Origin of the sequence: Streptomyces sp. NPDC001530, from assembly GCF_042894545.1 — a bacterium.
Lineage (GTDB): Bacteria > Actinomycetota > Actinomycetes > Streptomycetales > Streptomycetaceae > Streptomyces.
The window spans coordinates 61,746-119,416 of record NZ_JBIAVS010000002.1; the positions used below are offsets into that span (position 1 = coordinate 61,746).

Below are 57,671 nucleotides of genomic sequence, written 5' to 3' on the forward strand. Positions count from 1 at the left end.
CTGATAGGCATTGGCGAGGTTGTTGCGGCTGTTCAGGGTGTCGGGGTGGGTGTCGCCCAAGGCCTGCTCGCGTTGGGCGAGGGTGATCTCCAGCAAGGGGACGGCACTGTCCAGATCGCCCGCCGCCTGATAGGCATTGGCGAGGTTGTTGCGGCTGTTCAGGGTGTGGGGGTGGGTGTCGCCCAGGATCTGCTCGCGTTGGGCGAGGGTGGCCACATGCAGGGGGATGGCGCGTCGCAGATCGCCTGCCGCCTGATAGGCATTGGCGAGGTTGTTGCGGCTGTTCAGGGTGTCGGGGTGGGTGTCGCCCAAGGCCTGCTCGCGTTGGGCGAGGGTGATCTCCAGCAGGAGAATGGCGCGTCGCAGATCGCCCGCCGCCTGATAGGCGCTCGCGAGGTTGTTGCGGCTGTTCAGGGTGTCGAGGTGGGTGTCGCCCAGGATCTGCTCGCACTGGGCGAGGGTGACCTCCAGCAGAGGGATGGCGCGATCCAGATCGCCCGCATCTTGGTAGGCGCCTGCGAGGTTGTTGCGGCTGACCAGGGTGCTGGGGTGGGTGTCGCCCAGGATCTGCTCGCACTGGGCGAGGGTGACCTCCAGCAGAGGGATGGCGCGATCCAGATCGCCCGCATCTTGGTAGGCGGTGGCGAGGTTGTTGCGGCTGGTCAGGGTGTTGGGGTGGGTGTCGCCCAGGATCTGCTCGCACTGGGCGAGGGCAGCCTCCAGCAGAGGGATGGCGCGTCGCAGATCGCCCGCCGCCTGATAGGCGCTCGCGACGTTGTTGCGACTGTTCAGGGTGCCAGGGTGCGTATTGCCTAAGGCCTGCTCGCACTGGGTGAGGACGGCCTCCAGCAGGGGTATGGCGCGGGCAGTGTGGCCCTGCTGGTGGAGTCGTTGGGCAGCGGTCTCATACGCATCGGCGAGTGGGGCGTTGTGGTGTTCGGACGGTCTGGTGGCTGCGAGGGTGACGAGGTGGGGTGTGAGGGCGTCCCACTGGTCTTCGGCGGGAGCGTCTCGGCCCGACAGCGGAGTCAGGCTGCGGAGGACCGCCCGTTCGGCGCCGTCGCGTCCACGCAGGTGCCGGGTCGACTGGGTGTCGTCAGTGTTCCGCGGGGCGCGTAGGACGGTTTGGACCAGGCGGTGGACGCTCAGAGTGGTGCCGGTGTCGGTGACCATGCTGTAGGCGGCAAGTGTTCCGACTGCTTCGGCGATGTCGTCCGGGTCAGTGCCGGGCGCGGTGAGCAGGCTGTGGGGGATGTCATCAGGTGCCAGCCAGGCAGCGGTGTGCAGCACCTCCACGGCCAGCGGATCGATCCTCTCCAGGGCGTGGAGGGTGACGTTCCAGATGCGGGCGATGGTGCGTTCGGAGTCGGTGCCGTGGGCGGACTTCGCAAGTTTGATTTCCAGGCGACGGCGGTAGGCATCGAGGCTAATGCCGCGATTCTGCGCGAGGTAGGCGCCGGCCTGCTTGATCGCCAAAGGGAAGTACCCCAACTCGGCGGCAAGGGCCCGCGCCTCGGCCTGCGCGCGGGGTGCGGGGCTGGTCGCCTTGAACACGAGCCAGCACAACAGGGCCGTGGCGTCGTCAGGTTCGAGGTTGCCCAGAGTCAGGGTGGAGGCACTGTCGGGCCAGCCGGTGGTGAGGCGGCTGGTGGCAAGGTGATGGCCTTGGTGGAGTGCGCCGGTGTAGGGAGTGAGGTCGTCGGGGTTTTCCACATTGTCGTAAACCAGGAGCCAGTCCGGATGCCAGGCGAGCCACTGCATCGCCCACGCCACCAGCGCTCCCCGTTCGGCGGTGGTGTCCCAGCCGGGGACCAGGGTCTGCGTGAGGCTGGTGAGGGAGGTCTCGATCTCGTCAGGGGACGCGGCGTTGATCCACCAGATCAGGGCGTAGTCGCCGCGATGGCGGTGCGCGTAGTGCAGGGCGAGCGTGCTCTTGCCGATCCCGCCCAATCCATGGACCGTCCCGCTCTGCGTGATCGCCCCCTCGTGTCGGCTGGTCAGGATGCGCCGCAGCTCGACCAGTTCGTCCTCCCGCCCCAGGCACAGAGCGGCCGGGGGCAGATTGGAGGTGCCCGGGGCCGCAGTGACCTTCTCCGGCGTGTGCAGTGCCTCGGTGGGAAGTACGTCGCCGGTGTAGGCGTTGGCGATTTGCTCGGCGGCGATGGACCTTTGTCCGCCCGCCTCGATCCGCAACCGAGACAGGTCGTCGTTGGTACTCACGACCGCTGCGCGGTGTGACCATCACCGGTGATCGCGGTACCGATGTACTGAGCGGCGATCGACCGCTCACCGGAAGCCGTGACAGTCACCGAACCGGCAACCGGCGTCCGCAGCATCGCGGACAGTTCCGCGCGCAACTCGGCATCGTCCTGCAACGCCTGCCTGAGCAGCCTGCCCAACACCGCCGCGGTGTAGGACGCGTCCTGTTCGTCGGCGGCCTCATCCACCACCCGTTCCAGTTCCGCCTGGCCAGTCTCGTCCCGGCGCCGCCACACCGCCTGAAGAATGCGCCGCCCCAGCGTCGCGGTGGCGTCCGCGGCTGCGTCCTCGGCCCGGGTAAGAACAGCCGCCCCGTACGCACCGACCGCAGTCGTCAGATACGGACCTGCCTGCTCAACCAACTGCACGATCTCAGCACTCACTTGTTCCCCGATCCATGCGGCCCCGAAAGGGATCAGGATAGAAAAGCCAAACCCCGCATGAGGCCAAAACACCCGAACCGTCCACAGCGGTCGGCGTACCTTCCATCCGCGGCTGGCCCATGTCCGCCCTGTGGATCGGGGCCTCCAGCGTGGCCCGACCGAACCGAGCACAGATTTGAACTCTGGCCTCACACTTATCAAGTCGATCACGGTCCCCCTGGGAGCACGAAGAACTCTAGTTTGGCGCCGACGTGATGACCGCGGGGGACCGCTCCCGTCCGGCCCCGTACGCCGCTGTTGGTGTCAGCCGTTGGTGTCAGGTCCGAAGGGATCAATGGGCGATTCAAGGACCGCAGCCCGGGGAGGTCAGGCACCGTTCAGGTAGGCCTGTGCTTGACCGATGAACCGTCCCATTGCCTGTGCAGCCGCGTCTTGTGTCGTGCTCGCTGCCGCGAGTTCCTCGGCGCCCTCGTTGTCCTGCGCGACAACGTCTCCGAAGGTCCGGAGCGCGATCCACCAGGCTCTAACCGTGTCGTCGAGGAGTCCAGCAGCCTCCGCTAGGTCCGGGGGGCCCTTCAAGGATCACTGCGAACATCGCTGTGGATAGATCATGCAGAGTACGGCCGCATCCACCGCGGGGTCCACGTCAGAATCGGCGTACTGCCCATGGCAGATCTTGTAGTGAACCTCGTCAAAGAGACGGGTGATGCTCATTGCTTGCTGGACGAGCGCGCCGTACGCATCTCGTTGCACCTGCCGACGCCACTGGTTGTTCGTCGCATCTATCTGTGTGCGGGTGGCCCAGCGCCCCTGCCAGGCTGCCAAGCCGGCGGCTGTCGTCGTTCCACCGATCCCCACCATGGCACCAAGTAACGCGGCAGTCGCTTGATCCATGGAGCAATTGCGCGGCTACGGCGTGTCGACGGCGTACGGGATGGAAGCTCCCCGCGCACGCCACAACGGACCCGCGGTCGTGAACGGTGCCCCCTCCATCCCGGTGCTGGCCGGTCCCCCGCCGGAGGCATCGTTCTGACCGTGGCTTTGCCCGTCCAGGTTCTACTCAGGGCCGTAACTCGCTTGCGGCCCCAGGGGACCGGCCCCGGCGCCGTAGGCGCAGAGGGGCCGGGCCCAAGGGGCCAGCCCGCGCTTGCGCGGGCCCTTGATGACGTAGAGAAATTCTGAGCCAACCAAGATCCGCTTGCCGTGTCCGCTTGCCGCTCCCCGGCTACAGCCTGAAGGAGAGTTCCAAGTCGTCGCCCGGAAGGTGGAACTCCTCAAGAGAGAGCGGCTTCTCTCTCTCGTTGAGTGTCACGCGAATGACGTGCAGCAGTGGGACCCCGTCCGGGAGGCGGAGGGCCTGGGCTTGGTCGGGGAGGGGCATACGGGTGCGGATGTACTCCGTGAAGTGGAGTTCGTGGCCGAGTTCCGCGAGTGCCTCGTAGAGCTCCGGCGCGGGCGGCGGCGCTTCCTCCTCGTACTTGGTGTCGACCAGTACCGAGAACGGCACGTACGTGCGGTGGAGTTGGCGGAGGCGGCCGTTGTCGGCGGTCTGCAAGGCGTCGTACGTGAACATCGGCTCGCCCGGTGGGATGTGCAGGAGATCCGCCAGAGCTAGCGGGGCGTCCGTGCGGGTGGCTACCGGTGGCTCGGCATCTGTCCATCGGATGCCGTCGGCCTCCACGTACCGGCCATCGGGTGCGAGGCGTGCGCCGCGCGGGCGCGTGAGGCTTGGGCGGCTCTGGGGCGAGCGGGCGAACGTGCCCCTCCCCATGATCGCCTCGACGAGACCGGATGCCCGTAGCTCCGTGAGCCCCTGACGGACTGTGGGGCGTGTCACGCCGAACTGCTTTGCCAACGCCTCCTCGGACGGGAGTGGTTGGCCGGCGGGGAAGGTGCCGTTCAGGATGCCTTCGCGCAGGTAGTCGGCGATCTGCCGGTACTTCGGCTGCGTCTTCTTCGGCGGCATGCGGGCCCTCCGTGGCCGTGGTCGCCTCTCGGCTGTTCGTCTCCGGAGACAGCTTGTCTTCCTGCGGAGACAGCATCTCCCATCACAAGACGGTTGACAACCCGTACTACGGGTCGCCACTCTGGAATGGACACCCGTACTACGGGTGGTCTAGCAACCCGAAGGATTGGCCTTCGGGTGCCAGAGAGAAGGAGTTCAGACAGTGGCAAGCCTTCCGATCGACACCGCGAAGTTCACGGGGATCATCTGTGCCGTTCCCCCGACTCCGCGGGTTGCCAATCGTGAGACCGGTCAGCTTCGCGTTGACCGTGAGACCGGAAAGACCATGTACCAAGTCGGCCTCTGCCTGATGGCCGGGGCCTCGGCGGACGTGGTGAACGTGAGCGTGGCCGGGGAGCCGACCGGCGTGCAGCTCGGTATGCCGGTGGCCGTGCGGGACTTGGTCGCCACCCCGTGGGAGAACGACGGGCGGCACGGGGTCGCCTTCCGCGCCGCGGAGATCCGCCCCCTGAGCGCTCCGGCTTCGGCGGGGAAGGGGGCCGGGCAGTGATGATCCTGGCCTCCACCCCTTCGGTCGGGGCGACCTGGCCGAGTTGGGTTCTGGTGGTGGCTGCAGTGCTGGTGTCGGGTCTATTCTCCGCGGGCCCGGCCCTGCGCCGCCGCTATCCCGTGGCCTGGTGGCTGTTAATCGGCTTCCCGGTCGTGGCGTTCCGGGTGACGTACACCTGGCGGCCCTTGATGGCTGGGTGCGGGTTGGCCGTGAGCCGTCGACCCGCGCTGACCGTGGTGTCCGGACTCGTCGGCAACGGGGCGCCTCCGCCTCAGCCGCGCGTGCCCCAGCGCGGGCTCATACGACCGACCACCGGCGGATTCTGGTTGCTGGTGCGGCTGTTGCCAGGGCAGGTGCCCGAGGACTTCGTCAAGGCGGCGCCCGCCATGGCGGAGGACTGGCAGGTCCATGGGGTACGAGTGACCTCCTGGAAGCCGGGAATCGTACGGATCGCCGCTTCGGTGTCCGACCCCTTGGCCGCTCCGCGCGTGCCGAAGCTGCGCGGGCCCGGTCATCTGCTCCGGGTGACGGTGGGCGCTCTGGAGACCGGCGCCGCATGGGTGGTAGATCTGCGCCGTGTGCCGCACTGGCTGATCGTCGGTGCAACCCGTTCCGGCAAGTCGACGCTGATCAATGCGCTCGTTGCGGGCCTGGCTCCGCAACCGGTCGCGTTGGTCGGGATCGACTGCAAGGGCGGCATGGAACTGTCGCTCTACGAGCCCCGGTTGTCCGCGCTCGCGACCAACCGTGAACAGGCGGTCAAGCTCCTGGCGGCGCTCGTAGACCTGACGCTCGACCGCATGACCGTCTGCCGAGCGGCTCGCGTGCGCAACATCTGGGGCTTGCCCGAGAAGGAACGCCCGGTCCCCGTGGTCGTGATCGTTGACGAGATCGCTGAACTGTTCCTCGTCGCGAGCCGGAATGAGAAGGACGAAGCTCAAGCGGCCGGTACGGCGTTGATTCGGCTGGCCCAACTCGGCGCGGCGCTAGGGGTGTTCCTCGTCGTAGCCGGCCAACGGGTCGGCTCCGACCTGGGGCCTGGGGTCACGGCACTGCGGGCTCAACTTGGCGGGCGCGTGTGCCACCGCGTGGCCGACCCAGGTACCGCGGAAATGGCGCTCGGAGACCTCAACCCCGACGCGCTCAAGGCGGCGCAAGCCATCACGCCGGAACAGGCCGGTACCGCGGTCCTGGCCTCCGGCGACGGATGGGAACGAGCTCGCTCCCACCTGATCACTGAGGCGGAGGCGGAAGTCGTCGCGGCGGAGTACGCGCACCTGGCCCCGGTCCTGCCCGATCTGCTCGCTGACGCGAAGTGAGAGGTGCCTGCCGTGCTGGTGTCCATGTCGGCCGCCCTGCTGCTTGGCCTCCTGATCTGGTTCCTGTTGCGCATCCGCTATCTGCGCCGGGCCGATGTGCTGCTCTGCGGAGTCTTCGGCTTCCTGGTCGCAAGGACCGTGGCCGCGCCGCTTGTTCAGGCGCTCCTCGTCGGCGTCGGCAGCTTCCTCGGCCAACTCCGCTTCTGAAGCAACCCAACCCGACCACTGCAAGAACAGAGAGAGGTGGGCGAGCCATGCCCGAGTACGCCATCCGCTCCGGTGACCGTGCCGCGTTCATCGCCGGTCTTCGCGAGCTGGCGGACTTCCTCACCGCCAACCCCAGTGCCCTCGTGCCGCGTACCGCGTCCTTCGGCGTCTTCGTCGACGCCTTCGAGTCCGACGCTCGCAGAAAGGGGGCGGAATACGTCGCCGCCCCGCTCGGCGTCCCGGTGGAGGACATCGGCGAGGGCTACTACGACGCACGCCGCACCTTCGGACCGATCGCGTACAGCGTCATCGCGATACCGCCCGAGGAGCGGCAGTGATCGCCCGTACGAAGGGCTCCCGACGGGGCGCGAAGTCGCCAAACCCGACCCCGTCAGGAACCCACTCCATCCGCCACATGAGCAGTGAAAGGAGCACTCACACTTTGTCCACCGCGCATCGTTCGCGCAAATCCCCTCTGCCGGAATGTGAACTGAGGGGCCCCGATTCCGAACGGTCGACCTGCGTAGGACGCGAACAAGTCGTCCTCGTCGGCCTCGACGGATACGAGCGGCACGTGTGTCCGGGCCACGCCGCCGCGCTATGGCTCACCGATCCGACCCTCCGTTTCAGTGCCAAGACCCGACCGGAAGCGATCACTGCCGTGATGTGGCAGGCGTTCGGGGGCGGTGGTCGGCGATGACCGCACCGGTGCCGAACAGCGTTGCCGCTCTGGTCGCCAGAGCATCTGAGCCGGAGTTCGCGGCCTGGCGGCGCAACGTCGTCCGCCTCGGCGGCTGCACCAACCCGATTCACCTGGTCGGCGGGGCGACCGTCTTCGACACGACTACCGGCGAGGCTCTGTTCTCGTACGGGTCGGATGTCTACGGCGGTCGGCTGCTGACCGCATGTGGCAATCGGCGGGCGACGGTCTGTCCGACCTGTTCCCGCCTCTACCGGACGGATACTTATCAGCTGATCCGGGCCGGGCTCGTCGGCGGCAAGAACGTCACGGAGGCGGTGAACGGGCACCCTCGGGTGTTCGTCACCGTCACCGCGCCCGGCTTCGGCCCTGTCCATACCCGCCGGGAACGCGACGGGCGTGTACGGGCCTGTCGTCCCCGGAAGGCGGGGGAGCGCTGCCCGCACGGACTGCCGATCGGATGTCATGAGCGGCATGCGGCGGATGAGCCGCGCCTCGGTGAGCCGCTGTGCCCGCGCTGCTACGACTACGCCGGAGCCGTGCTCTGGCAGGCGTATGCCGGTCGGCTCTGGCACCGCTTCACGCTGGAGCTGCGCCGTGAGATCGCGCGGCGGGTCGGGGTGTCCCGTACGGAGTTCGTAGAGGTGGCGCGGCTGTCGTACGCGAAGGTGGCCGAGTACCAGCGGCGGGGCCTGGTCCACTTCCATGCCGTGATCCGTCTCGACGGACCAGACGGACCGGCCTCGCCCCCGCTCGGCTGGGCGACAACGACTCTGCTGGCGGACGCGGTAACGGCGGCCGTCGGTCGGGTGCGGCTCATGGCTCCCGGCGCGGATGTCGTCGGCGCGCGCGTACTGCGCTTCGGCGAACAGGTCGACGTGCGACCCATCGCGGCGTTCGACGCGGGGGAGCGGCTGACCTCGGCGGCCGTGGCGGGCTACATCGCGAAGTACGCCACCAAGGGGGCTGAGTCCGCCGGCGCGGTCGACGGGCGGATTCGCCAGTCACGTGAACTGGTCATGCTGCCTGTACGGGCCCACGTGCTCCGCATGATCGGTACGTGCTGGTGGCTCGGCGGTCTGCCGGAGTTTGCACCGCTCGGGCTGCGCCGCTGGGCCCACATGCTCGGGTACGGCGGCCACTTCTCCACCAAGTCACGCCGCTACTCGACAACGTTGACCGCTCTCCGGCAGGCACGTGCCGACCACCGCGCCGAACAGCAACGGGCGTTCCTCGGCCTGGCTGATCGCCCGACCGTCACGGTCGGCCAGTGGCGCTATGCGGGGCGCGGCTACTCGCCGGAAGCGGCGCTCCTGGCTGCCTCGGTTCGGGAGGCCGGTGGTCGCCATGGTGCGTGAGAACCACGGCAAGGCGGCCGAACTGCTCACCGTGCGGCAGGTGCTCGACGAATTGGGCGGCATCTCTCGGCGCACCTTCTACCGCTGGCGGGAACTGCGCATCGCCCCTCCCTGCATCCGGCTGCCGAACGGGGAGCTCCGGGTTCGGCGTGACGTGCTCAACGACTGGTTGGAGGAGCGTGCGGAGGGGGCGGCGTCGTGAAGTCGTACAAGGTCGTCATCTGGAAGCTCAGCATCAACCGCTCCGCGAAGAATCCGACGTACTTGGTCCGCTGGTCCGTGGACGGCGAGCCGTTCCACGAGTCGCACAAGACGAAAGCGCTGGCCGACCGCTTCCGCGCAAAGCTGCTCCGGGCGGCCGACAAGGGCGAGCCGTTCGATACCGTGACGGGCCTGCCCGACTCGTTACGCGGGGGCAAAGCGACCCTGTCGCTCCTGGTACTGGCACTCAAGTACATCGATGCCCGGTGGGCGGAGGCCTCGGCGAAGCAGCGGGACAGCATGACCGACGCCTTGGCGACCGTCCTGCCCGCGCTGGTCAAGCCGGTCCGCGGTCGACCTGCTCCGGCTGATCTCCGGCGGGCGCTGCGCTCGTACGTACTGCCTCCGCCTCGGCGGGAGCGTGAGCGGCCACAGGAGATCGTGGCGGCGGCGAAGTGGATCGAGAAAGCGTCCCTTCCCGTGGCCGAACTTCAGGAGATCACTCGCGTGCACGATCTGATCGACGCGCTCACACGGAAGCTCGACGGCAAGCCTGCGGCCACACAGACCTACCGGCGGCGCCGTGCGGTCGTCTTCAACACCCTTGAATACGCAGTGGAGTTGGAGATGCTGCCTTCGAACCCACTGAGCCGGGTGCGGCGCAAGCGGGGGAAGCGGGCCGTTCAGGAAGTCGACCGCCGGGTGGTGGTCAATCCTCGGCAGGCACGGGAGCTGCTGGCGGCTGTCACGTACGTCGGCGGCTACGACCGGGCGAGTGGTCGGCGGCTGCGGGCGTTCTTCGGCTGCCTGTACTACGCGGCCATGCGGCCTAGTGAGGCGCTGGGCCTCCGCCTTTCCGACTGCACGCTCCCGGAAAAGGGCTGGGGTCGGATCGATCTGGCCGAGACCCGGCCCACCGCCGGGAAGGCGTGGACCGACTCCGGTGAGGCGCACGACAGGCGCGGCCTGAAGCAGCGGGCAGACGGCGAGGTGCGCATCGTGCCGATACCGCCCCCACTCGTGCGGATGCTCCAGGACCACATCAAGGAGTTCGGTACGGCGGAGGACGGCCGGCTGTTCGCGAGCGAGCGAGGCAACGTCGTAGCCGCGTCGTCGTACTCGCGTGCCTGGAAGCAGGCCCGGAGGCTGGCCTTCCCGCCCGGACAGGTCACCTCCGTCCTGGCGGCTCGCCCGTACGACCTGCGGCACGCGGGCGTCTCCCAGTGGCTCAACTCTGGCGTTCCGGCTCCGGAGGTGGCGGCCCGCGCTGGCAACTCGGTGGATGTGCTGATGAAGATCTACGCGAAGTGCATCGACGGCCAGGAGCAGGAGATGAACGACCGGATCCTGAAGGGTCTGGGGGTGGAGGACGACACCGAAGACTGAAACGGCCCGCACGGTCCTCACGCGAGCCCCGGAGCGATCCGGGGCTTTCGTCGTGTCGGAGGTGTGTCGGAAGCTACGCTCAAGGGGACGACAAACGGCCGTTGACCTGCCAGAAGGCAAGCCAAGATCATTACGTCGTCATTACGTGATCACTGGCAAACGGCTGCTTACAGCGGCGTGTGCCTGCACATACGCGAAGACCCCGCACTCAGCATCTCTGCTGGTCACGGGGTCTTTAGGCACCTCATACAGGGTGCCCCCGGCAGGATTCGAACCTGCGCACACGGCTCCGGAGGCCGTGGCCGCGTCCCCTGCCGCGCGACGGACAGTCAAGGTGTGCCCCGACTGTTGGTACTCGGCTGACCTGCCGGCATACAGAGGCGCTACGAACTGCTCGTTCATAGCCCCGCGTTATGCGTCAGAGTCCTGCCGCGAAGTCCACGAACGCGGCCCACTCCGAGCTCCGGAAGGCTAGGGGGTCGCGGGCGGGATCCTTGGAGTCGCGGACGTGGATGGTGCCGGGCGTTGCAGCGGCCTCCAGGCATTCGCCGCCCTCGTTACGGCTGTAGCTGCTCTTGAGCCAGTCGAGGCGCGCGCATTCCGCGGTGTTCATCGTTCCCCCAGCCAATCCACGCCGGGCACAGTCCCGTTGTCTGTAGAAGCGTGCGCGGGCCTGCGCGACTATCGCATCGTCCAGCGCAATGCACACTGGTGGCGTCCCGCCGAGTGGTGTAGCCGGTCAAGGTTCGTGAACGCGCGGGTGTCTGCCCGGGGCGTGCATCCGCTGTCGCTGCTTGCTCCCTGAGCAAGGGCAGGCCACCGCGCAAGTCTCCTTGGTGAACGGGCAGTTCAGCCGGAAGAGAGCACGATGGCCTTGTCCCAGTCTGATGCGATGAAAGGGGCCGGGCCTCCGGCTCCTGCCGGGTGCGCAGGATGCTCGGCTCAGGCAGAAGTCCGACTTCGGGGAGGCCCTCGATGGATTCACCGTACGACGGTGTGCAGTGGGTGGGAATGGACCTGCACCGTCGCCGCTCGGTCCTGGTCCGCATGGCGCCGGACGGACGGCGGCTGGGCAAGATGGTCCGCTTCAACAACGACCCCGCCCGGCTCAAGCGGGAGATCTCCAAGGCTGGCCCGCAGGCGAAGGTGGTGCTGGAGGCTACCCTCGGCTGGTACTGGGCCGCCGACGCACTGGCGGACGTCGGTGCAGAGGTTCACTTGGCCCATCCCTTGGAAGTGAAGGCGTTCACCTATCGCCGGGTGAAGAACGACGAACGCGATGTCGCAGACCTGGCCGATCTGCTGCGGCTCGGGCGGCTGCCGGAGGCATGGCTCGCTCCTCCGGACGTGCGTGAGCTGCGGGAACTGGTGTGCGGCCGACGCAAGTTGGTGCAGCTACGCACCAACTGCCGCAACCAGGCCCACGGCGTGCGTGCGCGGAGTCGAGGACCACGCGGTAGACGTCGATCAGGCCGGCGTCGTCCAACTGGCGCAGGACCGCCTCGTGCAGACGGCCCCACACGCCGGCTCTCGACCAGATCATGAACCGCCGGTGCGCGGTCGACTTCGATATCCCGAAACACGGCGGCAGAGCCCGCCACAAACACCCGCTGACCAGCACGTAGATGATCGCTGCGAACAGCGTCTCGTCAGGCGTATTCGCAGTTCCGCCACCCTGCGGCCGTGCCTGGCCCTCCGGGATCAACGGCCGAGCGATCTCCCACAAGCCGTCCGGAACAATCCAACCCCATGTACCCCGCCCCATGGACAGCCCAACGAGCGATCACCACATAGGACATCGTCTAAGTAAGACCCGCCGGTCCGCTCAGTCGGACGGCACCGACAGTATGTCCGGCGATAGGGCATCCGCGCGAACCGCGACCTGCTGTCGGCTTGCGGACATCGCGTCCACCCGTATCTCGGCCTGAGGCTTGAGCATTCGGCAGACCAGCACTCGCTCGTCGCCCGCGCATTCCACCCTGTTCCATCGACCCTCTATCGACCACGCTCGAAAGCCGTCCGTGACCAGGTCGAAGGATGTCGCGTCGCATGACTGCTCGGCAGGCCCGAGGCAGAGGACGACAAGTGCTGGCAGTTCTCGCAGAGGGGACGGGTAGCCACTGAGTGTTACCAAGTAGTCTTGCGCGGGCCAAAACGGCATTGTGATGAGGCTTTGACTCATGCATGAGCCCGGCAGCAAGGGGATAGCGATCCCTCTGTTGGCCAGCTCGACAGTCTGGACCACTCCGGCCTCCCCCAGGCGGCGGGAGCTGATCCGCTTGAGGGCCCGGGCAGGGTGTCCAACAGCCAGGGGGGCGGGATGAGGGAGACATCAGCAACGGCGGCAGGGGCGCCGCTCGATGACGACCGGCTCCGACTGCAGTACATCCCCTGGGGGGACCCATCCGGAGCAACGGCGTTGGAAGCGCTCAGCGAAGCGCAGCATTTCTTCTACGACAGCCCGGAGTACTCCGAACGGATCCCGGTACCCGCGGCACGACAGCATCCCGTGCCGCAAGCACTTGGCGGCGACACCCGGAGCAGGCTGCCCCGCGGCATCTACCTCTTTGAGTCGCGAGCCGGCCGGGTTCTCGTCGGATTCGCATTGGGCAACGGCGGAGATGCCGTTGCTCCCCAGCGGAAGCGTCTCCGTGACATAGACGACGGTCATATGCTTCACCGGGCCCTTCTCCAGTACCGGGAATGGTGCGCCGCTGTCCCCGACGAGGTCACACCCGCTTTCGCCCGCGGCGACCTCGTCCGTCTGGCGGGGAGGCGAGAGACCTTCACCGTGCTCAAGGCGACGCCGACGCGGGACGGAAGCGTCCAGTACAGGTTGCAGGACGCGACCGGCGGTCGCCGTATGGCGTTCGAGGAGGATCTCGAGGCGCTTCCGCCCAGCGCTGATGAGCCCGAGGACTGGATTTTCCGTCCGCCCGCTCCCGCTGACCGGACCGCGCTGGCTCTCACTCTCGCCAAATTGAGCACGCCGCTCACGGATGTCGTGTATTCGTACCAGTCGAGCCGCACGGTGTTCCGGCCCTATCAGTTCCGGCCCGTGCTCAAGCTGATGAGTTCGGACCGCCAGCGTTTGCTGATCGCGGACGAAGTCGGTCTCGGCAAGACGATCGAAGCGGGCTTGATCTGGAACGAATTGGAGCAGCGTACCCACCTGCGGCGGACCTCGGGACGACGTGGTGGCACGCACTTCCGAGGGCTCGTCGTGTGTCCCGCCGCACTCGTCACCAAGTGGCAGAACGAGATGCGCGACCGCTTCGACCGACACCTGCGTGTCCTCGACAAGGAGGGCATGACGGAGTTGGTGGAGCTGTTCCGCAGCGGGGACACCAGTGAGCCGTTCGCCGGAGTGGTGTCCCTGGAACGGCTCCGGCGGGCCGGGCAACTCGATGAGCTCGCCGACCTCCAGCCCAGGTTCGACCTCGTGATCGTGGACGAGGCTCACTACTTGCGCAACGCGAGCAGCCGGAGCCACGCCGCGGCAGCCCTGCTCGCCGACTGGGCGGATGCCCTGATCTTCCTCTCCGCCACTCCGCTCAACCTCGGCAACCAGGACCTCTACAACCTCGTTCACCTTCTCGACGAGGCGTCCTTCCCGGATCCCAAGGTCTTCGAGAACCAGCTCGAGCCGAACCGCCACCTGAACGCGGTCGCCATCGGTCTCGCCAAGGGCGACGCGGACGCCCCCGACGGCGCTCGGGCCCTGCACTCCCGGCTCATGCGGGTCCAGACCTCCGCGTACGGCAGGATCACCGCTCGACGACCGGAGTTCCGGCGTCTCCAGGAGCTCTTGAGCACCGGCGAGCCGCTGTCTCCCCACCAACGCGCCGAGGCACGGCGGTGCATCGCTGAACTCAACGCCCTCGCGGGTGTTGTCAACCGTACGCGCAAGGCCGACACACCCGACCGCAAGGCCCTGCGCGAGGCCGAGGACGTCGCCGTCACCTGGACCTCGCAGGAGCGCGCCTTCTACGACGCCCTGCACAGATGGTGCCTGGAGCGCGCCGCCCGCAGCGGCACGGCCGCCGGCTTCGCCGCGCAGATGTGGCTGCGGCAGGCGGCCAGCTGCATCCCGGCCATGCAACAGCGACTGAGGGAGCGTTTCTCACCCCGGCCAGCCGAAGAAGAGGCCGTCGAGGAACTCCTCTACGAGTCGGGGGTCGTCGACGACGCCGAGGACGCCTCGAACGACAACGCCAGGAAATCGGCCGCCTCCCCCGAGAAGCTCGCCCGTGAACTTGCGGAGCAGGCCGACGATCTCTCGGCGCTGCGCTCCCTGCTGCGGGAGCTCCCCGTGGACACCAAGTTCGAGCGGTTCGCGGAGATGCTACGGAGCACCCGCGCCAAGGGCATGCGGCAGGCGATGGTCTTCTCCTTCTTCACCCGCACCCTGGAGTACCTGGAGGAGAGGCTGACTCCTGAGTTCAAGGTGCGGGTGATGCACGGGAAGACCCCGCCGGTCGAGCGGGAACGCATCATGAAGGACTTCCGTGCCGGCGCGTTCGATCTGCTTTTGGTGAGCGAGGTGGGCAGCGAGGGCCTGGACTTCGAGTTCTGTAACGTCCTGGTCAACTACGACCTACCCTGGAACCCCATGCGGGTCGAACAGCGCATCGGACGCCTCGACCGGTTCGGCCAGCAGTACGAGAAGATCTTCATCTTCAACATGCAGGTCCCCGGCACCATCGAGACCGACATCTTCCAGCGCCTCTACATGCGCATCGGGGTCTTCCAGGACTCCATCGGGGAACTCGAACCGATCCTGCGCGGGCGCCTCAAGGAGTTGCACCGCATCGTCCTGGACCCTCAACTCACGCCGGAGCAGCGGCGCCGCCAGGTCGACCGGATCGCGGTCGCGCGGGTGGACCGGGAGAAGGACCTGGAGACCCTGAACGACGCGCAGGCACTTCTCACGGGACTGGACGGCCTGCTCATCGAGGGCTTCGACGAGACCAGCCCGGGCAGGGGGCGCTACCTGGGGCCCAAGGAGATCCGCGGACTCGTCGAGTGCTTCCTCACGGACAGCGGGTACGGCCTCCTGCGTGAAGTCCCTCACGAGGACGACCTGGTAGACATCACCGGCAGCAGCGACCTGCTCAAGGCGATGTACGAGGCGATGGACGCGGGCGCCTTCCCCCACCCCCGCGGCGATCTGCTGGCCAGGCTCAAGAGCGGCTCACCGATGCGCGCCTGCTTCACCGCGAGCGCCTCGTCGGCGGGCGGGGTTCCGTTGCTCAGCGTCCGCCATCCGCTGGTGCGCACGGCCCAGTGGTGGTACGACCAACGCCCCGAGCTGCTCCTGCGCTACGGACGGGTACGGCTGCCGGGCCTGCCGCCCGGCTCCCGCTATCTGGTGGAGGTCCGGCTGGCGCGTACGGACGGCACACGTTCGCGCCGCGAATTGTGGACCACCGCGGTCGACATCCGGACGATGCAAGAGGTACCCGAGGTCGGCACCGCGCTGCTGACCTCTCTCGCCCGCGGTGAACTCACCCACGCCGACGAGCCGCTGCCCGCGGGTATCGACGAGTTGCTCGCCGACACTCTGGCAGAAGTACAGTCCCTCGCGGCCGTGCAGGAGCGCACGACCAAGCGGCTCTACGAGGCCGAGAACACGCGGCTCGCCGAAGGTCGGCGCGCGACGGTGCGGGACACCTTCCACGTGAAGATCGCGCGGGCCCGTCGTCTCGCCCACGAGGTGGACCACCCCTCGATCCGCCGCCTCCACGAGAGCCGGGTGACTCACCTGGAGACCCGACGGGACGCCCTCCTGGCACAGATGGAGCGGGACGCCCGCTTCAGCCTGTCCACCGAGACGGTCGCCCTCGTTCTGGTCGAAGGGGACTGACTGGACGCCGGCGGTGGCCAGGGGCACGCCCCGGGCCACCGCCGCGCGCGCCTCATTGCCACGGATGGGAATACAGGTCGGTGAAGGACGGCCGCTGGTGTTCCTGGACACCCCTTCTCACACGCGTCAGTCGGATGGCACCCTGCTCTCCCGCCCGGAGCACGGGCCACCTCTCCACCCTGAACGTCATGGGCCGGGCAGTGGAATCATGCACGATCATTTCGCCGTTGAGCCGCAGTGCGAGGGAGAACGCCGTCCTCGGGTGAAGTACGACGGGCAGATGTGGATGTGTGCTGCCCTCCACCGAGAAGTCCATCGGTTCCCCGTCCACCGCCATCGCCCGGATCCGGGCCTTGGTGACCCTTCGGACGTCCGGTGTCCCCCTCCAGTGATGGGCCAGCTCCTCGCGGCGCATCACCTGGTGCGGGGTGTAGAGGGGTTCGAAGGCGGGATAGAGCAGTTCGCTGCGTCGGCCTCCGTCGGAGTCGTCCCACTCCAGCACCAGGTCGAAGCCGGGCCGGGGGAGGTTGAGCCGGTGGTAGTTGTGCACCACCAGGCCGGTCACGACCGACTGCTCCGGTGATTCCAGCGCTCTGTCGAACTCCACCTCGGCATGGGGGAACTTCTCCTCGAAGGCCTGACGCACCAGAGGCACCTGGGACATGCCTCCGGCGAGCAGCACGTGCTGCACGTCGGTCGCCAGTTCCGACAGCGGCATACGGGCCAGACGCGCGATGTCGGGCGTCGTGCGCCTGCGCAGCCGCGCCTCGCACAGGGCGGCCCTGACGTGTTCCAGGGCTTCCTCCATCTGGGGCCGGAAGGTCTCCTCCAGCCGTTGGCGCGTGTAGGTGAGCAGCGGCAGGTTGGCGTATCCGCCGCCGACCGGAACCGCCTGTTCGTCGTACCGCGTGTCGGACAGCAGCACCTTGAGCCGTCGGGCAGCCGCCACGACCAGCGCCCTGAGAGTGGAGGGATCAGACATCCGCTCCACCGATATGCCCATGGCCTCCAGGTCCTGTTCCAGATCCCGGGCGATCCGGAGGTCCAGCGCGTCACCGGCCCTGGCCACACCGCGTGCCGAGAGCACGGTGAGCTCGGGGGCGCTGTCCTGGAGTGATTCGGTGACCTCCACCACGGCGATGTCGAGGGTGCCCCCGCCGAAGTCGAAAACCAGCGTGGTTCCGTCGGGACGGTCCTCGCCGAGTTCCCAGTAGAGCCCCTCCGACCAGGCGAGTCCGGCAGCCACGGGCTCGTCGACGATGTCCCCGACAGCCACCGGAATGCCCGCGGCCCTGGCCAGAGTGGCGAGCCGCCTGCGCTGCGGTCCGTCCCAGATGGCTGGGCAGGCAAGGCGGAAGTGGGCGTCCTCCGTGTCCGCTCCGGCGGCCCTGGCGCGCAGCAGCACATGCTCCAGCAGTTGCTTGATCAGGGTGTCCGCCGGCTGGCGGACCGTGCCGCCCCTCTCTTGGCCAGGCAGCGCATCGGGCGTCAGGCCGAGGGTGATGCACTGCTTCACCGACCGCAGCGCCGAGGCGCCGGCCGCCGCCTCGGCACCTTCGCCGAACAGGAGCTCACCGGAGGGGGAAACGGCGATCACGCTCGGCATCCAGGCCGTACCGTGACCGATCGGCACGTTCTCCGGTGCACCACCGGGGAGCCGCTGGCTCACCAGGGTGGTCGCGGTACCGAAGTCGATACCGATCAAGGGCTTGTCGTGCTGCACCGATGTCCTCCATGGACCCTGGCTGCCGGGCTTCGGTCCCGGCAGCGGAAATCAACTGTCCTGCCTACTGCTCGGCCCTGCGGACGATCGCCTGTTCCAGCACGACAGGCCCGGGTTCACGAGGGCCCTGCCACACGAAGCCGGGCCGCTCCACCACCACCCGCGCCGCCGGTCCGCCCGGGGCCCGGTGAACCGCCGGGTCGTAATCCGTTTCTTCGCCGAGCACACCGATGTCCAACACTCCGGCTGCCGCCGCCCGCGCCAGGACTCTCCGGTAGAGAGCGTTCGCCGGCCCCTCCTCCTCACCCTCGTGCACCGCCTGGTCCGCGACTTCGGCGAGGACTGCGGCGAGCACGCGCAGCGTGTCGATCCTGGCCTGCCGCAACTGCGCCTGCGAAGCCCCGCGCGTGGTCTGCCGGGACTGCCGCAACTCGTCGTCCCGCCGCCGGAGCTGACGTGTCATTGCCTCAGCGCGCTGAGCCGCCTCTTCCAGGTCCCGCTGGGCCGATTCCCACTTGGCCTCGGTGGCGTGGGCACGCGCCTCGGCCTCGGCACGGTGCTTCTCCTCGTCCTCGACGCGGAGCCGCAACCGGTTCGCCGCTGCTTCCGCCTCGGCCAGCGCGGCCGACGCGGCCCGGCGCTCCCGCTCGTGCTCGGCCCGAGCCGCATCGGTGTCGCTCCGTTCCTCCTCCAGCAGGCGGGTCAGGGCCGCGATCTCAGCCTGCGGGTCCCGCTCGGGATCCTGCGCCGCTTCCGGTGTCTCGTCTGAGACGTCCTGCGTCACGTCCTGGAGAGGACCGCCGACCTCGGTCGCGGCGTCCGAAGGTGCGACGGTGTCGGCTTCTTCGCCTACCTCGACGTCGTCATCGCCTGCCTCTTCGAAGCCCGTGGACCCGACCTCCCCCGCGAGCACCGTGGGCGGCTCGGGTGCGGTCCCGGCATCCCGGCCTTCCTTAATCCTCTCGCCGTCACCCGTGCTGTCCGCCTCGCCCGCATCGGCGGCTTCGGCTGCCGCGGCGGCCTGGGCGGTTCTGGCTGCTTCTCGAAGTTCGGCGGGAATGGCCGGATGCTCGGCCACGTGCTGGGCCCATTCCCGCACGAGTCCGTTCGGCTGCTCCCAGGTCCGGGGATCCGCCAGCAACGCGTAGGCCCGGAAGGCCATTTCCTCGGCGAAGTCTCGCGACGGGGCGGCATCATCCTTGGCCTGCTTGGCCAAAGTCCTCCTCAACAGTGCCTTGGCCCTGACCAAGAAGGGGGCCAGCCAAGCCTTCTGATTTGGTGCATCCTCCGACTCGGTGCCTGTGGACAGCACTTGTTCGATGCAGTCCATGACGGCACGCAAGCCGTTCCGCGCGTGCTCGCCACTCATCAGGCTGACTGTCTTGTCCGCCGCGGGACTCGGAACGGGCATCGCAACCAAGGGAACGAGCAACGACAGGAGATCGAGGGACGGCGGGATCTCCGCTGCCTTCCTCGCGGCCCAGCTGGGTTCGGTACCGGGGAACGTGATCCGGCCCCTCTCACGCGACACATCGCCGATGTGCGCGACGGCGACCAGACGCACGCCTTCGGGCACGCGCTCGGGATGAGGGTCCGCCCACTGCTGCGGCCACTCGGCCACGGGCACGTCGAGGGCATGCGCCGCCAGCCGTTCGTACGGCGACAGCTCATGCAGTCCGGCGGACACTACGTCGGACAGTGACTGACGGGTTGTCTCCCGCATCCTGCGCGACTTGTCCGCCAACTCCCGAAGCGCCTCGGACGCCGACAGCTCGCGAAGGGGCCTGCCAGGATTGCCCCCGTCCCCGCCCCACCGCAGTCCCTTCCTCGCGTCCTGTCGGATATGAGGGCGGGCTACGAGCGACTGACGCAGGTCGCTCCACTTGTCGGCGAACCTCTGCGTGTTGATCCCCAGGCCCTCGACCTGTTTCCGGAGTGCCGTGATGGTGGTCCGCTCCCCCGTTTCACGGACCAGTTCCGCCAGCACCTTCACAGGGTCGCTCTCGAACTCACCCTGGAGGGCGGTGAGATTGGTGGCGGCCTTGTATCGGATCGTTCCCGGCACGAGAGCCCTCACCGACTCCGGTACGGGCACGGGCAAATGCTCGCTCTCACCCCCCTCCCACTCGACGACGACTTCCGTCTCGTCCAGCGCACGAACGGTACCTACACGACGTACGGCACTGCCGTCACATTGCTCAACCAAAGATCCGATTTCCACAGCGCGAAACCCTATCGGCCGTCTCCGCAGTTCCGGCGGGCCAAAGCCCGTTACTGCCGGTCCTTACGTGTGCTCACCGTCGTAAGCCGCCGTCGTCACCTCAGGCTGCGGACGCTGCGTGCCCGTCTGCTGAGGGAAGTTCAGATCCGCCCCCGGCACGGCGAGCTCCGTGACGAGCGTCTCGACGGCCGTCTGCCAGGCGCGTACCTGGGCGTGGCTCGGTCCGATCTCGTCGTGGTGGTACTTGCAGCCCGTACTGAGCCCGCTCCACAGGGCGTTGACGCGTCGCGCCAGGTCGGGGCTGGCGTAGTGGCGCAGGCAGAGCAGTTTCGCCCGCATGGTGACCTGGCGGAGACCGGCTTCCTCGGCGGTGAGGACCACGTCGACGGCCGCTTCCAGGGCGATCCGCAGGGCGAAGGCGGCGCCGCGGTCACGGCCCGCCGGGGTCAGCGGGCCGCCCAGGCTCGCGGTGAGGAGGCTGTCGGCGGTCGCGAGGAGTCCGGCGACGGTGCCGGCGCTCGTGCGGGTGGCGGGCATCAGGCGTTCACCTCCGGCTTGCGGATCCGGTTGGCGAGGGCCTCTACCTTCCTGACGAAGGCGACCGGGTCGGGCGGGAGGAATCCGTCGGGGTGGGCGCCGCGCTGGCACTGGCTGATCAGGGTCGTGCTCTCGGGCCCGTACAGGGCGCGCAGACGGCTCCTGACGTCGTCGTCGAGGTGGACGAGACCGTCGTCGAAGAGGGCGAAGGACGCGAGCGGGATGAGTCGTTCGGTCTCGTCGATGGCGGCCTGCAGACGGTCGGCGGGCTGCCCGGTGCGGCTCCGGCGGATCCAGGCCGCTTCGACGATCGCCTTCGTCAAGGCCTCGCGGCACAGGGACGGCAGGACGTTGCGCAGTGCCGTGTCGGGGCAGCCGACGGTCTTGGCGAGGGCCATGGCGTCGTCGATGGCCTCCTTGACCGGGTCGGTCTCGGAGGTGACGTTCACCTTGGACTTCTCGCCGCGCTCCACCTTCAGCACGGTCACGGGCAGGCCCTGGCTGCGGAAGGCGTGCGGGAGCCGGGTGTCGTGGGTGAAGACGACGACCTGCCGGTCGCGGCCGAGTTCGTGGAGCACCTGGGCCAGGCCGTCGACCTTCGCCGGGTCCATGGACTGCACAGGGTCGTCGATGACGACGAAGCCGAAGGGGCTGTCGGCCGTGGCGGCGCGAGGCAGGAACAGGGAGAGGGCGAGCGAGTGCAGTTCGCCCTGGCTCATGACGCTCAGGGCCGGGGCCTCGGTGTCGTCGACGGTGACGTCCATGATCAGCTTGCGCACGTTGGCCCGCTCGCTGCCGTGCAGGCTGACGTTCTTCAGGTCGACGCTGCTCTGGCGGCGGAGCTTCTCCCAGATCCGCTGCGTGTGGTCGGCGAAGGCGTCGACACGGAGGTCGCGGATCTCAGTCGTCACCTTCTTGATCCAGGTGAGGGCGGCGCCGACCTCCGTTCTGCGCGGCTTTTCGGCGTCGACCTGCCGGGAGAGCTTCGTCCACTCGGTCAGCAGGTCGACGACCGCACGCCAGCGTTCGTCCATGGCCGCCAGTTCCTCACGGGCCTTCCTCGCCACGACCTCGCACGCGTCCGCCAGGGTCACCGCGGCCTTGAACGCGCGCTCGGCGAGTTCGGCAGGGTCGGTGATCCGCCGGCAGTCGCTCCAGGTCTGCCACGGCTCGCTGAGCACGGACGGGACCTCCCGCGGCAGAAGGATCAGGTCGTGCAGGGTCCGCATCGCGGTCCGCAGGCCGGCCTCGGCCTCGCGCACCGCTTCGGCCTCGCGCAGAAGCGCGGCAATCTGCGCCTCGGCACGCGAGGCCCACTCCCGGTCCAGGACCTGTTCCGTGCCGCAGACCGGGCAGGCCGTGTCGTCGGCGTGGAGCTCGCTGTGCTTCAAGGCCGCCTGGAGCAGCTGGGCCCTGCTGTGGGCGTCGGCGGCCGCGGTCCCCTTCAGGTCGTCGACGTCGGCGAGGGCGTGCCGCAGTGCGTCGACGGCGGCGCCGACCCGGTCGAGGTCGGGGCCCTCCGCGGCGGCCTCCAGCCGTGCCTCCCGCAGCCGGCCCTCGTCGGCTGTGGGCACACCGGCGATCAGGGCGTCAAGCGCGGCGTGGTCGGGACCGCCCTTCTCCTCCATCGCCAGGAGGGCCTTGAGCGCCCGGTCGTCGTGCCCCACGTTCTCCAGGGCCGCGTGGAGCAGCGGCTTCTTCTCCTTCTCGGCGTTCACGACGGCGTCGAGTTCCTTCTTCGCGGCCGTCAGCCGTCGCGCAGCGGCATTGAGGTGGTCGAGTCCGAGGATCGCGGCGATGTTGTCGTACATCTCGGACGGCTTGCCGTTGATCAGGTTGCCGAGGTCGACGTACGACAGGAACGGCCGGTAGGCCCGCGTCGCCTGCTCCCAGCCGACCTGCTCCAGCGGGACGGTGCCGTGTCCCGGCCGTCTGAGCAGGGCGTGGGAGTCGGTGAAGGCGTCGCCGGTCCAGGTGCGGGTGAGGGTGCTCGGCGACGGGTCGCCCTCGACGGTCAGCTTGGCCTCGACGACGGTCTGTTCGCCCCGGTGCAGGTTGCGCCAGCGGACGGCGCGGTTCGGGTGCTGCCCGGCGCAGTGGGCGTTGGTGCCGGTGAACAGGGTCTCGACGGCCTCGGCGATGCTCGACTTGCCGGAGCCGTTGCGCCCGACGACGAGGGTGACTCCCGGCTTCGGCCGCAGATTCAGCCGCGCCTCCGAACCGACACCGCGGAAGCCGGTGACCGTGACCTTCCCCAGGTAGACGGGGCCGGCGAGGGTGTGGGACTCGCGTACGCCCTCGGAGTCACCGAGCGCCTCGCGGATGCGGCTCTTGACCCCGTCGGTGAGCTTCGGATCCCCGGCCAACCGCGCCTCGACGAGCTGGGGCAGCGGCAGCGTGCTGCTGTGGTGCGTGTGCTTCGCGTCCATGTGGTGTCTCCCGTGGTTCCAGCACTGATGTGTCGGAACCGTAGGAGTGAGGCGGTCAGTTGTGGCTGTGCTGACCCGATAACCCCAGTTATCAAGGCAGTTGAGGTGCTGATTTCACGTCTCTGACGGTGGCGTACTCGGCCCATACGGTCTTGCCCGGGCCGTCCGGGCGCGCGTGCCAGTCCCAGCGGGACGCGAAATGCGATACGAGGACCAGCCCGCGGCCGGCCTCCTCCTCACCGGCGGCATCTGCTGCCCGGACCGCCGGGCGGCGGGGGTGGCGTTCGGCGCGGGTGTCGGTGACCTCGACGCGCACGGTACGGCCGTCCGGTGCGGCGTGGAGGCGGAGGTGGAAGTCCCGGCCGGGGACGTGTCCGTGTTGTACGGCGTTCGCGGTGAGCTCCCCGAGGATCAATACGATCGCGTCGTGCGGATCGGTGCCGTACGGGATGCCCCACGCGTCCAGACGTACAGCTGCAAGGCGGCGGGCGAGACGGGCTCCGCGGGGTGTGGAGGTGAAGCGCATCTCGAAGGTGTGGTCCGGGGCGGTGCGGTCCGGAGCCGAGGCTGCCTTCAAGGGAGCGCAGGGGATGGTGGGTTGGGTGGTGCCGGTGGGGTTTGCGGGTTTGAAGGTCATGCCGACCACGGTGCCGCCGGTCGCGTAGCGTGACCAGCGGTGACGCAGCGACAGGGAGCGGCTGTACGCGAGGTGTACGCGCGCGTACGCGCTGCGCACCGTGACGGCGTCCCATGCGGGGCGTTGGGGCAAGGAGGCGGTGATGGACATGGCGGAGCGCAAGGGCGCGGCGGCGGGGGCCGAGGCGGTTCCCGGGGAGCGTGAACACGACGGCGTGGGCGCGGTCGTGAGTCTCGGGGACGGCTGGGACAACGACGACGGGGCAGGGCGGCGACCGGAGGACGAGGGTGGGCGGGGCGTGGTCGTCGCGTTCGGGCAGACCATGAAGACGCTGCGGTTACGGGAAGGGCTGGAGCGCGAGGAGTTCGGGAGGCGGATCGGGTATTCGGCGTCCACGGTCGCGTCGTTCGAGCAGGGGCGGAGGATTCCGTCGCCCCGGACGATCGAGCGGGCGGACGAGGCGCTGGGGGCGGGCGGGTTGCTGTGCCTGTGGAAGGAGCAGGTGGAGCGGGCGCAGTATCCGGTGTTCTTTCAGGGGATGGCCGCCTTGGAGAAAGAGTGCCTCGAGCTACTTATGTACGACACCCATGTCGTCAACGGGCTGCTCCAGACTGAGGAGTACATGAGGGCGTTGCTCGCGATGCGACGTCCGCCCCTGGACCCGGAAACGGTCGAGCAGCGGGTGACTGCTCGGCTGACTCGGCAGGACATCTTCGACCGGCGGTCCGCCCCACTGTTGAGCTTCGTGATGAATGAGGCGGTGCTGCGGCATCGATACGGCGGCAAGGACGTGCTGCGAGGACAGCTGGAGCTCATCCTCCTCGTCGGTCAGAAGCAGAACGTCGAGATCCAGGTCATGCCGACCGAGTGCGAGGAGAACGCAGGCGTGAACGGCCCGTTCACGGTGGTCACCCGGAAGGACGGCAAGAAGTTCGTCTACGCCGAGACGCACGCCACCAGTGCTCTGGAGACCGACCCGGAACAAGCAGCTCTCGCCGCCGCCCGCTATGGGATTATCCGATCACAGGCTCTCAGTCCGCGAGAGTCAATGAAGTTCATCGAAGGGTTGCTGGGAGCGCTATGAACAACGCTGAGTCCTCGACCGCCGCATCCGGCCTCGCCTGGTTCAAGAGCAGCTACAGCGGAACCGAGGGCGGTCAGTGTGTAGAGGTCGCAGCCGGTACGGCTGCTGTTCACGTCCGTGACTCAAAGGCCGTCGGTCCCATGCTCACGGTCTCGCGCGACGCGTGGGCGGGGTTCGTCGGGCTGGCCTCGTCGGAGCGGCGCGTGTGACGCTCGTACGGCCGTGAGAGCCCTGCCGACCTGGATCTCGGTCGGCAGGGCCCTCGTTGTAACTGTTGTGCTGATCCCAAGTGGGGCCTACTGGGTGCCGAGCCAGCTCTCAAACAACATGAGATGTTCACCCACGGCGCCCAGCGAGGAAGGACTGTTCTCGTACTGCTCCGAGAGCGCCACTTCATAGACCTTGTACGCCGGTTCCGCCTCCTTGCCGGCAGCGTCTACGGCCGCGAGCGTCTCGAGCGCTTCCTCAATATCCCCGTTCTCGGCGCTGGTCACGAGCCTAGGACAGAGTTCCTCGGTGATGTACTCGCACAGCTCCATGAGATGCCGCCCTGCGCGGGTCGCCCGGTCTCGGATGGCCTCCGTTCGCGCTTCATGGAGGGCATCCTCAAGGTCGGCCTCGTCACCTTCGTCGCACCAGATTTGCCGTGCAGACGCCTCTCGTTCCTCGAGTTCCCTCTGAGAGTCACGCAGCAGTTCTTCCAGGGTGAGGGTAGGGTGCGCTACCTCTTCGGCGGGCAACTCCGGCAACGACTCAATCGCTGCCGGATCCGGGAGCGTTGCGCCGTCTCGGAGCGCTTGGAGCAAGAGAACCTGGCGAAGTATGGGTAGCAGACTGTCGCCGTCAGTGGCTCCGCGAATCTCGTACGTTGAGCGCTGCACAGCTGAGTAGTCGCAGTCCGCGATGTACCCGTCCAGCTCGAACCTGAGCTCAGAGACGGAGGAAGAAATTCGCCGGATCTCGTCGAGCAGTTCCTCGCAGACATCCGAGAGGCGGTCGGCGATCTGGTGCGCCTCCTCCGCCTCACCCACTTGCCGCTCCAGCTTGGCAACAAGGTCGGTGAGCTCACTCACAGTATCCCCCTAGGATCAAGCGGTCCGTTGGACCACTCCGGTTGTGCAAAACGATGACCATCGATCACACGGGCTCACTTGGCCGGACTCGTCGGGCTGGCCTCCCCAAAGCAAGGCGTCCGCCCCCCTTGGTACGCCACGAGAGTCCTTCCGTCACTCCCGGACGGCAGGACTCTCGCATCACCGCTCAGTCGTCCGGCATGCCGTTCTCGGACCACTCGTTGGCGAAGTGCTCCATCTGGCGGAGGACTAGGTCGATGGCCTCCTTCTGCTGGTCCGGCGGGTAGTTGTTGCGGGCCAGGAGGCGCTTGATGGTGCTGCGCAGGCGGGCGCGGACGGACTCGCGGGCGATCCAGTCGGGCTTGAGCTGGCGGCGGACCTCGGTGACGAGCTCGCGGGCGATGCCCGCCAGGACCTCGTCGCCCATGAGCGAGCGGGCCGTGCCGTGGTCGGCGACGGCGTCGTAGAAGGCGAGCTCGCGCCAGTTCAGGGGCGGGTCGAACTTCTCGCCGCGGCGGGCGTCGGCGGCGACTTCCTTGGCCATCTCGACCAGTTTGGCGATGAGTTCGGCGCTGGTGTACTGCTGGCGCATGTAGCGCACCATCAGGTCCTGGAGGCGCTCGGAGAAGGTGGTCTGCCGGACGATGTTGTGCCGGGTGACCTCGCGCATCTTCCGCTCGACGAGCCGCCGCAGCGCCTCGGCCGCCAGGTGCGGGGTGTCGCTCTGCTGGAGCTGGGCGACGAGCGCGTCGGTGAGGTGGGTGAGGTCGGCGGTCTCCAGCCCGGCTTCGGCGAACAGGTCCGTCACTCCGCCGGTCTCCACCACGGACGACGTCAGCTGGGCGAGGTACAGCTCGACGTCACGGGCGACCGGGAGGCCGCGCGCCTCGCGATTCATGGCGTCCAACTTGGCCATGTAGGCGCGGACCTCGACGAAGAACTGGATGTGCCGCTTCCAGGCCGGTCGGTCCGCGAAGCGGTCGCCCACCTCCTTCGAGCTGCCGGCCAGCGCCCAGAAACGTTCCAGGCGGTAGGCGTGGTCGCGGAAGCGGCGGCCCAGGGTCTGGCGCGGATCGTCGAGCTGCTCGGGGTTGTTGCCGGGCGTGACCGGATCGAGCAGGTAGTTGGCGGTGCGCAGGGCCGCGTCGACGAACGCACGGGGGCCGGGACGGTCGAGCAGGGGTTCCCAGGCGAAGCCGCGCAGGATGCCGGTGAGGACGTCGTACTCGTTGCGCAGCTCGTCCAGCGCCCGCTCGACGTCCTGGCCGAGGGTGCGGTCGCGCTGGTCGGCCTCGGTGTACTCGGCGATGGCCTTCTGCAGGTTCTCCGTCAGCGGCGCGTAGCCGACGAGGAGGCCGTCCTCCTTGCCGCGGAAGCGCCGGTTGACGCGGGCCAGGGCCTGCATAAGGTTGGCGCCCTTGAGCGGCCGGTCCAGGTACATGGTGTGGATCGGCGGGGCGTCGAAGCCCGTCAGCAGCATGTTGTTGACGATGAGCAGTTCCAGCTCGTCGTCGGGGTCCTTGGCCCGGTTGATGACGGTCTTGCGGCGGCTGTCGGTCAGCGCGTGGTCGAGCAGCGCGTCCGTGTCCTTGCGGGAGTTCGACGAGAAGACGATCTTCATGGCGCCCTTGTCGAACTCGTCGCTGTGCCACTCGGGCCGCAGCTCGCGCAGTGCGTCGTAGACGCGTACGCAGATCTCGCGGGTCGCGCACACCACCATCGCCTTGCCGGGCGCCCCGCCCGACTCGGAGGCGCCGACGAACGGCCGCATCCGTTCCCGGCGTGCCTCCCAGTGCTCCACCAGGTCGGCCGCGAGGTCCCGTATCCGGGCCGGCGCACCGTACATGGCGTTCATGGTCGCCACGGCCTGCTCGACGCGGCGGCGCTCGGTGTCGTCGAGGCCGTCGGTGATGCGGTCGGCCTCCTCGTCGATGGTGGTCGGGTCGACGTCGCGGTCCAGGACGAGCTGGATCACACGGCTCTCGTGGTAGACCTTCACGGTCGCGCCGTCGTCGGCGGCCCGCTTGAGGTCGTAGACGTCGATGTAGTCGCCGAACACCTCGCGGGTGTTGCGGTCGGCCTCCGAGATCGGCGTGCCGGTGAAGGCGAGCAGCGTGGCGTGCGGAAGCGCGTCGCGCAGGTGGCGGGCGAGGCCGTTGAGGTCGTCGTAGTGGCTGCGGTGCGCCTCGTCGACGATCACGACGATGTTCCGGCGGTCGGAGAGCATCGGGTGGTCGGTGCCCGACTCCCGCTCCTCCCTCGTCTTGCCGAACTTCTGGAGCGTGGTGAAGAGGATCCCTCCCGTCCTCTTCGCCGCGAGCTCCTCGCGCAATTCGGCGCGGGTGACGACCTGCCGGGGCGTCTCCGGGAGGATCTCGCTCTCCTGGAACGTCGAGTACAGCTGGTCGTCGAGGTCCGTGCGGTCGGTGACGACCACGACGGTGGGGTTCAGCAGGGCCGGGTCCCGCATCACCAGGGTGGTGGTGAGGACCATCTCCTCCGACTTGCCGGAACCCTGTGTGTGCCAGACGACGCCGGCCTTGCCGTCGCTCGCCGAGGCCGTGCGGACGGCTTCGGCGGCGCGGGTGACGGCATGGTACTGGTGCGGCTTCGCTATCCGCTTCATCCGCTTCGACGGGACGAAGTTGACGAACGACTGGACCAGTTCGAGGAAGCGGAACTGGGTGAACAGGCCGTGGATGGCGAGGTTCTGCCCCGACTCCGAGAAGCCGTCCGCGGTCAGCGGGTCGACTCGGGCGCCGAACTCGTCCGTGTTCCACGGGGCGAAGTGCTCGTAGGGCGTGAACGGCGTGCCGTACTTCGCGGTGATGCCGTCGGAGAGCAGGACGACGGCGTTATAGCGGAAGGCGGTCGGGAACTCCTGGACGTACCGCGCCACCTGGGCGTGGGCCGTCTGGAGCGTCGCGTCCTCGTCGCCGGCGCGCTTCAGCTCCACGACGGCGAGGGGCAGGCCGTTGACGTACAGGACGACGTCGAAGCGGCGGTTCTTCTCGCCGTCGATGACGGTGACCTGGTTCAGGGCGCGGTAGGTGTTCGCGTCCGGGTCCGTGAGGTCGACGAGGCGGATGGTGGGGTTGTGCTCCGCGCCGAAGGAGTCGGTGTAGGTGACGGAGCGTATGCCGGAGGTGAGGTGGAGGTGGGCGGTCCGGTTCTCCTCGTACGTGTCCTGGGAGCCGGGGGTGACGGCGGCCGTCATGGCCTCCCGGACGGCGTCCGGGGGGAGGTCCGGGTTCAGGCGCTCGATCGCCTCCTGGAGGTCCGGGTAGAGGATCAGGTCGTCCCAGGACTTCCGGTGCCCGGAACCGGGCGCGAACTCGTTCCCGGAGGCCGGCAGCCAGGCCAACTCGGCCAGCTCATCGAGGGCGAGCAACTCCCAGTCGGCTTCGGTGGGGCGGCGGTGGGTTCTGTCGTCGGGCTCGTTCCCGTCGTGGTGGGTCGTCATGTGGCGTTCTCGACAATCTTCTCGGCGTCTTTGACGCGGAGGCGGCCGGACATGAGCTGAGGGAGAAGGGTGTCGCGGAGGGCGGCGAGTTGTGTGGATTCCCGCAGCGCGAGCGTCAGGCGCTCACGCACGGGTCTAACGGAATACAGGTACTGCTCCATCACCTCAACCGGCGGAATGACGAGCGGAGCTCCGACAATCACCTTGGCGTTCATGTTCGCCTGCACCGATCCCCCCCTCGAACTCTCCGCATACCGCGCGTACGCGTCCGACTTGAGGAAACCCCATACGAAGTACGAGTGAGCGAGTGAGGGCATCTTGAGGCGCACGAGATACGAGGCAAAGACCGCTTCGGTCAGCTCTTCGACGACGGCCGACTTTCCAGGGTCCGCCATACGCGCCACCAACACATCACCGACAGCCAAACGGTATTTCTCGAAATCCCCGTCACTGATCTCACAGTGCGGCACGTCGGACCACGTGATCCAGTTCCTCTTGTTGATGTCCTTCACTCGCAGGAACTTCGGCCCGACTGCCGGATCCGGGGAGCTGCTCGCAGTGTAGCCGTACTGCGTGGAGCAGATGTCGGACAAGTGACCAGGGGTCCAGCCGGCTCGGTCCTCTCTCGCGGTCGAGCGACACGTGCCATCAAACAGGGCGCGCGATAGGGCGTCGGCCGTCTCGGAAATGCGCTCGTTGACTGAAATCTTGTCATCCAGCGCACTGAGGAGAGCAACCACTGCCCGCTGTTCCGGCAGCCCCGGAATACGGATCGGCCAGGTGGGCAAGCTGGCCAAAGGGATACGGTCCACCGTGGCCCCATGGATCCGTCTGGAGGCGATGACCTGCTGAAATTCAGGGCCGAGGTAGGCATACAAAAGAAACTTCGGCTCGACCACATCACGTTTAGGCCGCAGAAGCCCCATCCGACGTCCAAGGCACGCGCGAATCCCAGCAGGCATCAAGGCGGCCTCACCAAGTCGCGTCTCATAGGAAAATAGAACGTCGCCTTCCTGAGGAGTCACCCTACGTGTCCATTGGGAGAAATCATCCTCTGACACGTGGGCGGATTCTGCCAAATTCAAACGCCCTTGGTCCAGGCTGGAAATGCTGAGAAACCACGGCCCTTCTTCTGTCTTCTTGGGCGTGGCATGTGGGCCATCAAACACGGTGGCCACGTCTCCGATGGTGGTTTCGACCCACTCAGACATCGATCCTCCCCAACTGCACCCGCACCGTCTTCTCCAGCTCCGCCGACTTGTCGAACAGCTCGTACAGCTCCTTAGTCAGCTTGCTGATCCGCTCGGCCACAGCCTCCGCGTCCTCTTCCTCCGTCTGGACGGCCCCCACGTAACGTCCCGGCGTCAGCACGTACCCGTGCTCCCGGACCTTTTCCAAGTCGGCCGAGTAACAGAAGCCCGGCACGTCCTCGTAGGTCAGCCCCGCCTCGCGCGCCGACGCCGTGCTGCGCCACGCGTGGTACGTGTCGGCGATCTTCCTGAGGTCGGCCTCCGAGAAGAGGCGCTCCGTCCGGTCCACCATCTCGCCCATCGCGCGGGCGTCGATGAAGAGGATTTCGCCCCGCCGGTCGTCCAACCTTCGGGCGCCCTGGGGCGACTTGTCCTTGGACAGGAACCACAGGCACGCCGGGATCTGCGTCGTGCGGAAGAGCTGCGGGGGCAGCGCGACCATGCACGCCACCAGGTCGGCCTCGATCAGCGCCTGCCTGATCTCCCCCTCGCCGCTGGACTGGGAGCTCATCGACCCGTTCGCCAGGACGATGCCCGCCGTGCCCCTCTCCCCCAGCTTGGAGATCATGTGCTGGAGCCAGGCGTAGTTGGCGTTGTTCTTCGGCGGAACCCCGTACTTCCAGCGCGGGTCGCTCTCGTCCCTCGCCCAGTCCTTGATGTTGAAGGGCGGGTTGGCCATCACGAAGTCGGCCTTGAGGTCCGGGTGCTTGTCGTCGGCGAAGGTGTCGCCCCAGCGCGAGGCGAGGTTGCCGTCGATGCCGTGGATGGCCAGGTTCATCTTGGCCAGGCGCCAGGTGCGCTCGTTCAGCTCCTGGCCGTAGACCGAGATGTCGGCTTTGTGGCCCTTGCCTCGGTGAGCCTCGATGAACTTGGCCGCCTGCACGAACATGCCGCCCGAGCCGCACGCCGGGTCGTACACCCGCCCCTCGTACGGCTCCAGGATCTCGACGATCAGCCGGACGACCGAGCTCGGCGTGTAGAACTCCCCGCCCCGCTTGCCCTCGGCCCGCGCGAAGTTGCCGAGGAAGTACTCGTACACCTCACCCAGAAGGTCCTGCGCCGGCCTGTCCTCGTTGCCGCCGAAACGGGCGTCGCTGATGAGGTCGACGAGTTCGCCGAGGCGCTTCTGGTCGACGCGGTCCTGGTTGAAGATCTTGGGGAGGACGCCGGTGAGGGAGGCGTTCTCCCGCATGATGGCGTCCATCGCCTCATCGAGGAGCTCGCCGACGCCTTGGGCCTTGGCGTTGGAGGCAATCCAGGACCAGCGGGCGGTCTCGGGGACCCAGAAGACGTTGGCGCGGGTGTACTCGTCGCGGTCCTCGAGGAAGTCCTCCATCCGGTCCTCGGTGATGCCGTCGTCGGCGAGTTCCTCGGCCAGCTCACGCCGGCGCTCGTCGAAGGCGTCGGAGACGTACTTCAGGAAGATCAAGCCGAGGACGAACTCCTTGTACTGGGCGGCGTCGATGGAGCCGCGCAGCTTGTCGGCCGCCTTCCAGAGGATGTCCTGGATCTCCTTGGCGGTGGAGGCGCTGAACAGCTCCGCCTGGTCGGCGGGCTTCTTCTGGCGTGGAGGCATCGGGTGGAGCGTCTCCTTCAGTGAGTGTGGATATTGGCGTCGGTGTGCGGGAGGTGCTGGATGGTGAGCGTGCCGTCGGCCATGCCGGCCGCCATCACGCGGGTCAGGTCGTCGAGCGCGGCGGTCTGCTCGCGCAGCAGCTCCGCCCTGCCCTCGATCTCGGCGAGTACGGCCTCGTAGAGGTCGGCCTCGGCGCGGCTCAGGTCGGGGATGACGAGGTCCTCGATACGGCGGGACGCGCGCACGGCGCCGCTGGTGCGGGCGTGCTCGGCGGCAGCGGCGCGCAGCAGCGCGGCCAGTACCCGGGGCCGTACGGGCGGGTCCGCGTCGGGGTGGACGCGCAGGATGCGGGCCGGGGCGGCGACCAGGGACACGCCCTCCGTGTCGACGTGGACGCCGAAGTGCGGGTGGGCGGTGACGACAAGGTCGCCGGGCTCGGTGAACTGGGCGTGCCCGTAGGCCGTGAGGAAGATGCCTCGGTCCATGCGGCGGCCGCCGATGCGGGCGGTGCCGAGGATCTCCTCGGGGGTGAGGACCGGGTAGTGGCCGTCGGGGGTGAGGTGTTCGGCAGCGAAGCGGTGGCCGGGGCGGCGGCGCAGGCGACGGGTCCGCAGGAGGCGGCCGACGGACGTACGGCGCACCGGCTGGTTCTCGGGGCGCAGTTCCGCCTGGGCGTGCAGCCGGAGTTCGCCTGTACTCGAACGCACCTGAAGCTCACTCAGGCGGCGTTCCAGGTCGGAGATGACCGCCGGGCGTTCGACGACGGTCCGGGTGTGGCGGGAGGCGAGCGTGCGGTGCTGCGGGGTGAGGGCGGCGCCGGGGCGGTCGTCGAGGTGGGTGCCGAGGACGATGGCGGCGTGGCGCGGGTCGTGGCGCGGGTCGGGTGTCCAGCCCGAGGTGCGCCAGATGGCGATGTCCTCGGCGAGGGTGTCGAGGACGGGTTCGGTGAGCGGCTGGGCGGAGTAGTCGGCGAGGAGGACGAGGCCGGTGCGCTGCTCCTCGGGGACGCGGGCGAGGACCCAGACCGCGGTGCGGTAGCCGGGGCGGAAGGCGTACACGCCGTCGGGCAGGCTGATCGCGGCCTTGAGCAGGCCGGGCTTGAGGAAGGAGCGGCGCAGGCGGTCGGCGTCGCCGTGCCGGGCGAGTGGGCCGGTGAGGACGTCGGCGGGGCCTAGGACGACGGCGGTGGAGCCGGTGTCGAGGTAGTCGGTGAGGGCGGCGACCTGTTCCAGGACGGTCTTCGGGTCGCGGGTCTCTGCGGCCTCGTAGGGGAGGGCGCAGACGAGGAGGTTCGGGTAGCCCCATTCGTCGGCGGTCAGTTCCTCGCCGTCGACGACGTCGAGCCGGAACTCGTACACCCCGCGGACCAGCATCCGCCGTCGTACGAGACGCACACGGGCCGGGTCGGGGTCGGCGGCGAGGTAGACGTGGGCGGAGTCCTCGGCGGCGTGGTCGTGGAGGGCGGCCAGGAGGGCACCGGTGCGGGCGTGCGGGACGGCGATCACCGAGCCCTCGTCGAGGGTGTCGACGCCGGAGAGGGCGGCGAGGGCGCGGACGACGACCGGGGCGGGTTCGTCGGCGGCGAGGTCGCGGGAGCCGAGGCGATGGCGTGCCTGGAGGATCCAGTCGAAGGCCTCGGCGGGGTTGTAGGCGGCGTCGATCAGTTCGTCGGCGAGTGCGGCGAGGGCCGGGCCGGTGCGGTCCGGGTCGGGCAGGGCGCGCAGTTCGGAGACGAGGAAGCGGTCGTCGGGGTCGAGGTCAGCGGCCCTGTCCAGGACGGTGTCCCAGGGGCGGCCGTCGGCGACGGGGGCGTCGAGCTGCTGGTGCAGGCAGACCAGGGAAGTCAGCGCGCCGATCAGGACGGACGCGGACAGCGACGGGGTGCGCCAGGCGGCCAGGGTGTGCAGGGCGAGCTCGGCGCGCAGCCGGCGGGCGTCGGTGTTGCCGCGGCCGGTCGAGGCGAGCCAGTCGACGACGGCACGCGCGTCGAACAGGGGACGCCCGTCCTCGTGTGTGACGGGGGTGGGGAAGTCGGGGTGGCGGCGGGCCCACGTGGTGGGAACCGGACGCTTGACCTGGGCGAGGGCGGCGATCTCGGCGTATGTGATCCGCCAGGCCGGCGTTTCGGGCAGGATGGGAGGCGTCTTCGAGGCCGTGTGCGTCGCCATCGGACGTGCTTCCCCCTCTCCCCTTGGGCCGTTGAGGCCGGCGTCCTCGCCTTCACGGTTCGCGGTCCACCCCCTTCGGCGGGGCAGGCGTCAGCAATCTACCGCCGCCCCGGATAGTCGCGCACAGCCTGCCTGATAATACGGGTTATCAGCGGTGTCCAACCCCAGAGTGCGGAGCGGCAGGCACCTTGTGGTGGCCAAGTGCCACGACGCCGACCGGAGGATCACCGCGATGAGCCACACGCCCTCGATACCGCCCAGCAACCCGCAGTTCCCCGGCATCGGCGGTACGCCGGCCGGCGGGAACGCCGTACCGCCCTTCCCGCCGGCCGGTGGCGGGCAGCCCGCCATGGGGCAGCCGATGAGACCGAAGCCGTCGCGCCGCAAGGCATGGCTCACCCACGGCGCGACCGCGTTCGTCGCGCTCATGGTCGGCGTCGGCATCGGCGGCGACGGGGACTCCGGCGGTACGGACGGCACCGCCGCTCCCGCCCCGGCGGTCACCGTCACCAAGACCGCGGCCGCCCCCGGCGGCGGTGAGCCCGAGCCCGCCGTGACCGTCACCGAGAAGGTCACGGTCACGCCGAAGCCGGCCGAGAAGGCGGGACCGGCCACCTTGGTGGAGGGCGACGGCCAGTACCTCGTCGGCGAGGACATGCAGGCTGGCACCTACAAGACCGCCGGGCCCGACAAGAGCGGCTTCGTCGACAACTGCTACTGGGCCCGCACCAAAGACGCCTCCGGGGAGTTCGGGGCGATCATCGCCAACGACAACCTCCAGGGCCAGGGCCGCGTGACGGTCAAGAAGGGCGAGTACTTCGAGACCAACGGCTGCCAGAAGTGGACCAAGGTCGGCTGACCGGCCGCCGCACACGCCGCCGCGCTCGTGGGGGGACGTGGCGGACCCCGGTGCGGGCGGCCGGCCGAAACCGGGCCGCCCGCCCCGCTTCTTCCCCTCCGTCCTCTCTCCGCCACCCGCCCGACGTGAACAGGAGGGTCCGCCGATGGGCCGTCGTTCTCCGCTCGCCCGCGCACCCCACCCCACTCTCCGGGGCCGCCGGCAAGTGCACTTCGACGACGCGGTCAAGGCCGTCGGCCGGACGCCGATCGTGCTCGCCACGGACGCCTCCGTCACCGCCGACAAGGTGGGCACCGGCTACCTCGCCACCACCGGCAGACCGGACTGCGCGCCCACGTCTACCCGCAGTACCTCACCACGCCCCGCGTCCGTGTGGTCGTCACCGAACTCCGGGCCGTGTACTGGGGGTTGCGGCGGATCTTCGCGGCGCACCCCGGGCGGCCCGTCGAGGTGCGCGTCGACAACCTCGGCGCCCTGGCCCTCCTGCACGAATGGCAGAACGGCGGCGACCGGATGCCGGACGGCTACGAGACGCGGCTGCGCTCGCAGGGCCGCCGGCCCAGCCTCGTCAAGCTGCAGATGTACGCGGAGTACACGCCCGGCCTGACCTTCGTCCACGAGAAGGCCCACGTCGGCAACCCGCTCAACGAGGCCGCCGACTCCCTGGCCAAGCTCGGCCTGCGCTCCCTGCACGGCAGGGTGCCGGTGACCGAGATACCCCGGCTGGTCCCGCTCTGGGCGAGTGGGGCGCTGGCCGAGTACCGGCGGGGACGGGACCGGGAGCGGGGCTGAGCCCCGCGTCCGCCTGCCTCCGCTCGCCACACCCGCCTTCGCCGCGTGTCGTCTCTCGCGACCTTCACGTCTTCGCGTCTCCGTGCCTCCGCGCCTTCGTACCGAGAGGAAGTTCCACGATGTCCACCCCGGAGCAGCAGCCGCAGACTCCTCCACCGACCGCGGTCCCCGAAACGACTCGGGGAACGGTCGAAGAGTCGGCCCCCGCATCCGCCGAAGCGACACCCGATCTGTCCGACCACCCGCCGACCACGTCGACCTCCCGCTGGTCGCGGCTGTCGCGCGGCACCGTCCTCGCGATCGGCACCGCCCTCGGGGCCGCCGTGGTGGGAGCCTGCTGGGCCGGGACATCACTGGCCTGCGGCGAGGAAAGGACGTTCAGCACCGACGGGACGCTCACCGTCGCCGGGATCGGCGTGGGTCTCGACCCCGACGAACCGTGCTCCGGAACGAACGGCTACTCCGACATCGACTTCGGCGCCCAGGTCAGCGTCACCGACGCCGCCGGAACCCTCGTCGCCAAGGGAAGTCTGAGCTTCGGCAAGAAGACGGAGCAGGGCTGCGAGTTCCCGTTCACGGTCGACGACATCTCACCGGGCTCGAAGTTCTACACGGTCGAGGTCTCCCACCGTGGCGGTCTCACCCAGACCGAGGACGAACTGCGCGCGGGTGGCCTCGCGTTCACCCTCGGCGACTGAACGGCCAACCGACTCGGGATGACTGCTCCGTACCCTTCCTGTACATTCCCACCTTTTTCAGAACTTGCCATTGGACGATGTACTTCACCCACGTGTCGGCTGGTAGGGCATCGTGGGCCCAGCGATCACGGTCGAAATGGAGACCTCAATGAGCACTTACGCCGACCCACTCGTCGACGGTCCAACCCCGATGAGCGCATACGAGGGGCAGGTATGGGACACGCTCAACGAGCACTGGCAGCGCCGCAACGACCGCCGTGGTCTGCCGAACTGGGCGAGCACCGCGCTCGGTCACACCGGTGAGGTCGCGGGAAACGCCGCGAGACGGGTTACGGACGCTGTGCCAGAAGCGGTCAAGGAACCGATCCGTCGCGTAGGCGACGCGGTCGCCGACACGGCCATGCGACCGGCGCTCGCAGGCGCGGCAGCGTTGCTCGAGCTGGTCAACGACTGGGCCATGGATCTCAACGACCCGAAGAACGTCGAGAAGCTCGCCCGCAAGCGAGGCTTCGAAATCGACAGTTTCGCCGAACTACGGCAGCAGGACCTCCAGGTCTGTGACCGGCTGCTGACCCGCAACACCCTCAAGTGGCGGACCACCGGCGCATTCGAAGGCGGCGCCATGGGCCTGCTGGCCATGGTCCCCGTCGCCGGTATCCCCGCCGCGATGACAGCGGACATCCTGGTCGTCCAGGTCCTGAGCACGTCGATAGCAGCGCGCATCGCGTACTCCTACGGCTACGACGCCAAAGACCCCAAGGAGCAGGACTTCATCCAACGCCTGGTACAGCGGTCCTTCATGGCACAGGCGGCCAAAGCCAAGCCGTTGCGTGACGTCGCACGGGCGGCGGACGCGGTCAAGGGACGCGTGAACTGGTCACAGAAGCTCCGCAACGACCACCGCCTCCTGGCCGCCCTTGAGAAGTTGATGCAGCAGCTGGGCCCGGCCGGCTCCAGGGTGCCAGTTCAAAACGTCGCCAAGGTCGTGCCGTTCGTGGGGGTTCTCATCGGTGCCGGCATGAATTCCGCGGTCCTCGGCAGGGTGGCCGCCGACGCCCAGCGGTACTGCCAGACCCGATTCCTGTGCGACAAGTACGGGCTGCCGCTGCCGGCCGCACTGGCAAGCGACTGGGACGACGACCCTCAGACCGACGCCACGTAAGTGATGGCCGGTGGGTCCACGATGCGGCCTCTGCGGTTCCGACCGGGGATTCCGAGCTCCTTGCAGAACTCGGCGAGGTTCGGTGTCGGCTGCAATAGTTCGTCAAATCCGGCGGTGGTGCGGGTTGACGGCAGGTTGGGTTGATCGTAGGCCGGTGGCAGGAGCCAACTGCTCTGCTGGAGGCTGAAGATGACCGCTCGCCGTCCGTGTCCCCCTGCGCCAGGGCCGTTGCAGGATTACGCGGCCCGGTTCGACGACCTCTTCTTCAGCCTGGCGCAGCGGCGGGGTTTCCGCGGGAGCGAAACAAGACGATCACCTGCCTGGCAGGCGCGGAGCCGGTGACCGGCGCGGGGATGCCGGGGGTGCAGCGGCTGCAGTTCTTCCTGTCCGAGTCCCCCTGGGAGGCCGAGCAGGTCAACGACCGGCGGCTTGAACTGCTGCGCGAGCAGCCGGCGACGGCACTGCACGACGGCGGGGTCATCGTGATCGACGACTCCGGTGACCGTAAGGACGGCATGGCCACCGAGCACGTGGGGCGGCAGTGGCTGGGCCGGTACGGCAAGACAGACAAGGGCATCGTCACGGTGACCACGGTGTGGACCGACGGACGCATGTACTACCCGCTGCACGCGACTCCTTACACCCCCGCGCATCACTTCGCCCGCGGCCGCTCCGATCCGGACCCCGGCCCCACCGACGACGATGCGGCCCAAGACGCGACACCGTCGGCTTCCGCCGCACTGCTCGAAAAGGCCGTCAACGCGCCCGTCGACCAGCCGCTGTCCCTCACCCTGCGCGAGCTGATCGACGCCTGGCCCGCTGGCCGCATGTCCACGGTGCTCGCCCAGATCGAGGACGGCCTCAAGGATCAGGGACTCACCGCCAGCCCACTGATCACCGTCGCCGACCTAGACAGCACCATCAAGCTGCTGCGCACCGGCGCCGAACCCGGTCCCGATCAACCGCGCTTGACCACGGATGATGTCCCGGACGAGGAAGCCGAGCAAGAGCCGCTCACCTATCGGGTGAACCACCTGTCGACCGCGACCGGCGGCGTGACCGCCCTCAGCCCCGGCGACAGCCTGAACAAGGCCATCACCGTGATGACCCGGCTACACGAGCGCGGCTACGCCTTCGTCCACGACAGCCAGCACACGATCTCGGGCATCATCACCACCGCCGACCTGACTGACCAATTCGGCGCCCGTGTCGAGCCCTTCGTACTGCTCGAGGAACTTGAACAGCGCTTGCGTCGCCTGCTTCACCAGGCGGTGGACAACGGCCGCCTCACTCTTGAGCAGATCCGCTCCACGCTGCGGCCCCACCGCAAGAAGAAGGTGAAGTCGCCCGATGACCTCACTCTCGGCGAATACGCGTATGTCCTGGCACCCAAGGTCCATTGGAAGGCCCTGAACTGCGGCGCCGACCAACAGACCGTCCGTGACTCGCTTACCGATTGCGCCAAGTTCCGCAATGAGCTCATGCACTTCGACCCCACCCCCACACAGGATCGCGATCTTGCCCCCGACCAGGCAGCCCTCAAGGTTCTGCGCGCCCTGCACCCCATCGCCTGACTCGCCGTGCCGTGGCCGGAACCCGGTCCTTTCTCCGCCCGGAGTGCGCCGCAGCCCCCCGCCCCGGGCGGTCCGAGCGGGCGGTGCAGAGCGCGCACCCAGGGCCTCCTCCTTCCGTCTGCTCTGTCCGGGGCCGTGGGCCGCATGGGTCCCCCTTCACGGCGGGCCGCCCCACAAGAAACCGCCGACCGACCCTGCGACCTTCTGCACATGGCCCCGCCGGGAACTCGCACCTGCGGCCAAGCCAGGCCGATGTACACGTCTGGGAAGTAGGCTTCAGTGATCATCAAGACTCTGGCGCGACGTGGACGAAGCGCCATCGGTGTCGGAACGCGGACGCATGCTGCTCCGTAACTCGCGCCAAGCGCCAATGACTTCAGTCGCTTTTTCCAGCAACTCCCGTAGCTGGGTGAGGATGAGGAGAGCGATACCGAAACCGGCCAGTACGTAGAGCGTGATGCCGTCCCAGTTCACGACGACACCTCCCCGCGAGAATGCCGCCCACCCACCGGAATGACTTGTTCCAACCAGTTGGGATCTGCACCGAGCCTTTCGAGCTGTTCTCTGGCTTCATCGCCGTAGGCGGCACGCCCCCATCGGAATCGAAGCTGAAGACCGCATGGCAGGTCGGCGCTGTGTGCCAGTTCGTATGTGCACTGCCGCATGTATCGATCGCTTTCCAGCGGAAGGTCGTCACAGGTGCAGTGGTACTCGGAGATGCGGAGCGGTAGTCCCCAAACCGGATCCGTGAGCCTTGAAAGCAGGGTGTCGTGATCCAGGCGCACCTCGTACCGGGTGTCCAGCTCGAAGATCCACTCGTCGCCGGTAATCCATGAGCGTGTGGAGTAGGCGGAGCTGGAGGTGTGGAACAGTGCGATCCTGCGCAGCAGGCCTGAACCGAGCCAAGCGATGTCTTTCTCTGTCCCGCGAACTGATGTGTGTGACTGCTCGTCCTGCCGTTCATGATCAGTCAGTGTGGGGGATCGCCAAAGGGGCGGATAGCCTTCCTTGGCGAGGGACTCCCATCGATCGTCGAGATAGTCACCCCACCCGGGTTCGGCAATTCCGCGAATGATGAGGTGGCTCTCGGTTTCTGCCAGTGTGAGGTGGAGATCGTTCCCGCGAATCGCAGAAATCCTCAAGCCGATGACACCATTCACCTGGACGCCCGGCTCGGCATACGGCAAGAGGCGATCGAGGGCGTGCCAGGTCATGGGGTAGTTCTTGCCCTGCGAGAGTCCAACGTGGCTGTCAAGGTAAATGACGGTGGGCTTGCGCGGGCTGAGGCGTACGCTGGCGATCCCCACGGGGTGAGCGGACCACGAACCGCCGTCCCCGAGTTTCGACATGACCTGCGACTCAAGTAGCGTCTGATCCCCCAGGGAATCCAGCAAGGGAGTCGGATTGCTTGCGTTTCTAAGGATCTCCAGGGCGAATTGATACGGCTCACCGGTGTAGGCGACCCGAGTTCGAACAAGTGCGGAAAGGCGTCCGCCAGCAGACACGGCACGATCCGTCCTCGAACGCCGCTGCCCCTAAGCGCCCGATAACTGATCGGCGCACCCAAGATGGGCGCAATCGGACACACAAAATTATCCGGTGAAGCTAGGGCTTCTTCATCCCATAGATGACGCTGCACTGGGGCAGCTCAGCGTCGGAACAGGCCCCCTGAAGGCCACCAGAAGGCTACCACCGGTCGTTGCAGCTCGTAGCACTTCCGCGACAGAAGGGAGAGTGGCGATGGCCGGTCGCGGCCCTGCTCCCAAGGACCCCGCGCGGCGCACCCGCCGCAACGCCAACGCCGTATCGCAGACAATCCTTAGGGTCAATCCCGTGACTCTGTTGGTGATGCTGGTAAGCCGCTGACGGCTGACTGTGGGCGGTGCTTGGCTGGGTGTGTGCGGGGTGGTGTCGTCGGTGAAGGTGGTCGCGGTGTCGCTGCTGCCGGAGAGTCACCAGCGGACCCCGGTACGGACGGTGCAAACGGCGCGGGCGGCGTGTCCGAAGGGCACGCCGGCAATGCTCATTCGGGACCGGCTGGATTCCTGTTCGAGGACGAGGAGTTCGCCTGTCTGTACCCGGACGACGGCAGGCAAGCACGGTCGCCGGGGCAGCTCGCGCTGGTTTCGGTGTTGCAGTTCGCGGAGAAACTCTCCGACCGAGCCGCGGCCGATGCGGCAGGTGTGAGTGCACCACTACTACTGGGCCGCGCGCAGCGGCGGTGGGACCCGGCCACAAGGGTGCGAGGGCAGCATGGGCCGGGTGGACCTTCGAGATGCCGTCCCGCTCACAGACCGTGTTCGCCCATCAGGCACATCAGGTTCCGCTTGCGTTTCTGGGCAGTGCGCAGGGCAGTAACATACACGGCGAACTCGTCCTCGGTGCCAAGGCGGCAGCGGCAGTCGCGGACGCTCAGCAGCAGCCCGACGAGCGCTTTAGGGGGATGCTCGCCTGAATGGTCAGCTCAGCTCCGTTGACGTCCGGATTCCCCTGTTCCCATGTTCTGGGCCCTACGCCGAGGCTTCGAACCTGCGCAGAGACATGGCTCTTCGGAGGAGCCCGCATTCAGAGCGAGACGGTCGCCGTCGCCACCAGCGACCCACCGTCGACCCACGACGATTCCGCTTCCCATGTTTTATGGCTCCCGCCAGGGCTCGAAACCTCCGGCTGTTGGCCCCGTCGGCGACTAGCAGCCCTCGCCCGCCATTGCTGTCGGCCAGGACAGCTCACTCACGACCCCGTCCATTCCGTCCGTCTACTCGATCAGGGTGTGCCCCGGGCACCGTTACTGTCTCGCCGATTCCCCGCACGAGTGCGGTCAACTGCCTTGATCGGCTTGCGCCGATGCGCAGTTCCTTTCGCAGGGTCTCGGCCGAAACGGGTCGTTGGTGCAGCTCCCGGTGCCGGGCATCGACCATGCGAGCGCGCGGCGGCAACGGATCGCCGTCCTCCTGCGGCCGCTCGCTCTTCGCGTGGCTGTCTCCCTCTCCCCGTTGCCCCGTCGTCACATCCAGCCGGTCAACCGTGCGGTGCACCAGGAGTTCCACCGACAGCAGCAACGCAACGGGAGGCCATCCGGCGACAAGGACCGGCTTCCACTCCAGAGCCGGTGCCGCCGCGATATTCGCCGCCAGCGAGACCGCGATCCCCAACAGAAAAGCGGACCACACCGAGCCCAGTGCTCGGCGCGTGCGGATGCCAGAGGGCTTCAGCAGGCCAACCGTGGCCAGAAGCAGCAGGCCGTCAACCGACAGCGGCCACAACGAGGCACTGACTTCGTCCGCTCCGCCTTGCAGTGCGAACGCACGCTGATGGACGTACGAGGCGTACGCCGCGACCCCGGCAACCACGAGAGCGCACAGGGGCCGAATCCACACGTCAAGGTCGAAGCCTCCGCTCCCGGCAGCCCCCTCCTCAGCGTCCGTCACCTCACTCATCGGACCCACCACCGACCGGCACAGCTCTGAGGCCAGCCCTCCGCCTCCCGCGCCCCTCCGCACTGGCATCAGCGGGCGATCCAACGAGCCGGCCCAGTGCACAACGCGTGCACACTTCCACGGGAACTCCCGGGAACTCCCAGGTAGAAGCGGGAAGTGCCCAAACACGGGAAAGGGCCCCGACCAGGCCATAAGACCAGGTCAGAGCCCAGCCGGCAGACGAGTCGGGCTGTACGCCGGGTTCTGTCGCCCGGTCGCCTCGCGGCGGCCGGGGAGACGGCCATCCATCTAGGACCGACGTTGCCGTCGGCCTCGTGCGGTCTACCCGCGGACTCGGGCGGGCAGCCCTCGAACGTCCGCGCAGGAGCGCCCCTTCTTCCGAAAGGGCGGTCCCTTTTGACCTTGCTCCGGGTGGGGTTTACCTAGCCGCCTGAGTCACCTCAGGCGCTGGTGGTCTCTTACACCACCGTTTCACCCTTACCAGGGATCGAGATCCCTGGCGGTTTGCTTTCTGTGGCACTGTCCCGCGGGTCACCCCGGGTGGCCGTTAGCCACCACCCTGCCCTGTGGAGCCCGGACGTTCCTCGGGAAGGTCCGCAAGGACCTCCACGCGGCCGTCCGCCCGGCTCGTCTGCCGTGTCGACCATGGTACCGGGCGTGCGGTGCGCCTCGGTCCGGCCGTCGCGAGGACGGAGCCGGCCAGGATCAGGGCGAAGGCCACGGCGATCCCCGCCGTCAGGCGTTCGTCCAGGAACAGCGCGCCCGCCGCCACCGCGACCGCCGGGTTGACGTACGTGATCACCGTCGCCCTGGTCGGGCCCGCCTCCTTGATCAGTTCCAGGAAGGCCACGAAGGCGACCGCCGTGCAGATGACGCCCAGGCCCGCGAGGGCGGACAGGACCTGCGGGGACGGGGTCGTGGAGGGCCAGGTCGCGGCCGCCGCGGGGGCGTACACCAGCGCCGCCAGGGCCAGGCAAGGGGCCGTGAGGTGGAGGGACGGTACGTCCTTGAGGTGGCGGGCGGCTATCACCGGCGCCGTCGCGTAGCCGACGACCGTCAGCAGTACCTCGGCCAGCGAGCGGGCGTCACCGCCGGTCAGGTGCGGGACGGTGAGGACCGCGACGCCGGACAGGCCCAGCGCGAGTCCGGCCATCCGGCGGGCGCCGAGCCGTTCCGTGTCGCCGAAGAGGCGAGCCGCGGCGACGCCGACGATCGGCACGCCCGCGATCAGCAGGCCCGCCGTGGAGCTGGACAGATGGCGCTCGGCGTCCGTCAGGGTCCACCAGGGGACCATGATCTCGATGCACGCGAAGGCCAGCATCGGGCGCCAGTGGGTCCGTACGGTCCGGGTCAGGCCCCCTTGGCGTAGCGCGAAGGGGAGCAGCAGCCCGGCGCCCACCGCGCAGCGCGTGAACACCACCATGGACGGGGACACGCCGTCCACCGCCACCTTGATCATCAGGTAGGGGATGCCCCAGACCACTCCCATCAGGGAGAACAGGAACCAGCCACGTGCAGTCATACGCGCAGTTTCGGCCGCCTGAGCGTGCGGTGTCTTGAACGCTGTTGCGCTACGCCCTCGCCGACACGCCCGCCCGGTACGCGGCCGGCGTCACCCCCAGCACCCGCCGGAACCAGCGGGTGAGGTGCGCCTGGTCCGCGAAGCCCACGAGCGACGCCACCTCCGCCGGTCGCAGCCCGGACTCCAGCAGCCCCCGGGCCCGGTGCACCCGGTGCTGGGCCAGCCAGGCGTACGGCGGTATCCCCATCGTCGTACGGAAGGCGCGCAGGAGCTGGTAGCGGGACAGGCCCAGATCGGCGGCGAGGGAGGCGAGGGAGGGGGGCGCCTGGAGTTCGTCGGCCAGGCGGTCGCGTACGGCGTGGGCTATGTGGGCCGCTCCCGGGACCGTGTCGCACGCAGGGCGAGCCGTGGAGTGGCGGCGGGCCAGGGCCGTGAGCAGCCACGGGAAGCGGGACTCGGCCTCCAACGGGTCGGGGCAGGCGCTCAGTTCGGTGTGCGCGGTGCGCAGGGCAGCGGCCAGTTCGGGGTCGTCGAGGAGGGGTTCGCGGAAGTGCGGGAGGCCGCCGAGGGTGCCGTCGGTGAGCAGGGCTGGCTCGGCGTACAGGGCCAGGTAAGCGTAGCCGTCGGACGCGGCCGGGCCGCCGGTGTGCATCTCGCCGGGGCCCAGGACGACGATGGAGCCCGGGCCGGTACGGATGTGACCGCCTCGGTAGTCGATGACCTCGGAGCCGCCGACGCAGACGCCGATGGTGAACTCGTCGTGGGCGTGCGGCGCGTAGCGGTGCTTGTCGAAGCGGGCGGTCAGCAGGTCGAGGGGCCGGCCGTCACGGCCGAGGGTCGCCCTGGTCCAGCGGGCCTCTTCACGTATGGTCACGGTCGCCTCCCCAGGTCCTCTCGAGGGTGCAACGCGCGCGTCCCCCGTTTCCATGCCACGTCCGGGTCCGCCGCGGGGCGTCAGTCGTCAAGGGCGGGCGGGAAGGCCCGCTCCAGCCCGTCGGACGCGGCGCCCAGACAATTCGATCGCCCCCGCCGCCCCATTCCCGACCTTGGTGGCTCCGCCCCCAAACCCCCGCCAAGGGGCTCGGCCCCCTGGACCCCCATCGGCCTTGACGGCCTCGTCCTCAAACGCCGGACGGGCTGAATCCAGCCCGTCCGGCGTTTGAAAAGCCGCCCTTACGCCGGAGTGAATTCGACCTTCGCCGCGCCCGGGTCCGCCTGGGTAAGCCGTACCGGCAACCGCTCACCCAGCGGCAGCGCGGCCGTACCGCCGGCGAGGCGGGCGAAGACCGCTGGGGACTCCAACTGCACGGTTCCGACGGTGGGTTGGTGCTCCTGGACGTCGACCACGCAGCCGTCGAAAACGTCACCCACGCGGTCCTTGAGCAGCGCGGCCTCCACGATGTCGAGGCACTCGCGCTCGACGGTCCCGGCGCGCCGGGTGCCCTCGGCCATCTGCTTGGGGAGTTCGTCGAGGGCGGCGCGGACCCAGTCGGGGGGTGATTGGCCCGCGGCGGCCGCGAGGCAGATCTCCGAGGCGTAGCGGTCGACGAGGCGGCGCAAGGGGGCCGTGCAGTGGGCGTACGGCGCGGCGACGGCGGAGTGGGAGGTGACCTCCGGGAGGACGCCGTCCCGGAACACGGTGTACCCCGCGCCGCGCAGCAGCGTCGTGCACTCCTGGAGGAAGGCCGCGTGGTGCGGCCAGTGCGGGTCGAGGGAGCGGATGAGCCGCGCGTACGAGACGTGGTGCGGCCAGTTGATGCGCAGGGCGTCCGCGGTACGGCGCAGACGGCCGACCGCGCCGTCGGGGGCGGCGGGCAGCGTACGCAGCACCCCCGTGCCGTGCGCGAGCATCAGCTCGGCCGCCGCCATCCCGGTGAGCAGGGAGAGCTGGGCGTTCCAGCTGTCGGCGGGGAACGGGGCGCGGTACACGAGGTCGTACGTCCCGTCCCTCTCGACGATCTCCTGTTCGGGCACGTTGAGGGAGATACCGCCGCGCTCGACCTCCAGTCGTTCCCGCTTCTCCCCGATGACCTTGAGGAGGGCGAGCGGCCCCTCCGCCGTCCCGGTGTCGATCTGCTTCTGCACATGCGCGTAGTCGAGCTTGGCGCGGCTGCGTACAAGGGCACGGCGTACGTCGGTCGACTCCGCACGGCCGTCCGCGTCGAGGTCGATCGTCCAGAGCACGGCCGGGCAGGTCTGGTCCGGGAGCAGGCTGGCGGCCCCTTCGGAGAGGCGCGTGGGATGGAGGGGGACCTTCCCGTCCGGGAAGTAGAGGGTCGTCACGCGGCGGTGGGCCTCGGCGTCCAGGGCGCCGCCGGGTGCGACGAAGGCGGCGACGTCGGCGATGGCGTACCGGACGCGGTAGCCGCCCCTCCCCCGTCGCGCGAGGTGCATCGCCTGGTCGAGGTCGGTGGACGTCGGCGGGTCAATGGTGAAGAGAGGGATGTCCGTCGCGTCGTACGAGGGCAGGCGGGGCGGCCGCTCGGCCTCCGCGAGGACCTCGGGCGGGAAGCTCTCGGGCACGCCCAGCTCGGTTCGCAGCGCGCGGAGGGCGGCTCGCAGGGGAGCCTCCGGTGCACCGATGACGCGGATGTGGCGGCGAGGCATACGGCGAGCCTAGGACGCCCTCCTTCGCCCGGCACCCCGAGTTCACCCAGTACTTCGAGCGCTTAGGCTGGCGCCGGGCCACACCCGTCGTTAGGAGAACCACACCGTGCTCGTGCTGCTGCCGCCCTCCGAGGGCAAGGCCCCCTCCGGCCGGGGAACCGCGCTGAAGCTGGAGTCGCTGTCCCTGCCCGGTCTCACCGAGGCGCGCGAGGCGGTCCTCCACGAGCTGGTCGAGCTGTGCACGGCCGACGAGGAGAAGGCCCGCGAGGTGCTCGGACTGAGCGAGGGCCTGCGCGGCGAGGTCGCCAAGAACACGGAGCTGCTGACCGCGGGCGCCCGCCCCGCCGGGGAGATCTACACGGGCGTCCTGTACGACGCCCTGGACCTGGCCTCCCTGGACGCGGCGGCCAAGCGCCGCGCGAGCCGCTCGCTCCTCGTCTTCTCGGGTCTGTGGGGCGCCGTCCGGGTGAGCGACCGGATCCCGTCGTACCGCTGCTCGATGGGGGTGAAGCTGCCCGGGCTCGGGGCGCTGGGCGCGCACTGGCGTACGCCGATGGCCTCCGCGCTGCCCGAGGCGGCCGGCGACGGACTCGTACTGGACCTGCGCTCCTCGGCGTACGCGTCGGCGTGGAAGCCGAAGGGCGAGGTCGCGGGGCGGACAGCGACCGTGCGGGTGCTGCACGCACAGCTGGTGAACGGGGTCGAGAAGCGCTCCGTCGTCAGCCACTTCAACAAGGCGACCAAGGGCAAGATCGTACGCAGCCTGCTCACCGCGGGCGCGGCGCCGAAGAGCCCGGCGGAGCTGGTGGAGGCGCTACGGGACCTCGGATACGTGGTGGAGGCGGAGGCGCCGGGCAAGGCGGGCAGGCCGTGGGCGCTGGACGTGGTGGTGACGGAGATCCACTGACGTCTCCCAGCGCATTGCAGCATGCGCAACGACCTTTGCGCATGCTGCACACCCCGGGCAGGATGAAGGGCATGACTTCGCCGCTGCCCTCGTCCCCCCCTGCCTCCGTGCTGGACCTCGCCCCCGTGGTCCCCGTCGTCGTGGTCACGGACGCCGCGGACGCCGTACCCCTGGCGCGGGCGCTGGTCGCGGGCGGGCTGCCCGCCATCGAGGTGACGCTGCGGACGCCGGCCGCGCTCGACGCGATCCGGGCGATCGCCGCGCAGGTGCCAGCCGCGGTGGTCGGCGCGGGCACGGTCCTCTCGCCGGCGCAGGTGGCGGACTCGGTGGCGGCGGGCGCCCGCTTCCTGGTCAGCCCGGGCTGGACGGACGTCCTGCTCGAAGCCATGGCCGGGTCCGGGGTGCCGTTCCTTCCCGGGGTGTCCACCACGTCGGAGGTCGTGGCGCTGCTCGAGCGCGGCGTGCGGGAGATGAAGTTCTTCCCGGCGCAGGCGGCGGGCGGTACGGCGTATCTCAAGTCGCTCGCGGGGCCGTTGCCGCAGGCGCGGTTCTGCCCTACGGGGGGCATCGGTCCGGCCTCCGCGCCGGATTACCTCGCGCTGCCCAACGTCCGCTGCGTGGGCGGGAGTTGGATGCTTCCCGGCGACGCGATCGCGGCGAAGGACTGGGGGCGCGTCGAGGCCCTGGCACGCGAGGCGGCCGCGCTCAGGCCACGCGGATGACGACCTTGCCGAAGGCCACCCCGGTCTCGTAGTAGCGGAACGCCTCGTGCACCTCGTCGAAGGCGAAGACGCGGTCGATGACGGGACGTGCCCGGTGCAGGGCCAAGGCCCCCGGGGGTTTGGGGGTGTCATCCAGAAAACTCAGCAATGACTCGAAGTGGGCCCGGCTGCCGACGAACACCCGGCGGATGGTCGCCAGACTCGCCGCGTACGCCGCATGGGAGATCTCGATGCCCGGTCTGCGCGGGTTGCCGGTGATCAGGAGCACGATCTGGCCGTAGAGCGCGGTGGCGCGCATCGACTGTTCGATGGTGTCGGGGCCATTGGTCTCGACGACCAGGTCGGCGCCGCGTCCGCCAGTCAACTCCCTTACTGCCGACCCCCATTCGGGGTTCTCGGCGTAGTTGACGACGTGGTCGGCACCGAGCGCCTTGAGACGATCGGCCTTGGCTGCGCTCGACGTCGTCGCGATGACCTCGGCGCCCAGCATCTTGGCGAACTGCACCGCGAAGAGGGACAGCGCGCCGGTGCCGAGCGTCAGCACGGTCTGGCCGGGGGCAAGCGGCTCGCCGCCCGTCAGGGAGTGCCAGGCGGTGACCCCGGCGCAGGGCAGACAGGCCGCCTCCTCCCAGGTCAGGTGGCCCGGGAGGCGTACAGCGCCGTCCTGGTCGAGGACGGCGTACTCCGTGAGCATGCCGTTCAGGGTGGCGCCCGGCTGGTCGAACAGGGCCGGGGTGATCCGTCCGTCGAGCCAGTTCGGGAAGTACGTGCCCGCCACCCGGTCGCCTACCGCGAACCGGGTCACCTCCCCTCCCACCGCGACGACTTCGCCCGCTCCGTCGCTCACCGGGATCACGTCCGGCACGGCCTTCAGCGGGTAGGTCCCCTTCAGGATCAGCATGTCGCGCTTGTTGAGGGAGACGGCGCGGACGCGGACGAGGATCTCGCGGGGGCCGGGCTCGGGGCGGGTCGACTCGCGCCGGACGATGCCGTCGACACGGCCGAGCGTTTCGAGGTGGTACGCGTGCATGGCCGCTCCCTGGGGTGGGGTCCTCCGTGACTGCGTCCATGCTGCTCGGAGGGGGTGCGCCACTCAATTCCCGGCTGGGTATGACGGATCGTCGGGTCGCCCGCGCGTCGATGTCGTACCCATGACGTACAACTGATCCATGACCACGAGCATCGCGACCGGACCCCCTCCCTTCGCCCGGGAGCTGTTGCGCTGGCGCACCGTGCGCCGGGTCAGTCAGCTGGAACTCGCCTCGCGGGCGGGGACGACGCAGCGGTACGTCAGCTTCATCGAGCGCGGGCGTTCGGTGCCGGGCAGGGAGATCGTGATCAGGCTCGCCGAGTCACTGGGCCTGACGCTGCGGGAGCGCAACTCGCTGCTCTTGGCGGCCGGTTACGCGCCCGCGTTCGCCGAGTCACCGCTCGACGCGGTCGCCCTGAAGCCCGTACGGGAGGCGCTGGACAGCATTCTCGAAGGGCACCTTCCGTATCCGGCGGTGGTGGCGGGGCCACGCGGTGAACTCGTCGCGGCCAACGCGGCGTTCGACGTCCTCACCGAGGGGGCGGACTCTTCGCTGCTCGAACCGCCCGTCAACGTACTGCGGCTCGCGCTGCATCCACGCGGGATGGGGTCACGGGTGGTGAACCTGGACGCGTGGGGGCAGCACATCGTGGAGAACCTACGGGCCCGGGCCGTGCGCAGCCCGGACCCCCAACTCGACGCGCTGGCCGATGAGTTGGCGGAGTACGTGCCGGCGAGCGAGCCCGGCGCGGACTACCTCGGCTTCGCCGTACCGCTGCGACTGCGCTGCCCGGAGGGCGAGTTGAGGCTGCTCACCACGCTGACGTCGTTCGCGACGGCCGTGGACGTCACGCTCGCCGAGCTCCACCTGGAGGCGTTTCTCCCGGCGGACCGGGAGACCGCCGAGATCCTGCGGAAGAGAGCTGCCCAACGTAGGTGATTAGCGCAGGTGAGACGTGTCGTTGAACAGGCGGACGCTCGCGTTGCCGTCCGCGTAGTACGCCACCGCCGAGAGGGAGGCCGCGGACAGTTCCATGCGGAACAGGGACTCCGGCGGGGCGCCGAGGGCGAGGCGTACGAGGGTCTTGATCGGGGTCACGTGCGTGACGAGCAGGACGGTGCGGCCCGCGTACGAGGCGATCAGCTTGTCGCGGGTGGTGGCGAGGCGACGGGCGGTCGCCGCGAAGCTCTCGCCGCCGCCGGTCGGTTCGGCCTTCGGCGAGGCGAGCCAGGCGTTCAGGTCGTCGGGGTAGCGCTCCCGCACCTCGCCGAACGTCAGCCCCTCCCAGGCGCCGAAGTCCGTCTCGCGCAGCCCGTCCTCGATGACGACGTCGAGCCCGAGGCGGGCGGCGACGGCGCCCGCGGTCTGCCGGGTCCGTGCGAGCGGCGACGCCACGATCGCCTGGATCGTGCCGCGCGCGGCCAGTGCGGCGGCGACGCGTTCGGCCTGCTCCCGGCCCACGTCCGAGAGTGACGGATCGGTTCCGCCGCTGCCGGAGAAGCGCTTCTGGGGGGTCAGCGGGGTCTCGCCGTGGCGCAGGAGTACGAAGGTGGCGGGGGCGCCCATGTCGGGGGCTGTGCCCCAGCCGACGGTCGGTGCGGGGGTCGCCCCGGATTCCCGGGTTGCCCCACTCGCCACGTTCCGCGCGGCGCGCGCATCGGTGTCCGCCTTCGCGGCTGCGCCGCCGGGGGTCGTCAGGCTGCGGGCCGGTGGGGGCTGGTCGCGCAGTTCCCCGCGCCCCTTACGGGGCGCTCCCGAGCCCGGCGCTCCCGAGCCCGGCGCTGCCAGCGCCGCCCGTGCCCTCGCCGCGCCCGCGGCCGCATCACCCGGCGGGCCCGACGGCTGAGGAGCCGCAGCCCTCGCCGCCCTCGCCTCCAGCTCCGCCGTCGAAGCCGACGCCGACCACTGTTCGCCGCGCCTGCCCGCGTCCATGGCCTCGTTGGCGAGCCGGTCCGCGTGCTTGTTCTGCTCGCGCGGGATCCACTCGTATGTGACCTGGTCGGGCGGGAAGATCCGGGCCGCCTCGGCGGCCAGGGGCTTCATGTCCGGGTGCTTGATCTTCCAGCGGCCGGACATCTGCTCGACGACGAGCTTGGAGTCCATGCGGACCCGGACCGAGGCGGTCGGGTCCAGTTCGTGGGCCGCGCGCAGGCCCGTCACCAGCCCCCGGTACTCCGCGACGTTGTTGGTGGCGATGCCGATGTACTCGGCGCGCTCCACCAGCGTCTCCCCGGTGGCCGCGTCGATGACCACGGAGCCGTAGCCCGCGGGCCCCGGGTTGCCCCGGGAACCGCCGTCGGCCTCGACGATGAACTCCCGCACGCGTCAAGCCCCTTACAGACTTCTCGCAGACCTGCAGACCTGCAGGCCTACGGACTTACAGACCGGACTCGGACGTGCGCACCAGGATGCGACGGCAGTTCTCGCAGCGCAGCACGGTGTCCGGGGAGGCCGCCTTCACCTCGTTCACCTCGGTGATGTTGAGCTCGAGGCGGCAGCCCTCGCAGCGGCGCTGGTAGAGCCGGGCGGCGCCGATGCCGCCCTGCTGCTCGCGCAGCTTGTCGTAGAGCTTGAGGAGGTCGGCGGGGATGGTGCCGGAAATGACCTCGCGCTCCTTGGTCACCGTCGCCGCCTCGCCGTCGAGGGACTCGAAGGCGGCGTCACGGCGCGCGGTCGCGTCGTCGATCTTCGACTGGACGGAGGAGACGCGCTCGGTCAGTTCGGCGACCCGCTCCTGGGCGGACTCGCGGCGCTCCATGACCTCCAGGACGACGTCCTCGAGGTCGCCCTGGCGCTTGGCGAGGGAGGTGATCTCGTGCTGGAGGTTCTCCAGGTCCTTGGGGGACGAGACGGCACCCGAGTCGAGGCGCTTCTGGTCGCGGGCGGCGCGCTGGCGCACCTGGTCGACGTCCTGCTCCGCCTTGGTCTGCTCGCGGGCGCAGTCACTCTCTTCCGTCTGCGCGGCGACGAGCAGGTCGCGCAGCTGCGTGAGGTCCTTGTTCAACGACTCGATCTCGGCGTGCTCGGGCAGCGACCTCCGCTTGTGCGCCAGCTGCTGGAGGCGTACGTCGAGGGCCTGGACGTCGAGGAGTCGGATCTGGTCGGCGGGCGCGGCGTTCAGTTGGGGGCTCCTGATGTATCGGTGGTGGAGGCCGCGTGGGCGGTCCAGGGGTCGGTGACCGTTTTGGAGACGTGGACGCGAAGTCCCCATCCGTGCCGGTCGGAGATCTCGTCGAGCTGGGCGGCGGCCAGCTCGCACCAGGGCCACTCGGTGGCCCAGTGCGCCGCGTCGAGCAGCGCGAGAGGGCTGTGGGCGCGGGCCTCGGACGCCGGGTGGTGGCGCAGGTCCGCGGTGAGGAAGGCGTCCACGCCGGCGGCGCGCACATCGTCGAAGAGGCTGTCGCCGGAGCCGCCGCTGACCGCGACGGTCCGTACCAGCGCCTCGGGGTCGCCCGCGACGCGGATGCCCTGCGCGGTGGCGGGCAGCCGCTCGGCGGCGCGCGCGGCGAGTTCGCGGACGGCCAGCGGGTGGTCCAGCTCGCAGACGCGGCCGAGTCCGCGGCGGCCTTCCGGGTCACTGGGGTCCGGCACGAGGGGCCGTACGACCCGCAGGTCCAGGGCGCCCGCAAGGGCGTCGCTGACGCCCGGATCGGCGCGGTCCGCGTTCGTGTGCGCGACGTGCAGCGCGATGTCGTTCTTGATCAGGGTGTGCACGACGCGGCCCTTGAAGCTGGTCGCCGCCACCGTCGTCGTACCGCGCAGATAGAGCGGATGGTGGGTGACGAGCAGATCCGCACCCAGCTTCACCGCCTCGTCGACGATGTCCTGGACCGGGTCGACGGCGAACAGTACGCGCGTGACCTCCTGGTCGGGGTCGCCGCAGACGGTGCCGACCGCGTCCCATCCCTCGGCCCTCTCGGGGGGCCAGAGGGCGTCGAGCGCGGCGATGACTTCAGACAGACGGGGCACGAGCAAAGGCTACCTGCCTCAGGTCCGTGCCCGACCGGTCGCGGGCCACTCGACCAGGGCCCCGGCGACGGACGCGCCACGGCCGCTCTGGCCTCGCCCCCGCCTCCCCACCACCGTTCAGCACATCCGCCCCCGTTTCCTCAGGCGAATCCCGACATGGCCACCCTTATGTGTGAAGCGGCCGCCCGTCGGTCCCACGTCTGTGCGTGCGAAAACTAGCTTCGTCGTCGGAGGTGACCGAACGATGACGGCCTGTGCGACGGAGCCCGCTGCGGAGAACCAGAGCGAGAACGAGAACGGGAACGACTGGACCGCCCGTCCCGCCTGTGTGATCACCGCTGACGGCACGTACGCGGCACGCCTCGCCCTCGACGGCGAGTCCTGGTATCCGGAGCGCTGGACGCTGGACGGCCCCGAGCCGTACGCCGTACCGCTGCCCGGCCACCAGCCGGAGGAGCCCGGCACCGAGGTGCTGCCGCTGACCGACGGGAGGGTGCTGATCCACCGCCTCACGGACGGACGGCACGTCTTCTCTCTCCTGTACCCGACCGGGCCCGGCACCGGTGAGCTGCCGCTCGGCGCGGTGGAGTGCCCCGACGAGGGCACCCGGCTGCGGCTGCTGCCACCCGCGCCAGGCGGGGTACGGGCGTACGCCCTCGCCGTGGGCCGTGACTCCACGGCGGTGTGGCTGGTGGCGGGCGGCGCGTTCGGCCCCGAACACCTGGCCGAGGTGCCGGGCCGCTGCGCGGGCGGGGTGTGGCTGGACGGCACGGGCCGACTGCTTGCCCTGGACCGCTTCCAGTACGGCCGCACCAAGACGGTCGTCGTCGACCTGGAGCGCGGCGGCGAGGTGTCACCGCTCCTCCAGATCGCCGAGTACAGCAACGACCGTCTGCTCCTCGCGGACGCCGGCAGCGGACTCCTCCTCATCCGCTCCGACGCCCCGTCCCCGGGCCACGACCGCCTCGGCTGGGGTGTCCTCGGCAGCACCCTCCCGGTCCGCTTCCCGGACTGCCTGCGCGCGACGGACTGCGCGGTGACTCCCTTCGCCATCCAGCCGGGCCAAGTACTCACCCCCGAGACCTGCGCGGTCGCCCTGCGCATCGACGGCCCGGCGGGCACCTGGCTGGGCATCTGGCGCCCCGCCGAACGCCAGGTCCACCACTTCCCGGCCCCCGAGGGCTGGTTGGCGGGGGCCGGCCTGTGGACCAAAGAGGGGGTGCTCCAACTGCCGTACGCGACGGGGGCGGTGCCGTGCGGCGTGGCCCGGGTGGGAGCGCCCACGAGAATGGGGGAAGGGGGCCCTGTCCGGGACGCCGGCCAGGGCCCCGAGCCACACCCACCGCCCCGCCCGGTCCCCCTCCAACAGGCCCCCCTGAGGGGCCGGGTGGCACATGCGCCCCGTCCGCCCCTCGGGGACGAGACGCCCCAGGCCGGCAATCTCCTGGCCCGCCCGACACGTGCGGACGATCCTGCCCCCACCGGCAGTCTCTTGGCCCATCCGACGCTTGGGAGCGAGACGACCCAGGCGGGCATTCTCTTGGCCCGTCCCACACGTGCGAATGAGGCGGCCCCGGCCGGAAATCTTTTGACCCGTCCGACGCTCGGGAACGCGACTGCCCAGGCCGGCAGCCTCCCCGCCCATCCGACACCTGGGCACGCGACCGCCCAGGCCGGCGGCCTCCCCGCCCTTCCGACACCTGGGCACGCGACCGCCCAGGCCGGCGGCCTCCCCGCCCTTCCGACACCTGGGGAGGAGACTGCCCAGGCCGGTGATCTTTTGACCCGCCCCACACTTGGGAACGAGACAGCCCCGACCGGCAATCTGCCAGCCCGTCCGGCGGTTGAGGGAGACGAGGCCGTTAACGCCGCCTCAGCCAGTCCGGGCTTCAGGGCCGAGGCTGCCCAACCACGCTGGGTGCTCGTCGGCACGGTCGCGCCGCCCTGCACCCGCCCGGCGCTGGACGACGGCACCGTGAGCCCCACCCCTCACCCCACCCACCCTCGCCGACAGCTTTTTCGGCCCGGGCCGACAGTCCTCAGCCTGCCCGGCGATTGATGACGAGGCCGTCCAGGCCGAAGGGGGGTCTGGGGGCACAGCCCCCAGGTACGGGAAGGGTAGGGGCAGTGGGGGCGAAGAACTCTCCCCCACCGACACCCCCGTCATGACCGCCGGTTAGAATCCCCCGGCTGTAAGAAGGATCTTGCATACGGGGTGAACACTTCAATGAGCGACACCAGCACCATGGAACCGCGGGTCACCGGACCCGAAGCCACGGCCCACGCCGAAGGCCACGGCAAGCACCGCGGCCCGATCTCCGGCCACGACGACGAGGCGACCCCACAGGGCCGCCACCGCAAGCCGTCCGACCAGGACACCGCGGCCTGACGGTACGTCGAAAACGCAACACGGCAACGCCACACGGCCCCGCTCGCACCACGGCGAGCGGGGCCGTTCTGTGCGGGGCTCCCCCGGGCCCCACGCGCGGGCGACATCCGACTTCCCCGACTCGGGAAGACTCCCCGACCCGGGAAGACTCCCCGACTCGGGAACACTCCCCGACTCGGGATGACTCCCTCGTGTCGGCGCGACTCCCCCTTGTCCGGGCGAGAACCGACCCCCACAATCGAGACCCACAGTACGGAACTGACATCCACGGGGGTATCCCAGATTCCTGGGATATGACGGGCCGATATTCCGGGGACACGCCGATGATCCTGTCCGAGACCACCGCCCGCCTCGAACGCGACCTCCGCGGCAAGTTGAGCGCCCTGTCCGTCCTCGACCACACCACCCGCGTACTGCTGGACGCCGTACCCGCGGACATCTGGTGTGGAGTGGTCCTGGACCCCTCGACGCTCCTGGACACCGGCGGCCAGCACGAGTCCGGCTTCCCGGAGTCGAGCATGCGCCGCCTCTTCGAGATCGAACACGTGGAACAGGACGACGTCGACAACCTGCGCGCGCTGACCCGGCGTCCGGGCAAGGTGAGCCTGCTCAGCCGGTCCACGCACGGGCGGCTCGACGACAGCAAGTACTACCGGGAGATCCTCCAACCGCTGGGCCTCACCGACGAGTTACGGGTCCTGCTGCGGGACGGCCGGCGCACCTGGGGCCTGCTCGTCCTGTGCCGGGACGCGCACACCCGCCCCTTCTCCTCCACCGACCTCGCCGTCGCCGAGGCCGTGAGCGCGCCGGCCTGCTCCGCGCTGCGCCGCTCACTGCTGCTGTCCGGTGTGGACGCGGGCCCGCTGCCGGACGCGCCGGGCTGGGTGGTGCTCGGCGGCGACCTCTCCGTGCGGTCGATGTCGCCGACGGCGCACCACTGGATCGACCAGCTGCAGGAGCGGCACGCACCGGGCCGCGACGAGACGGCCCCGTACCTGCTGCGGGCGCTGGCCGTGCAGGCCCGGGGCGAACAGGCCGGCGCGGGCGCGCACGTGCGGGCGCCCACGAGCGCGGGCCGCTGGATCTCGCTGCGGGCCTGGCCCGTCGACCAGGGCGGTGAACCCACCACCGTGGTCTCCGTCGGGCCCACCGACCCCGCCGAGCTGACCGCGCTGGTCCTCGACGTGTACGGGCTGTCGCCGCGCGCCCGGCAGATCGCCCAGCATGTGCTGCTGGGCCGTTCCACCAGCGAGATCGCCCAGCACCTCAGCGTCTCCGCGTACACGGTGCAGGACCATCTCAAGCAGATCTTCGACAAGGTGGGAGTGCGCAGCCGCCGCGAGCTGGTCGCCGAACTGTTCTTCCGGCACTATCTGCCGCAGCTCGCGGCCCCTCCGCTCTCCACCGACGGCCGACTGCTCAGCCCGGGCGACTGACAGCTACCCGTGCTTGAGCCCCAGCACCTCCACCGCCGCGAACGTCTCGCCCTTCGGGCGGTCCGCGTAGTGCGGAGTGAGCAGCGCGTCCAGTTCGTCGTGAGTGAAGACGTCCTGCTTGGTGTCGAACTTGGCGGCCACCCGCGGGCGTTCGACGATCGCGACCATGCCGCCGTGCACGACGAGCAGCTGACCGTTGACGTGCGCGGC

45 protein-coding genes, 1 other RNA gene and 4 pseudogenes (1 of these 50 only partly in view) are annotated in these 57,671 nt (G+C 69.2%); 22 read left to right on the forward strand and 28 right to left on the reverse strand.

Features of this window, described 5'->3' with window-relative positions; translation table 11 throughout:
- From ACFY0T_RS03205 to ACFY0T_RS03220, 4 genes are all read right to left on the reverse strand, one after another.
- On the reverse strand, window positions 1-2,220 hold a 2,220-nt coding region (locus tag ACFY0T_RS03205), incomplete at its 3' end, for a tetratricopeptide repeat protein (protein ID WP_388864279.1).
- Entirely contained in the window at window positions 2,217-2,714 is a 498-nt protein-coding gene (locus tag ACFY0T_RS03210) for a hypothetical protein (RefSeq protein ID WP_388864280.1), read from the reverse strand. The genes ACFY0T_RS03210 and ACFY0T_RS03205, both read right to left, overlap by 4 nt.
- A 510-nt stretch (window positions 2,715-3,224) precedes the next feature.
- Entirely contained in the window at window positions 3,225-3,536 is a 312-nt protein-coding gene (locus ACFY0T_RS03215; protein WP_388864281.1) for a hypothetical protein, read from the reverse strand.
- Window positions 3,537-3,867: 331 nt separating this feature from the next.
- Complete coding sequence (locus ACFY0T_RS03220) at window positions 3,868-4,608, reverse strand: GntR family transcriptional regulator (RefSeq protein WP_388864282.1); 741 nt, start codon at window positions 4,606-4,608, stop codon at window positions 3,868-3,870.
- 202 nt (window positions 4,609-4,810) lie between these two features.
- Here ACFY0T_RS03220 and ACFY0T_RS03225 point away from each other — a divergent pair, with 202 nt between their 5' ends.
- The 7 genes from ACFY0T_RS03225 (at window position 4,811) to ACFY0T_RS03255 (ending at window position 10,329) form a co-directional block, all read left to right on the forward strand.
- A complete protein-coding gene (locus tag ACFY0T_RS03225) occupies window positions 4,811-5,158 on the forward strand; it encodes a hypothetical protein (protein WP_388864283.1) in 348 nt (115 codons plus the stop codon).
- Complete coding sequence (locus ACFY0T_RS03230) at window positions 5,158-6,477, forward strand: FtsK/SpoIIIE domain-containing protein (RefSeq protein ID WP_388864284.1); 1,320 nt, start codon at window positions 5,158-5,160, stop codon at window positions 6,475-6,477. The genes ACFY0T_RS03225 and ACFY0T_RS03230 overlap by 1 nt, the downstream gene beginning before the upstream one ends.
- Window positions 6,478-6,489: 12 nt before the next feature.
- Window positions 6,490-6,684 carry a hypothetical protein gene (locus tag ACFY0T_RS03235; protein ID WP_388864285.1) on the forward strand — a complete coding sequence of 65 codons (195 nt, stop codon included), beginning with the start codon at window positions 6,490-6,492 and terminating at the stop codon, window positions 6,682-6,684.
- 47 nt (window positions 6,685-6,731) lie between these two features.
- Complete coding sequence (locus tag ACFY0T_RS03240; protein WP_388864286.1) at window positions 6,732-7,022, forward strand: hypothetical protein; 291 nt, start codon at window positions 6,732-6,734, stop codon at window positions 7,020-7,022.
- 358 nt (window positions 7,023-7,380) lie between these two features.
- Window positions 7,381-8,742 carry a replication initiator gene (locus ACFY0T_RS03245; RefSeq protein WP_388864287.1) on the forward strand — a complete coding sequence of 454 codons (1,362 nt, stop codon included), beginning with the start codon at window positions 7,381-7,383 and terminating at the stop codon, window positions 8,740-8,742.
- Entirely contained in the window at window positions 8,732-8,944 is a 213-nt protein-coding gene (locus ACFY0T_RS03250; protein WP_388864288.1) for a helix-turn-helix transcriptional regulator, read from the forward strand. The genes ACFY0T_RS03245 and ACFY0T_RS03250 overlap by 11 nt, the downstream gene beginning before the upstream one ends.
- Window positions 8,941-10,329, forward strand: a complete 1,389-nt coding sequence (locus ACFY0T_RS03255) for a tyrosine-type recombinase/integrase (RefSeq protein WP_388864289.1) — start codon at window positions 8,941-8,943, stop codon at window positions 10,327-10,329. Before ACFY0T_RS03250 ends, ACFY0T_RS03255 begins: the two co-directional genes overlap by 4 nt.
- A 418-nt stretch (window positions 10,330-10,747) precedes the next feature.
- On the opposite strand, the gene ACFY0T_RS03260 is transcribed toward ACFY0T_RS03255, so the two are convergent.
- Window positions 10,748-10,942, reverse strand: coding sequence for a DUF397 domain-containing protein (locus ACFY0T_RS03260; RefSeq protein WP_388864290.1), 195 nt, complete (start codon window positions 10,940-10,942; stop codon window positions 10,748-10,750).
- Window positions 10,943-11,376: 434 nt separating this feature from the next.
- Here ACFY0T_RS03260 and ACFY0T_RS03265 point away from each other — a divergent pair.
- A pseudogene (locus ACFY0T_RS03265) lies at window positions 11,377-11,697 on the forward strand (transposase); the annotation flags it as partial.
- 54 nt (window positions 11,698-11,751) lie between these two features.
- On the opposite strand, the pseudogene ACFY0T_RS03270 reads toward ACFY0T_RS03265, so the two are convergent.
- Window positions 11,752-12,094, reverse strand: a pseudogene (locus ACFY0T_RS03270) (transposase); the annotation flags it as partial.
- A 906-nt stretch (window positions 12,095-13,000) separates the two neighbouring features.
- Between ACFY0T_RS03270 and ACFY0T_RS03275 the strand changes: the two are divergent.
- On the forward strand, window positions 13,001-16,195 hold the full coding sequence (locus ACFY0T_RS03275; protein ID WP_388864291.1) for a helicase-related protein: 3,195 nt from the start codon (window positions 13,001-13,003) through the stop codon (window positions 16,193-16,195).
- Window positions 16,196-16,247: 52 nt separating this feature from the next.
- On the opposite strand, the gene ACFY0T_RS03280 is transcribed toward ACFY0T_RS03275, so the two are convergent.
- The 5 genes from ACFY0T_RS03280 to ACFY0T_RS03300 form a co-directional block, all read right to left on the reverse strand.
- A complete protein-coding gene (locus ACFY0T_RS03280) occupies window positions 16,248-17,918 on the reverse strand; it encodes an Hsp70 family protein (RefSeq protein WP_388864292.1) in 1,671 nt (556 codons plus the stop codon).
- Between the two features lie 64 nt (window positions 17,919-17,982).
- Window positions 17,983-19,545: a hypothetical protein gene (locus ACFY0T_RS03285; protein ID WP_388864293.1), complete on the reverse strand. Its 1,563-nt coding sequence runs from the start codon at window positions 19,543-19,545 to the stop codon at window positions 17,983-17,985.
- A 657-nt stretch (window positions 19,546-20,202) separates the two neighbouring features.
- Window positions 20,203-20,676, reverse strand: a complete 474-nt coding sequence (locus ACFY0T_RS03290; protein ID WP_388864294.1) for a hypothetical protein — start codon at window positions 20,674-20,676, stop codon at window positions 20,203-20,205.
- Window positions 20,676-23,105: an AAA family ATPase gene (locus ACFY0T_RS03295; RefSeq protein ID WP_388864295.1), complete on the reverse strand. Its 2,430-nt coding sequence runs from the start codon at window positions 23,103-23,105 to the stop codon at window positions 20,676-20,678. Before ACFY0T_RS03295 ends, ACFY0T_RS03290 begins: the two co-directional genes overlap by 1 nt.
- A 91-nt stretch (window positions 23,106-23,196) precedes the next feature.
- Window positions 23,197-23,742 carry an ATP-binding protein gene (locus ACFY0T_RS03300; RefSeq protein ID WP_388864720.1) on the reverse strand — a complete coding sequence of 182 codons (546 nt, stop codon included), beginning with the start codon at window positions 23,740-23,742 and terminating at the stop codon, window positions 23,197-23,199.
- A 148-nt stretch (window positions 23,743-23,890) separates the two neighbouring features.
- On the opposite strand from ACFY0T_RS03300, the gene ACFY0T_RS03305 reads away from it, so the two are divergent.
- A complete protein-coding gene (locus tag ACFY0T_RS03305; RefSeq protein ID WP_388864722.1) occupies window positions 23,891-24,826 on the forward strand; it encodes a helix-turn-helix domain-containing protein in 936 nt (311 codons plus the stop codon).
- The gene (locus tag ACFY0T_RS03310) at window positions 24,823-25,035 is read left to right on the forward strand and encodes a DUF397 domain-containing protein (protein WP_388864296.1); all 213 of its coding nucleotides are present in this window, start codon (window positions 24,823-24,825) and stop codon (window positions 25,033-25,035) included. The genes ACFY0T_RS03305 and ACFY0T_RS03310 overlap by 4 nt, the downstream gene beginning before the upstream one ends.
- Window positions 25,036-25,122: 87 nt before the next feature.
- Here ACFY0T_RS03310 and ACFY0T_RS03315 read toward each other — a convergent pair whose 3' ends face one another.
- From ACFY0T_RS03315 to ACFY0T_RS03335, 5 genes are all read right to left on the reverse strand, one after another.
- Entirely contained in the window at window positions 25,123-25,899 is a 777-nt protein-coding gene (locus tag ACFY0T_RS03315; protein ID WP_388864297.1) for a hypothetical protein, read from the reverse strand.
- Window positions 25,900-26,086: 187 nt separating this feature from the next.
- Window positions 26,087-29,362: a type I restriction endonuclease subunit R gene (locus ACFY0T_RS03320; RefSeq protein WP_388864298.1), complete on the reverse strand. Its 3,276-nt coding sequence runs from the start codon at window positions 29,360-29,362 to the stop codon at window positions 26,087-26,089.
- Entirely contained in the window at window positions 29,359-30,573 is a 1,215-nt protein-coding gene (locus tag ACFY0T_RS03325; protein ID WP_388864299.1) for a restriction endonuclease subunit S, read from the reverse strand. Before ACFY0T_RS03325 ends, ACFY0T_RS03320 begins: the two co-directional genes overlap by 4 nt.
- Window positions 30,566-32,188 carry a type I restriction-modification system subunit M gene (locus ACFY0T_RS03330; RefSeq protein ID WP_388864300.1) on the reverse strand — a complete coding sequence of 541 codons (1,623 nt, stop codon included), beginning with the start codon at window positions 32,186-32,188 and terminating at the stop codon, window positions 30,566-30,568. The genes ACFY0T_RS03325 and ACFY0T_RS03330 overlap by 8 nt, the downstream gene beginning before the upstream one ends.
- Before the next feature lie 17 nt (window positions 32,189-32,205).
- Complete coding sequence (locus ACFY0T_RS03335; RefSeq protein WP_388864301.1) at window positions 32,206-34,356, reverse strand: hypothetical protein; 2,151 nt, start codon at window positions 34,354-34,356, stop codon at window positions 32,206-32,208.
- A 232-nt stretch (window positions 34,357-34,588) separates the two neighbouring features.
- On the opposite strand from ACFY0T_RS03335, the gene ACFY0T_RS03340 reads away from it, so the two are divergent.
- From ACFY0T_RS03340 to ACFY0T_RS03360, 5 genes are all read left to right on the forward strand, one after another.
- Window positions 34,589-35,215: a hypothetical protein gene (locus tag ACFY0T_RS03340; RefSeq protein ID WP_388864302.1), complete on the forward strand. Its 627-nt coding sequence runs from the start codon at window positions 34,589-34,591 to the stop codon at window positions 35,213-35,215.
- A 372-nt stretch (window positions 35,216-35,587) separates the two neighbouring features.
- On the forward strand, window positions 35,588-36,007 hold the full coding sequence (locus ACFY0T_RS03345) for a hypothetical protein (protein WP_388864303.1): 420 nt from the start codon (window positions 35,588-35,590) through the stop codon (window positions 36,005-36,007).
- Between the two features lie 119 nt (window positions 36,008-36,126).
- Entirely contained in the window at window positions 36,127-36,705 is a 579-nt protein-coding gene (locus tag ACFY0T_RS03350; protein ID WP_388864304.1) for a hypothetical protein, read from the forward strand.
- Window positions 36,706-36,853: 148 nt separating this feature from the next.
- Window positions 36,854-37,867: an EcsC family protein gene (locus ACFY0T_RS03355; RefSeq protein WP_388864305.1), complete on the forward strand. Its 1,014-nt coding sequence runs from the start codon at window positions 36,854-36,856 to the stop codon at window positions 37,865-37,867.
- A gap of 206 nt (window positions 37,868-38,073) precedes the next feature.
- Window positions 38,074-39,441, forward strand: coding sequence for a transposase (locus ACFY0T_RS03360; protein WP_388864306.1), 1,368 nt, complete (start codon window positions 38,074-38,076; stop codon window positions 39,439-39,441).
- Window positions 39,442-39,717: 276 nt separating this feature from the next.
- On the opposite strand, the gene ACFY0T_RS03365 is transcribed toward ACFY0T_RS03360, so the two are convergent.
- From ACFY0T_RS03365 to ACFY0T_RS03395, 7 genes and pseudogenes are all read right to left on the reverse strand, one after another.
- Window positions 39,718-39,915: a hypothetical protein gene (locus tag ACFY0T_RS03365; RefSeq protein WP_388864307.1), complete on the reverse strand. Its 198-nt coding sequence runs from the start codon at window positions 39,913-39,915 to the stop codon at window positions 39,718-39,720.
- Complete coding sequence (locus ACFY0T_RS03370) at window positions 39,912-40,748, reverse strand: hypothetical protein (RefSeq protein ID WP_388864308.1); 837 nt, start codon at window positions 40,746-40,748, stop codon at window positions 39,912-39,914. The genes ACFY0T_RS03365 and ACFY0T_RS03370 overlap by 4 nt, the downstream gene beginning before the upstream one ends.
- 1,419 nt (window positions 40,749-42,167) lie before the next feature.
- Window positions 42,168-42,878, reverse strand: coding sequence for a DUF2637 domain-containing protein (locus ACFY0T_RS03375; protein ID WP_388864309.1), 711 nt, complete (start codon window positions 42,876-42,878; stop codon window positions 42,168-42,170).
- Between the two features lie 216 nt (window positions 42,879-43,094).
- An RNA gene (gene rnpB / locus ACFY0T_RS03380) (RNase P RNA component class A) lies at window positions 43,095-43,508 on the reverse strand.
- Window positions 43,509-43,620: 112 nt separating this feature from the next.
- Window positions 43,621-44,400, reverse strand: a pseudogene (locus ACFY0T_RS03385) (DMT family transporter); the annotation flags it as partial.
- Between the two features lie 49 nt (window positions 44,401-44,449).
- Complete coding sequence (locus ACFY0T_RS03390) at window positions 44,450-45,268, reverse strand: AraC family ligand binding domain-containing protein (RefSeq protein WP_388864724.1); 819 nt, start codon at window positions 45,266-45,268, stop codon at window positions 44,450-44,452.
- Between the two features lie 305 nt (window positions 45,269-45,573).
- Window positions 45,574-47,007, reverse strand: a complete 1,434-nt coding sequence (locus tag ACFY0T_RS03395; protein ID WP_388864310.1) for an RNB domain-containing ribonuclease — start codon at window positions 47,005-47,007, stop codon at window positions 45,574-45,576.
- A 106-nt stretch (window positions 47,008-47,113) separates the two neighbouring features.
- On the opposite strand from ACFY0T_RS03395, the gene yaaA reads away from it, so the two are divergent.
- Together yaaA and eda are read left to right on the forward strand one after the other, a co-directional pair.
- The gene (yaaA, locus tag ACFY0T_RS03400) at window positions 47,114-47,914 is read left to right on the forward strand and encodes a peroxide stress protein YaaA (RefSeq protein ID WP_388864311.1); all 801 of its coding nucleotides are present in this window, start codon (window positions 47,114-47,116) and stop codon (window positions 47,912-47,914) included.
- A gap of 71 nt (window positions 47,915-47,985) precedes the next feature.
- The gene (eda, locus tag ACFY0T_RS03405) at window positions 47,986-48,636 is read left to right on the forward strand and encodes a bifunctional 4-hydroxy-2-oxoglutarate aldolase/2-dehydro-3-deoxy-phosphogluconate aldolase (protein WP_388864312.1); all 651 of its coding nucleotides are present in this window, start codon (window positions 47,986-47,988) and stop codon (window positions 48,634-48,636) included.
- Here eda and ACFY0T_RS03410 read toward each other — a convergent pair.
- Window positions 48,620-49,666, reverse strand: coding sequence for an NAD(P)-dependent alcohol dehydrogenase (locus ACFY0T_RS03410; protein WP_388864313.1), 1,047 nt, complete (start codon window positions 49,664-49,666; stop codon window positions 48,620-48,622). The two genes, eda and ACFY0T_RS03410, sit on opposite strands and share 17 nt — an antisense overlap.
- A 139-nt stretch (window positions 49,667-49,805) precedes the next feature.
- Between ACFY0T_RS03410 and ACFY0T_RS03415 the strand changes: the two genes are divergently transcribed.
- Window positions 49,806-50,606 (forward strand): helix-turn-helix domain-containing protein, encoded by an 801-nt coding sequence (locus ACFY0T_RS03415; protein WP_388864314.1) that lies wholly within the window; start codon window positions 49,806-49,808, stop codon window positions 50,604-50,606.
- On the opposite strand, the gene ACFY0T_RS03420 is transcribed toward ACFY0T_RS03415, so the two are convergent.
- Genes ACFY0T_RS03420 through ACFY0T_RS03430 form a run of 3 tightly spaced genes read right to left on the reverse strand, consistent with a single transcriptional unit; the run spans window position 50,607 to window position 53,636 of the window.
- On the reverse strand, window positions 50,607-51,989 hold the full coding sequence (locus ACFY0T_RS03420) for a bifunctional RNase H/acid phosphatase (protein ID WP_388864315.1): 1,383 nt from the start codon (window positions 51,987-51,989) through the stop codon (window positions 50,607-50,609).
- 55 nt (window positions 51,990-52,044) lie between these two features.
- A complete protein-coding gene (locus tag ACFY0T_RS03425) occupies window positions 52,045-52,788 on the reverse strand; it encodes a zinc ribbon domain-containing protein (protein ID WP_388864726.1) in 744 nt (247 codons plus the stop codon).
- On the reverse strand, window positions 52,785-53,636 hold the full coding sequence (locus ACFY0T_RS03430) for a Nif3-like dinuclear metal center hexameric protein (protein ID WP_388864316.1): 852 nt from the start codon (window positions 53,634-53,636) through the stop codon (window positions 52,785-52,787). The genes ACFY0T_RS03425 and ACFY0T_RS03430 overlap by 4 nt, the downstream gene beginning before the upstream one ends.
- A gap of 244 nt (window positions 53,637-53,880) precedes the next feature.
- Between ACFY0T_RS03430 and ACFY0T_RS03435 the strand changes: the two are divergent.
- The 3 genes and pseudogenes from ACFY0T_RS03435 to ACFY0T_RS03445 form a co-directional block, all read left to right on the forward strand.
- Window positions 53,881-55,029, forward strand: a pseudogene (locus ACFY0T_RS03435) (hypothetical protein); the annotation flags it as partial.
- A gap of 834 nt (window positions 55,030-55,863) precedes the next feature.
- On the forward strand, window positions 55,864-56,025 hold the full coding sequence (locus ACFY0T_RS03440) for a hypothetical protein (protein WP_388864317.1): 162 nt from the start codon (window positions 55,864-55,866) through the stop codon (window positions 56,023-56,025).
- A gap of 323 nt (window positions 56,026-56,348) precedes the next feature.
- Window positions 56,349-57,461, forward strand: coding sequence for a LuxR C-terminal-related transcriptional regulator (locus tag ACFY0T_RS03445; protein WP_388864318.1), 1,113 nt, complete (start codon window positions 56,349-56,351; stop codon window positions 57,459-57,461).
- Window positions 57,462-57,464: 3 nt separating this feature from the next.
- Here the strand turns inward: ACFY0T_RS03445 and ACFY0T_RS03450 are convergent, their stop codons facing one another.
- A protein-coding gene (locus tag ACFY0T_RS03450) for a 3-oxoacyl-ACP reductase (protein ID WP_388864319.1) crosses the window boundary here: on the reverse strand, window positions 57,465-57,671 show its 3' end. The gene runs 732 nt beyond the window's last position; only the last 207 of its 939 coding nucleotides appear in the window; its start codon lies beyond the right edge, outside the window; its stop codon occupies window positions 57,465-57,467.

Bases quoted from the DNA above. Each gene is read 5' to 3' on its own strand.
- eda (WP_388864312.1), top strand. From the start codon at position 47,986: ATGACTTCGCCGCTGCCCTCGTCCCCCCCTGCCTCCGTGCTGGACCTC.
- ACFY0T_RS03325 (WP_388864299.1), bottom strand. From the start codon at position 30,573: ATGTCTGAGTGGGTCGAAACCACCATCGGAGACGTGGCCACCGTGTTT.
- ACFY0T_RS03300 (WP_388864720.1), bottom strand. From the start codon at position 23,742: ATGACCTTCAAACCCGCAAACCCCACCGGCACCACCCAACCCACCATC.
- ACFY0T_RS03230 (WP_388864284.1), top strand. From the start codon at position 5,158: ATGATCCTGGCCTCCACCCCTTCGGTCGGGGCGACCTGGCCGAGTTGG.
- ACFY0T_RS03375 (WP_388864309.1), bottom strand. From the start codon at position 42,878: ATGAGTGAGGTGACGGACGCTGAGGAGGGGGCTGCCGGGAGCGGAGGC.
- ACFY0T_RS03350 (WP_388864304.1), top strand. From the start codon at position 36,127: ATGTCCACCCCGGAGCAGCAGCCGCAGACTCCTCCACCGACCGCGGTC.
- ACFY0T_RS03215 (WP_388864281.1), bottom strand. From the start codon at position 3,536: ATGGATCAAGCGACTGCCGCGTTACTTGGTGCCATGGTGGGGATCGGT.
- ACFY0T_RS03335 (WP_388864301.1), bottom strand. From the start codon at position 34,356: ATGGCGACGCACACGGCCTCGAAGACGCCTCCCATCCTGCCCGAAACG.
- ACFY0T_RS03275 (WP_388864291.1), top strand. From the start codon at position 13,001: ATGCTTCACCGGGCCCTTCTCCAGTACCGGGAATGGTGCGCCGCTGTC.
- ACFY0T_RS03220 (WP_388864282.1), bottom strand. From the start codon at position 4,608: ATGCCGCCGAAGAAGACGCAGCCGAAGTACCGGCAGATCGCCGACTAC.
- ACFY0T_RS03355 (WP_388864305.1), top strand. From the start codon at position 36,854: ATGAGCACTTACGCCGACCCACTCGTCGACGGTCCAACCCCGATGAGC.
- ACFY0T_RS03410 (WP_388864313.1), bottom strand. From the start codon at position 49,666: ATGCACGCGTACCACCTCGAAACGCTCGGCCGTGTCGACGGCATCGTC.
- ACFY0T_RS03290 (WP_388864294.1), bottom strand. From the start codon at position 20,676: ATGCCCGCCACCCGCACGAGCGCCGGCACCGTCGCCGGACTCCTCGCG.
- ACFY0T_RS03240 (WP_388864286.1), top strand. From the start codon at position 6,732: ATGCCCGAGTACGCCATCCGCTCCGGTGACCGTGCCGCGTTCATCGCC.
- ACFY0T_RS03245 (WP_388864287.1), top strand. From the start codon at position 7,381: ATGACCGCACCGGTGCCGAACAGCGTTGCCGCTCTGGTCGCCAGAGCA.
- ACFY0T_RS03320 (WP_388864298.1), bottom strand. From the start codon at position 29,362: ATGACGACCCACCACGACGGGAACGAGCCCGACGACAGAACCCACCGC.
- ACFY0T_RS03250 (WP_388864288.1), top strand. From the start codon at position 8,732: ATGGTGCGTGAGAACCACGGCAAGGCGGCCGAACTGCTCACCGTGCGG.
- ACFY0T_RS03415 (WP_388864314.1), top strand. From the start codon at position 49,806: ATGACCACGAGCATCGCGACCGGACCCCCTCCCTTCGCCCGGGAGCTG.
- ACFY0T_RS03395 (WP_388864310.1), bottom strand. From the start codon at position 47,007: ATGCCTCGCCGCCACATCCGCGTCATCGGTGCACCGGAGGCTCCCCTG.
- ACFY0T_RS03305 (WP_388864722.1), top strand. From the start codon at position 23,891: ATGGCGGAGCGCAAGGGCGCGGCGGCGGGGGCCGAGGCGGTTCCCGGG.
- ACFY0T_RS03445 (WP_388864318.1), top strand. From the start codon at position 56,349: ATGATCCTGTCCGAGACCACCGCCCGCCTCGAACGCGACCTCCGCGGC.
- ACFY0T_RS03440 (WP_388864317.1), top strand. From the start codon at position 55,864: ATGAGCGACACCAGCACCATGGAACCGCGGGTCACCGGACCCGAAGCC.
- ACFY0T_RS03340 (WP_388864302.1), top strand. From the start codon at position 34,589: ATGAGCCACACGCCCTCGATACCGCCCAGCAACCCGCAGTTCCCCGGC.
- ACFY0T_RS03330 (WP_388864300.1), bottom strand. From the start codon at position 32,188: ATGCCTCCACGCCAGAAGAAGCCCGCCGACCAGGCGGAGCTGTTCAGC.
- ACFY0T_RS03260 (WP_388864290.1), bottom strand. From the start codon at position 10,942: ATGAACACCGCGGAATGCGCGCGCCTCGACTGGCTCAAGAGCAGCTAC.
- ACFY0T_RS03295 (WP_388864295.1), bottom strand. From the start codon at position 23,105: ATGGACGCGAAGCACACGCACCACAGCAGCACGCTGCCGCTGCCCCAG.
- ACFY0T_RS03310 (WP_388864296.1), top strand. From the start codon at position 24,823: ATGAACAACGCTGAGTCCTCGACCGCCGCATCCGGCCTCGCCTGGTTC.